The organism is Sphaerisporangium sp. B11E5 (assembly GCF_039871875.1).
Classification (GTDB): domain Bacteria; phylum Actinomycetota; class Actinomycetes; order Streptosporangiales; family Streptosporangiaceae; genus Sphaerisporangium.
Map to the genome: position 1 here is coordinate 56,994 of NZ_JBDPMD010000008.1, position 57,268 is coordinate 114,261.

A 57,268-nucleotide genomic window follows, 5' to 3' on the forward strand; every position below is an offset into this window, starting at 1 on the left:
AAAGCTCACTCGCCCGGTCCGCCGAGATGTACGACATCCGGACGTCCCCGTTCCCCGCGAGCGGCTGCCGCGAGGTCACCATGTCCCCCCCGGCCGGCAACCGTGAAGTCTGGAAATGCCGCGGCGACAGCGGCATGTTGGGCGAAAGCGCCGCCCGCACCCCCTCGGTCACCGCCTCGGCCTTGACGATCGCCGTGGGCAGATGCCGGTGGTACAGCAACGAGGAGTCCGACGAGAACCCCTCCTCGCCCATGAGTTCCTCCGCGTACAGCCCACCGTCGGGCCGCCGGAACTGCACATGCCGCTTCCGGGGCACCTCGCCGACGCTGCGGTAGTACGGCATGGCCCACTCCCTCCGTACGCATATCGGACAGCACTGTCCTCTATACGTACGACGATCCGCCATCTGTCCAGCGATGTCAACCGTGGCCCTCGAGCCCCTGACCACCGCGACTACGCGGCCTCTTCGCCGATCATGCCCTCGGCCGGGATGCCGACAACCTCCACCGTCACCCCGTGGTCGCGCATGAGCGTGTCCGCCATGGTCACCAGGGCGGCCTGCGTGAACGGGTAGAGCGAGTCGGCCGTCAGCTCCTTGCCCTTGAGGAGCATGGCGAGCACGACCTTGCGCGGCCGGAAGTCCTCCGGCACGGTGATCCGGCCGCCGCTGAACTCGGCGACCATGGCGGCGAACTTCAACCGCGCCTCAGCCTGGTAGAACAGCGCCTGGATCGAGATGAGCGCCTGGTTGAGCTGGTGGCTCAACGGCCCCGACCCCTCCGCCGCCTTCACGTGGATCAGGGTGCCCTCCGCCGTGAACCCGTCGCAGGCCTCGAACCCCCTCCCCCTGCGGTGCTGCGACGTCCGGATGAACTTCTGGTCCAGGCACACGTACCTGTCGATCCCGAAGTGATCCTGCAGCCGCAGGTTGTAGTCCTCTTCCTTCTCACCGTGCCGCCACGGAGGCATGGCGGGCTCCGGTACGGCAGGGACGAGATCGCGAAGCCGCCGCGCGATGGAGCTCGCGTAGCCGGCGCCGCACTCGTACCAGTCACCGTCACTGAGCTGGTAGACGTGCGAGCCCATCGGCACCACGGCCTCGATCCACCGGATGGCGGAGGCCCGGCCGACGACCTCGGTGCCGTCGTGGCCGCCGCGCATCTCGACCCAGCCGTCCCGCAACGCCGTGACGGGACTGACGCAGTACTGCACCTTGCACCGCTGCCGCAGGTCGTCCAGGTCGAGCTCGGCCCGCGTGAGCGTCACGCTCCCGACCTTGACGAGGTACGACCGCGTCTCGTGCCGCCGGTCGGCGTAGTCGGCCGGCACCACGAGCTGAAGGCTGAGGTCGCCGCCGCGCAACCCGTCGTTGAACAGAGCGTCGAGCGCGTCGTGGAGGGCACGATCGGTCACGGCTTGGATCGCCTCCAGGGACTCGAACTCAGGCGGCACGTCACGCTCGCTGATCTCGTTCAGCCGGCGCAGCAGCGCGAGGAACCTCACAGGGTCCAGCGGGACGGGCAGACGCAGGCCGTCCGCTCCCTCGACGGAGACCTGATCCCGGTGGGAGAGACCGAGGTCGGCCGCGTCGATCAGCCCGCCGAGCTTCTTGACGAGGTCGGCGTGCTCGCGCAGGCCGATCCCGCCGATGGGAATCCCGCCGGGGACGAGCGTGGCGTCCTGCCGGGTGATACCGCCGAGCGGACGCCGGACGACGTCCCGCACGCGGCGCGGATCGACGAGCCGCAGCGCGCACCGGCGGCCGAACCCGGGCTCCCTCGCGTCCATGAGTGACAAGTACCCCTGGCCGAAGCCGAGGCCGTAGACGTGTCCGTCGACCGCGACGACCAGCACGGCCTCGCTGTCCTGCCTCGGCAGGTGCATAGGAACGCCGGTGAGCTGTGAGAGAGCCGAGCCCCAGCCGACCGTGGTCGCCGGGTGCGTGCGGGAGTACAGGATCGCGGGGGCGCCGGCGATGTCGTGCTGCTCGACGTCCACCCCCGGCGCGGTGAGGCGACCGGTGAAGGTGGCCTCGAACATGGCGTCGGCCGTCGGCTCGATGCCGGTGAGCCGGTACAGGGTGGCGACCAGGGTCTTGGGGGGCATGCGTTTCTCCATGGGAAAGAGGAGGCGGCTGGGACGCCGCCTGGAAGCAGTGCAGACACCAGTATGCATGAAAACACTGTTAAATCACGCACTCTTGGCAACCGGCGCTTCGGATTGATAGTGTGAAGATCGTTGCTTAGAGGAGGAGAGGCGTCGTGTCCCAGCCGTCCGCGCATGTGACCGCCGCCGAGATCTCGCGACTGGCCGGGGTGACCCGCGCCACCGTCAGCAATTGGCGCCGGCGCCACCCGGACTTCCCCGCCCCCGTCGCGGGTTCCGACGCGAGCCCCCTGTACGACCTGGCCGCCGTGCGCGCCTGGCTGGAATCCCGGGGACAGGTCACGACGACCACGGCCGTCGACGAACTGCGGACCCTCTTACGGTGGAGCAGCGACCCGTCGGACGCGAAGCGGCTCTACCCGTTCGCGTACGCGGCCCTCACGTCGAACGATGCCGCCAAGCTGCTGAAGTCCGCCGACGACGACCTCGCCGCCGCCGCGAACCGGGCCGTGGCCGGCCGGGCCTCCGAGTTGCCGATCGCGAGCCGGCGCCGTTTCGAGCCGGACGACGCCGCACTGCTGAGGGCCGTGCTCCGTAGCACCTTGGAGGACGACGGTCCGGCCGTGCTCGACACCCTGGCCGAGCGGGGACTCACCGACACCCACATCTCCGGCGCTTACGGCACCCCCCCGCCGCTCGCCGGTCTCATGGCCGGGCTCCTCGAACGCCAAGGCGACGGCCCGTATCCGCACACGGTCCTCGATCCCGCGTGCGGCAGCGGATCCCTCCTGGAGGCGGCGGGCCGGCAAGGTGCCCGGCGGCTGCTCGGCCAGGACCGGCTGGACATCCAGGCACTGAACAGCGCCGTCCGATTGAAGATCCTTCTTCCGGACGTGCGGACGACGATCAAGACTGGGGACAGCCTCCTCGCCGACGCGTTCGCCGATCGGCACGCCGACGCGGTCCTGTGCAACCCACCCTTCGCGGACCGGGACTGGGGCCACGACGACCTGATCTACGACCAGCGCTGGACGTACGGGGTGCCGCCGCGTGGAGAGAGTGAGCTGGCCTGGGTTCAGCACGCGCTGGCCCATCTGATCCCGGGTGGCCACGCCGTGCTGCTCATGCCGCCAGGAACGGCGTTCCGCCCTTCAGGGAGGGCGATCCGCACCGAACTGCTGAAAGCCGGAGCGCTGCGTGCCGTGATCGCTCTGCCGCCGGGCGTCGTCATTCCCCTCCACATCGGCCTCCAGATGTGGGTGCTGCGCCGCCCCGGTCAGGAACCGCCGGGCGACCGCGTGCTGATGATGGACGTGGGAGAGGAGCAGGACGGTCAGAAGAAGATCGACTGGACGGCTCTCGCGGACACGGTTCTTCCCGCGTGGCGCTCCTACGTGGCCGACCCCATGGAGTTCGAGCCCATCCCCGATGTGGCCCGCGCCGTACCGGTGATCGAACTGCTCGGCGAGAGCGTCGACCTCACGCCGGTCCGCCACCTGCGCCGGACGGCGCTCGACCCCGCCGAGACCTCCCGCCGGGTGAGCTCTCTGCGCGAGAGGTTGTCGCGCCTCCTCGCCGAGCTCACCGACGCGGCGGACGCGCGGTCCTGGGCCGGCTCCGGGCCCGAACCCGCGACATGGCGCACCGCCACCGTCAGCGATCTGGCCAAAGGCAAGATGCTCACCGTCCTGACCTCAGGGCCCGGCACCGCGGACGACCCCCTGCCCGCGCGGTACCGCACCCGCCGCGTCCTGCTGAGCCGGGACGTGGCCACCGGCACCCGTGCCACCGGTGTGGCCGAGGAGGACCGGGCCGCGCCCCTGGTCGAACTGGAGGCCGGCGACGTGCTGCTGCCCCGGGTGGCCCATCGTGAGCGGCTCGACCACCGGGTCGCGGACGAGGAGGACGCGGGCTGCCTGCTCGGGACGGGGGTCACCGCTCTCCGCGTGGACCCGGCCCGTCTCGACCCCTGGTTCCTCGCCGGGTTCCTCCTCTCCGAGGAGAACCTGGCCGCCGCGTCCCGCATGCGGCAGAGCATCATGCTGGAGCCTCGGCGGCTAAAGGTGCCGTTGCTGCCGCTCACGGAGCAACGCCCGTACGGCGAAGCCTTCCGCAACCTTCACCGGCTCCGGCGAGCCGCTAGGGAGACGGAGGAACTGGCCGCCGAGACGGCGCGGACCGTCTCGGCCGCGCTCACGGAAGGCGCGCTCGCACCGCCGGAGAGCCGTTAAGTCTTCACCCATTCCGCTGGACGAGCCACGCCGCTCCTACCAGTCTTGCGAGTACCTGCACGCCAACGACCCCAGAAGGACCATCCCCTTGGATCTCGGCAAGCACTCCCAGCTCTCCAACCACGCGTGGGCCGTCGCCGACCTGCTGCGCGGAGACTTCAAACGGCACGAGTACGGCGAGGTCATCCTGCCGTTCACCGTCCTGCGCCGTCTTGAGTGCGTGCTGGAGCCGACCCGCGACCAGGTCGCCGACCTGTTCGAGAGCGGTGACGACCGGGACTTCTTCCTGCGCAGGGTCGCCGGGCACCGTTTCTACAACACCAGCCGGTACACGCTCAAGAAGATCGCCGCGGATCCGAAGCACACCGCCGCCAACCTGCTCAAGTACGTGGCGGCCTTCTCTGAGAACGCGCGCCAGGTGCTGGAGAAGTACGACTTCGCGCAGCAGGTGCGGCGGCTCGCCGAGGCGGACCTCGTCTACCAGGTGACGTCCAAGTTCGCCGATCTCGACCTGCGCCCCGAGGTGGTGCCCAACCAGGCGATGGGCTACGTCTTCGAGGACCTGATCAGGCGGTTCGCCGAGGCCTCCAACGAGACGGCCGGTGAGCACTTCACCCCGCGCGAGGTCATCGAGCTGATGGTGAACCTCCTCATCGCCCCCGACGAGGATCTGCTGCGGGACAGCGGTGTCGGCCGCAGCGTGTACGACCCGGCCTGCGGCACCGGCGGCATGCTCAGCGCCGCCGCCGAGCACATTCTGTCCTTCAACCCCGGCGCGACCGTCGGACTCTACGGACAGGAGCTCAACCCCGAGTCCTGGGCCATCTGCCGTTCCGACCTGATGATCAAAGACCAGACCCCGGACAACATCGCCTTCGGCAACTCCTTCACCGACGACGGCCACCCGCGCGAGAAGTTCAACTACATGCTGGCCAACCCGCCGTTCGGCGTCGAGTGGAAGAAGATCAAGGACAAGATCGAACGCGAGTACAAGAGCGATCCCGGCGGGAAGTTCCAGGCCGGCCTGCCGCGGATCAACGACGGCTCGTTCCTGTTCCTCCAGCACATGATCTCGAAGATGAAGCCCGTCGCACTGGGCGGCAGCCGCATCGCCATCGTCTTCAACGGCTCCCCCCTGTTCACCGGTGGCGCCGGTTCAGGCGAGTCGGAGATCCGCCGCTGGATCCTGGAGAACGACTGGCTCGAAGCCATCGTCGCCCTCCCCGACCAGCTCTTCTACAACACCGGCATCTCCACGTACTTCTGGATCCTGACCAACCGCAAGTCCCCCGACCACCGCGGCAAGGTGATCCTTCTGGACGCCCGCGACTACTGGGAGAAGATGCGCAAGTCCCTCGGCGACAAGCGCAAGAAGATCGGCGAGAAACACATCAAGGAGATCACCAGCCTCTACGGCGAGGCCCTTGATGTGGCCGCCAACCCCGATCACCCCCTGCACAGCAAGGTCAAGGTCTTCCGCAACGAGGACTTCGGCTACCGCCGCATCACCGTCGAACGTCCGTTGAAGCTCCGCTTCGAGATCACCGAGGAGACCCTCGACGAGATCCGCAAGTCTTCCAAGATCGAGGCCCACATCGACGCGTCAAAGCTGGCGGACGCCCTCCAGCCCCTCCTTGGCACCACCTGGGCAACCAAGCGCGAGGCGTTCGACGCCTTCCACGAGGCAGTGGTGGTGGCTGGCATGCTCTGGCCATCGAAGGCACCATTCCTGGCCACGCTCCGGGACATTGTGGGGGTACGTGATCCACAGGGTGAGGTCCAGTACAAGAAAGACGAGGTCGAACCCGATACAGAGTTGCGTGATTACGAAAACGTTCCGCTAGACGAGGACATCGAGGGCTATCTAAAGCGGGAAGTCCTACCGTATGTCCCCGATGCCTGGATCGATCAGGACAAGACGAAAATAGGTTATGAGATCCCAGTCACTCGCCACTTCTACATCTACACACCCCCACGCTCATTGGCTGAAATCGATGCAGAATTGAAGGATGTCGAGGACGAGATTCGGGCTCTCTTCAGTGAGGTGACCAGTTGACCCTTGTCCTCCCGGCCCTGCCGGATGGCTGGGTTCGCACCCGTATTGACAAGGTCGCCACCGTCAATGCCCGGATCGGCTGGAAGGCGCTCACCTCCGACGAGTATCAGGAAGATGGCTACGTCTTTCTAGCTACGCCAAACATCAAGAGTAGTGAAATCGACTTCCGTAATGTGAACTACATTACGGAAGGGCGATATGAGGAATCGCCTGAGCTGAAACTGCAAGCAGGCGATGTACTCCTGGCAAAAGATGGCAACACTCTGGGAATTGTTAACATTGTCAAATCTCTCCCGCGTCCAGCGACTGTCAACGGGTCGATTGCTGTATTGCGTCCTTTCGGAGTTGACTCGGCCTTTCTCAGGTACGTTCTCGCTAGCGACGTGACGCAGGCGGCAATCGATATGCTAAGGGGCGGGATGGGCGTCCCTCATCTCTTCCAGTGGGATATCAACAGGCTTCCCGTTCCTAGGCCGCCTATGAATGAGCAGCGACGGATTGCAAAGTATCTCGATGTCGTGACCTCCCGTATCGATCGGCTCGTGGAGCTGAGGCGTCGGCAGACCACGCTGATTGAAGAGCGGTCCTTCGGGGAAATTTTTAATACCTTGCGTGGCGCAGGTGTCGACGGGAACAGGAAGCACAGCGGCCTCGACTGGCTTGGCGATATCCCGGCCAGTTGGCCCGTGCTGCGGGTGTCTCAAGAGTTCGAGGTTCGGCTTGGGAAAATGCTAAATCAGGAACGCGTCGTGGGTGAACATATGCGCCCTTACCTTCGCGTCGTCAACGTTCAATGGGATCACATAACTACTGATGATCTCGTGGAGATGAATTTCCCGCCGAGCGAGAGGAAGCGGTACGAAGTTCTTCCTGGAGACCTACTGATCAACGAGGGTGGTTCCTTTCCTGGACGGGCGGCAACATGGGATGGCCGTATGCCTGAGATCTATTACCAGAAGGCTCTGCACCGTGCTCGCTCACGAGGGCGTAGTGTCGTTCGTTGGCTCTACTACTGCCTCCGTCTAGCGCTCGAATTGAAGGTCTTCGAGGTTGAGGGCAACAGCACTACGATGACGCATTTGACAGGGGATCAATTGGCGGCGCACCGCTTCCCCTTTCCGGAGTCGGACGTTCAAAAGCGGCTTGTGAGTGAGTTGGATGTTGCCATCAGTCACAGCAGGGCTATCACTTTGGCCATAGATACCCAAATTCGGCTGCTACAGGAACGGCGACAGGCACTGATCACAGCGGCAGTGACCGGCCAGTTTGATGTGTCCGCGGCGAGCGGACGTGGAGTGGAGATGTGATGGTCGCGAACTACAAGGAAGAAGCCTTTCGGGAGGCGATTCTGGCCGGGATGCGGGAGCGGGGGTGGGAGGTCGGGCAGCCATCGGAGTACCGGGCCGAGGTAGGGCTGGTCACGGAGGAGTTGTTCACCTTTATCGGGGCTACTCAGGTTGAGGCGTGGAATGAGTTGGTTGCGCTTTATGGGAATGATGTGGGTGCGGCGCAGCGGGGGTTTGTGGGGCGGGTGGGGCAGGCGGTCGCGAGTGACGGGGTGCTGGAAGTGTTGCGGAATGGGGTGAAGGATCGGGGGGTGCGGATTCGGCTGGCTTACTTCAAGCCTAATTTGGTGGAGTACGAGGAGGTGTTGGGTAACTACCGGGCTAATCGGCTGACGGTGGTGCGCGAAGTGGCGTATGCGACGAAGAAGGCTGATCAGGGGCATCGGCTGGATCTGGTGTTGTTCGTCAATGGGATTCCGGTGGCTACGGCGGAGCTGAAGAATCCGTTGACGGGGCAGGGGGTGGAGGAGGCGAAGAAGCAGTATCGGGAGGAGCGGGATCCTACTGAGCTGATCTTCGCGCAGCGGGTGGTGGCGAACTTCGCGGTGGATCCGGATCTTGTGTTCGTGGCGCCGAGGTTGCGGGGGAGGAACACGGAGTTCCTGCCGTTCAACACCGGGTCGGAGGGGCCGGGGGAGTCCGGTGGGGCGGGGAACCCGGCGCCGGTGGAGGCGGGGAAGTATCCGACGTCCTACTTATGGGAGCAGGTGTGGGAACGCGACAACTGGCTGGACATGTTGGAGCGCTTCGTTCACCTGCGTAAGGACACCAGAGGCGGACGGAGTTCGGTCATCTTCCCGCGGTTCCACCAGTGGGACGCGGTGAAGAAGCTGACCGCGCACGCGATGCGGCACGGGGCGGGGCGGAACTACCTGGTCATGCACTCGGCGGGGTCGGGGAAGTCGAACACGATCGCCTGGCTGGCGCACCGGCTGAGTGCGCTGCACACTCCCACCGACGTCCGGGAGCTGGATGCGGACGCGGTGCGGCGGGGGCTGCTGCCGGGGGTGCCGGTGTTCGACAAGACGATCATCATCACGGACCGGCGGAATCTGGACGCGCAGCTCCGGGAGACGGTGGGGAGCTTCGAGCAGACCGCCGGGCTCGTCGTGAAGATCGACGAGAAGAGAGGCGCGAAGTCCAAGCAGCTCGCCGCGGCGCTGTCCAGTGAGTCCGGAAAGATTGTCACGGTCACGCTGGCCACCTTCCCGGTGCTGATCGAGTACCTCAAGGAGAACCCGACCGAGATCAAGGGGCGGACGTTCGCCGTCATCGTGGACGAGGCGCATTCCTCCCAGTCGGGTGAGGCCGCCAAGGCCGTCCGGTCCGCGCTGCGGGACCTCGGTCTGGACGCCGAGGACGAGGACGCCGGCGCGACCGAGGCCGACGCGAACAGCGTGGAGGCGAAGCTGGAGCGCAGCGCGGCCGACCGGGCCAGGGCGGCGAACATCTCGTACTTCGCGTTCACCGCTACCCCCAAGGCGAAGACCCTGGAGAACTTCGGCACCGAGGTCACCGTCGGCGGCAAGCAGAAGTACAAGCCGTTCCACACGTACGCGATGCGGCAGGCGATCGAGGAAGGGTTCATCCTCGACCCGCTGCGCAGCTACGTCACCTACCAGACGTACTACAAACTCGTCAGCAACGACCCCACCGACCGCGAGGTCGAGAAGTCCCAGGCCAGCCCACTGCTGGCCAGATACGCCAACACCCACCCCGCGACCGTCGCGCAGCAGGCAACGGTTGTGGTGGAGCACTTCCTCGCACATACCCGCCGCCGCATGGGCGGACGCGCCAAGGCCATGGTGGTCACAGGCTCCCGGTTGAGCGCGGTGCTGATGGCACGTGCCATCAAGGACGAGCTGGAGATCCGGGAGGCGGACATCGGTGTGCTGGTGGCGTTCTCCGGCAGCCTCACCCACGACGGTGAGAAGGACATCACCGAGGTCAAGGAGAACGGCGGCCTCAGCGAGGACGCCTTGCCGAAGGCGTTCGCCCACACCAGGGCCGACGACAAGGTGGTGAAGGCCGGTGGCCGGGGGAGCCCCGAATACCGGATTCTCGTCGTCGCGGAGAAGTACCAGACCGGATACGACGAGCCGCTGCTCACGACCATGTACGTGAACAAGAAGCTGGCGGGCATCGCGGCCGTGCAGACCCTCTCCCGGCTGAACCGGACCGGCCCTCACAAGTCACAGACGGACCTCGCGATCATCGACTTCGAGAACGAGGCCGAGGAGATCAGGGCGTCGTTCCAGCCGTACTTCGAAGAGGCCACGACGTTCCCGTCCGACCCGAACCTGCTCTACACCGCGCAGAGCAAGGTCATGTCGGCCGACCTGCTGTACCGGCAGGAGATGCTCGCGTTCACCTCGGCGTTGTTCGAGGCGGACGAGGCGGGGCTCTCGCGCGAGAAGCTGCACGCCGAGCTTTACCGGTTGCTGGCGCCGGCGGTCGGAAGGTTCAAGGAGCTGCTCGACAGCGACGAGGAGCACGAGCGCGCTCAGGCGGAGACCTTCCGCGGTGACCTGGACTCCTTCCTCAACAAATACGGTTTCCTCTCCCAGGTGATCCCGTACCGGGACACCGACCTGGAACTGCTCTACGTCTACGGCCGCTACCTGCTGGCCCGGCTCCCGCACGGCACCAGGGCCGATGTGGATCTCGGTGAGATCGACCTCACCCACGTCCGCGCCGAGCAGACAGGGATCTATGACCTCGTCCTCAAGCCGGAGGGGGCAGGCGACCTCCGGGGCTTCGGCGACGGCTCCGGCCGGGGCAAGGACAAGGAGAAGTCGCTGCTGTCGGAGCTGATCGAGAAGTTCAACCAGAGGTTCGGCGCGAAGCTCACGGAAAAGGACATGCTTCCCTCGGTCGAAGCGGCGATGGCAGAGCCGAAAGTGCAGCAGTCGGCGCTCGCCAACATTGACCCGGACAATTTCGCACAAGCCTTCGACCCGGTCTTCGAGGAGAAGGTCGCCGACAATGTCGACAGGCTGCGCACCTTGGGCGACAAGTTCTTCGACAACAACGACTCGACGTTCCGCACCGAACTCACCAAGACCGCGCGCCGGGCGGCGTGGCGCCTGATCCGCGAGCAGGCGGGACTCGGCGACGTCGCCTGATCCGAGAGGTTTTCCAGCGCTTTCGGGGATTTCACCGATTCGGCTGGACGGTCACCGTCGTCACAGCCACACTCGTTACGGAACGTGCCCGGCGATGCCAGCGGAGTGAACCGTGCCGACTGAACTGATCGACGGTCGATACGAATTGACCGCGGAAATCGAGAGCGGCGCCATGGGCACGGTGTGGCGCGGTTTCGACTCGGTCCTGGACCGGGAGGTCGCCGTCAAGGTGATCCGCCCCGACCTCATCAGTGAGGGGCGGAACGTCCGGGAACTCGCGGAGCGTTTCCGCCGTGAGGCCCGCATCACCGCGAGGATCCGGCACCACGGAGTCCCGCAGGTCTACGACGCGGTGCTCGACGAGCCCCAGGACCGCCTCTATTTGGTCATGGAGTACATCCACGGCACCAGCTTGCGTGCCTACATCCATAAGGATGTCCTTCTCCCGGTGTCATGGGCGGCATCCGTGGCGGCGCAGATCGCCACCGTGCTGTCCCACGCTCACGCGGTCCCGGTCGTCCACCGTGACCTGAAGCCCGACAACATCCTCGTGACCGGCGACGGCACAGTCAAAGTGCTCGACTTCGGTATCGCGGCGATCCTGCGACCGGACGTTTCCCGGCTGACCAGCTTCGGCACTCCGATGGGCACGTACCGGTACATGTCCCCGGAGCAGACCCGGGCCGTCCAGGTCACGGCGCAGAGCGATCTGTACGCGCTCGGCTGCCTGCTCCATGAGCTGCTGGCCGCCGAGCCGGTGTTCCGGGGCCAGTCCGAGGACCACTACATGGAATTGCACCGGCATGCCCGGCCGAGGTCGGTCCGGGAGCTGCGGCCCGACGTGCCGGAGGATCTGGCCAAACTGGTGCTCGAACTGCTCGCCAAGAGGCCCGAGCAGCGGCCGGCCGACGCGTACGCGGTCTACGAGAGCCTCCTGCCGTTTCTGCCACCCCCGGGCTCGCCCGCACCGGCGTACGGCACGGAGGTGGACAGGTACCCGGACCCGACCCGCATGTACCGCCGCCCCAACGCGCCCCGCTCGCCCGACACTCCCGCCGAGGCCCCGAACCCCACGCCGCCGTCCCGCTCCGGCTCCTTCGTCGAGACGTCTCTGCGCGACGCCATGGCGAGTGTGGAACAGCGAGTCGAGGTGCTGCTGGAAGAGGAGCGCTGCATCCAGGCCGCGGACGCGCTCCAGGAACTGATCGATTATGTGTCGCCGACACTCGGCGCGGGACACCTTCACGTTCTGCGGCTGCGGACGAGGCGGGCACTCGCGCTCTTCATCGGAGGGGACTACCGCCGGTCCTTGCTGGAGTTCGACAGTCTTGCGAGCACCTATGAGAGCGTGGAGGGTCCTTCTGGCACCAACGTGATCCACTGCCGCCGCCACGCGGCCGACTGCCGGGCCGAACTCGGCGACGCCATGCTCGCGCTCCGCCAGTACCACGAAGTGCTGGACATCGTCCGCACCGAGGAGAGCGACACCTCCGAGGTCGCGAGGGGCATCCGCTTCAGCATCGGCGCCCTGCTCGGCGACATGGGAGAAACGTCGCAGGCAAGGCAAGTGTTCGCGACGCTGCTGACAGATCTGGAACTCCTCAACGTGGAACCCACGGAAACCGAGGATGTGCGGGAGATGCTCCGTTACCTGGACGACCAAGTCGAGGATTGACCGCACTTCAGTGGTTCATGTGATGAGAGGCATATTGACGGCCGCACGGTAGTCACCAAGAGCGGGAAGGGTGGGGCGTTCGGCGGGGGGGATGGTGTCGAGGACCAGGCGGGCCGTGTGGTTGATCATGTGGGTGCGGTAGGTGGGGTCTAGGTCGGACAGCACCTCTGTGGCGAGGCGAAGGGCTTCGTTGTGGCCGCCGCTACTGGCGACGCTGATCGCCTCGTGGAGGCGAACGTTGGCGGCGTTCTGGAAGCAGGGTGACTGCGTCAGTGTGTTGTCACGGGCTTCGCGTGCGGCTTCGGTGGCGCCTCCGAACGAGTGCACCCAGGAGGTGACGAACCAGGCCGATCCGCTCGACCAGGGGAGCGTGGTGCTGGATGACAGGCGCCCCGCCAGGTCGTGCATGCGGCCGACGGCTTCCTTGGCCTCCGACTGTCTGCCGAGCAGTGCCAGCGCCTGGGCTTCTGCACCGACAGCCTGGTACAGACCGGGGGAAACGTGGCCCGCCGCTAGGGATTGGGCTTCACGGGCCAAGGTGAGGACCGTCTCGATCGCGCGGGGGGAGTACAGCCCGAACACGGCCTCGGTGCCCCGGACCCAGACGCGCATGGCGACATCCTTGGAGCTGTCGGCGGCCTGGCGAGAGGTAAGCCACCAACGGCGGGCCTCACCGTACTGGCCCAGTCTGGTGAGCAGATTGGCGTGCATCTGGGACATCCAGGCCATGATGCGCTGTAGGTGAGCGGCCTTGTCCGGGGCGGCGGCCGAGAGTTGCTGGTGGAGCAGAGTGAGGTCGACCAGCAGGTCGTCCCGGGCCGTGGCGGGCGGCTGGGTGCGGAGGGCCTGCACGTGGTCAGCACAGATGGCCTCCCACTGGTCCTCCGTACGAGTCCCGGCGGTGCCCAGAGCGCGTTCGAGCATCTGGCGGATGTGCTCACCGGTGCTGAAGATCGGTGATTGGGCGAGCAATCCCCAGCCGGCCAATTGGAACAAATGACGGCGTTCCATTTCATCTCCCTGAGCGAGGGCGCAGGTTACGTTGTCACGGTAGCCCGTGGTAATGCGGTTTGTCGCGATGGCACTGAGTTCGTCGAGGGAACGGTGCCCGAGGCGTTGCACCAATGGCCACAGTGTTTTCAACTGCCCACGCGCGTCCAGCGCGTCGTCCAGCGCCTGCACGCGCGCACCCGACTCGGGAAGGCTCTCACCTCGTTCGATCTGCCCGATCATCGACGCCGAGTAGCCCACCCGGGCGGCCAGATGTGCGATGGTCAACGGCTCGCCGACCCGCACTTCATAGGAATCACGTAGATCTCGAAGAAGCGCCCCGAAATAGTGCGCCATCGACTGATATCGGTCGCTAATCTTCCGAGGCGCGGGCATGCCGTTTCTCCCTCCGGACAGCCGGAACCGACAGGCGATCGCCGCTGTGAATCGGCTCTTGTGCGGTGCCGAGGCCGCGTACGAACGTGCTCCTAACTGTAAATGATGATCTGATTACAGAACGTCAGTTCCCGAGATCTCACTGAAGTCGATCAGGAGTACGAACAGGAAGGGACCGTCCGGAGCGTTCGTGTGCGCTTGGCGAGGGTGTTCGTGAGTGATGCGATGGCCCGCCCTCCGGCGGCCGGTCGCCTCGGAACCACACCGGAATAGACCGAACTCGCGTGTTCCATGGTGCTGGTGAGTCAGGCGGGTCTAGGCTGCCGGGATCGGTGGCCGGCGGCTGCCGATCGGAGTGTCCGCCCCTGTCGGGAGTTCTTCGATGAGCCAGGACAAGCTGGTCCGTGACAAGATTCCGCAGATCATCCGCGCCACGGGCATGGAGCCGATCATCCGCGTCGCCGACAGTGGCGAGTACGCGGCCCGGCTGCGCGACAAGCTGCGAGAGGAGGTCGGTGAGTTCTTCACGTCCGACCAGGACCCCGAAGAGCTCGCCGATGTCCTGGAGGTCGTCTACGCGCTCGCTCAACTTGCGGGTCTCGACCGAGAAGAGTTGGAGAAGCTGCGCGCGGCCAAGGCCGAAGAGCGAGGCGGGTTCGTCGATCGGTACATCTGGTCGGGTAACAGACCCCCGCGCACCGCCTGACCCCGCGCCGGACCACCCGGTTCACAAGGCGTAAGACGCGCCGGAGGCGATCTCATCGGCGAAGGCCTGCCACAGCAGGTTGAGGGGATGGGTGGCGTCGAAGACGTCGCGTTCGCCGCGGCGGGCGAAGGTGCCCGTCACCAGTTCCAGCATCGGGTCGAAGTCGGGGCCGAGGTCCACGAGACGGACGTCAGGGCCGCCTGGTAGCCGTCCGTCGACGGCCGCCTGTCCGATGCCGGCCGAGACCACCATGCATCCGTATGCGATCTTGGAGCGCAGCAGCGCCAGGCCGTAGTAGATGTCGTCGATGGTGGCGGTGATGGTGAGCCGGGTGCGGAAGTCGTTGCCGTACCAGCGGCGCAGGAAGTCCACGATGACGCCCCCGGACGGCACCACAAGCGGGACGTCCGGCAGCCGGGTCACGCCGACGGCCGGCATCGGCAGCTCGCGCTGAGGCAGGTTGGTGAGCAGCACCAGGCCCTCGCGGCGCCATTGCAGGAACTCATAGTCGGCGGGCACGTCGGAACCGGCGTCGTCGGCTCCGGCCAAGGAGGCGAAGCCACCGCACAGCAGGTCGACTTCCTTGGCGTCCAGGCGGGCGAAGGAGTCCTTGGTGCGCACGTGCAACACGTTGAGCTCGATCTCGCGGGCGGCGAACTGGTCGGCGACCCGCTGCCACACCTTGCCGACGAAAGGCAGCGTGAACTCGGTGGTGCCGATGGCCACCGTCTTGCCGATCCGGCGGCGCGCGTCGTTCACTCCTGCCTGCCAGTCCGACAGGAGTGCGCACGCCTGTTCGGCCACCGCGATTCCCGACGGCGTGAACAGGAACGGCTGACCGCGCCCCTGCTTGACGACCAGCAGTTCGCCACACATCCGCTGGAAAGCCCGGTTCAGTGTGTCGATCTGCTTTTGCACGCTCGACTGCTCACGACCCAGGACTCGCGCGGCCCCGTGGGCCGAACCGGCCTCCTGCACCACGACCAAAGTGCGCAGTTGATCGAAAGTGACCTCCAGCAGCATCTGCGGGCATGTCAGCAGCCCGTTCAACGTGCCTGAGCTTGGGATCCGCACCGCTGTGGTCGCGCTGACGTCGCTCATCGCCATCCCGCCTGTCCATTTACGCGAGCTCGCCGAAATGTCCGGCAGTGCATTTGAGATGCACTGAACCGCAGATCCCGCAGAACTAATCCAAAAATGTTCGCACTTACATCTCGACGCTACTTACTGTCCAGCGGAACATCAAGGCATCGGAGTTATCGCGTGGAGGTGGGGATGCTGACAGCCGACGAGATCACGGTTCACATCGGACGAGGGGCGATCTCCTGGCAGGGTGACTTGAGGGGGGACGCCTTGCTGCTGCGGCTCGGCTCACCACTGCAACCGCTCGCCGATGTCGGCCAGGTCGTCGATCTGGCCGATCAGGCCGATATCGACACCCTCTACGAACAGCCGCGACACGACTGGAACGACTTCGAGCTGGCACCGGGCCGTATGGCGCTCTGCGCGGTCGCGCAGCCGCTGCGGCTCGGGGCCGGCTTCGCCGCCGCGATCGGCACGCTGTCCCACCTGGCTCGCGTCGGCCTGGCCACGCACGTCTGCAGCCCGTGGGTGATGCCAGGCTGGGACGGCCACCTCACCCTCGAACTGCTCAACCTCGGGCCTGCCACCCTCCGCCTGCACCACGCCATGCCGGTGGCCCGGGCGATCATTCTGGTTATGGATGGGACCCCGAGTGGGGCGAGCGCGCACGCCGACTACGGCCGCACGGGACATCTGGGAAGCCGCTACGCCGCCGAATTCGGCGGCGAGTTCAAGCGCGAGCTTCCGGTGACCGCGACGAGCACGGCAGGAACGTGATCGCGATGGAGTGCGCGTTCTGCGAGGAGTTCGCCGCCCTCACCCCGGACGGTACGGGAAGCCGGATCATCGCTGAGACGTCCGGCTGGGTGCTGGCCTGGCGTCCGCGACCTCCGACATCGGAGGCCGATGGGTCTTCTGGGACATCGTCGACGGCCGGCACAAGTACGCCACCGGGAGCCTGCCGTGACCAACGCCCTCGCTGAGCAGGTCATCTACCTCGACTATCAGTCCACCACACCGACCGACCCGCGCGTGGTGGAAGCGATGCTGCCCTACCTCACGGACGCGTTCGGCAACCCCTCGTCCCGGCACGCATACGGCCGCCAGGCCGCCGACGCGGTCCGCATCGCCCGCCGCCGGTTCCGTGCTCTGATCGGTGCCCGCTTCGACTCCGAGGTCGTGTTCACCTCCGGGGCCACCGAATCCGACCACCTCGCCCTGACCGGCATCGCTCACGCTTTCACTGGTCGGCGCCGCCACATCATCACCACCGCGATCGAGCACAAGGCGGTGCTGACCACCTGCCGTCGCCTCGCCCATCACGGCGTGGAGGTGACCGAAATCCCCGTCGACCGAGACGGACTGGTCAACCCTGCCGACATCGCCGCCGCGATCACCCCGGTGACCATCCTGGTGTCGGTCATGCACGCCAACAACGAGATCGGTACCATCCAGGCCCTGGCTGAGATCGGGCAGATCACCCGAGACCACGGGGTACTCCTGCACACCGACGCTGCCCAGTCCCTGGGGTCGGTCCGGTTCGACGTCGACCATCTCGGTGTCGACCTGGCGTCCTTCTCCAGCCACAAGATCTACGGGCCGAAAGGCGTCGGAGTGCTCTACGTCCGGCACGGCTCCGTGCGCCCCATCGCGCAACTCCACGGCGGAAGTCAAGAACACGGCCTGCGTGCCGGGACGCTCAACGTCCCGGGCATCATCGGGCTCGGCACGGCAGCCGGCATTCTCGCCGAAGAGCGTGACCACGACGCTCACCGCATTCTCGCACTTCGCAACCACCTGCTTGAGCGGCTCCGGGCCGCGATCCCGCAGATGGCGGTCAACGGGTCGCTGACCCGGCGACTGCCCGGCAACCTCAGCGTCACCATCCCCGGTGCCGATGCCGGTCAGATCATCGAACGACTTCCCGGGCTGGCCATCTCCACCGGTTCCGCCTGCGACACCGGACAGCCGGACCCATCCCATGTCCTCACTGCCCTCGGCCTCGACAAGGCCGACGCCCGATCAACCCTGCGCATCAGTCTCGGACGTCCGACCACCACAGCAGAGATCGAAACCGCCGCGAGGCAACTGGCCCTGGCGGTTCACGCCATCCTCGGCGGCTGACGTCAAAGAGCGCATCGCCGGTCATTGGTCACTTCTCTTCGAGATGCGGGCACCCCGTTTCTCTCTTCGGCCGGCCGAATAGACAGATGATCGCTGCTGCGAATCACCTCTTGTCTCGCCGCGGGGCCGCGTACGAACGTGTTTGTAACAGTAGATGATGGCGCGATCACTGAGTGTCAGCGCATGAGATTGCCTTCGCAGATCAGGAGTACGACAGATGTCCCACCACAGATCCCCTCGGGTGGATGCCGCGGAATATGACAGGCCGTCCTCCCGCCGCCGGCGCCCACGATGCGAACGGCGGTGCCGGTGATGGCCGTTCTGGACGTACGTCGCCGCCCCGGCCGTCTCACGTTCACGCGCCGCCCGCCCGCCGGACGGCACCGCCGCGGGCGGCCCACGATCCCGCCTGAGCGTCCGGGGCCGGACGGCCGGCGGCGGGTCTGGGATGCGGCACAGAAAGCCAGGGCCGAGCAACTCGGGCTCCTGGAGCCCGGCTGGCTGGTCACCTACGGGCCGTACTCGCGGCGCTTCCACGCCATCGCGCGCACCGCCGAGGTGTCAGAGCCGATCGTCGAGGCGGCCACCCCGGAGGAACTCCGTGGCCTCATGCGGCAGTCCGAGCTCACAGGCCTCGTGCCAGCCCCTCGCCGGCCGGACACGGCACGGCGGCCGGGGGCGGCGGGTTGCGTCAGCCGTCCGGGGTGGTGGCCGTGACAGGGCTGCCGATGGACGGGATGGCGCAGGCGCGGGCCGAGGCGCACCGCCGGGCGCTCGGTGAGCTGTGTAAGCATCTGGAGTCCCATGGGCTGCGCTGCCGTGCCGTCGAGCGGATCCATCTTTCCATGCGCGGCGGGCCCTGCCACGCGAACCTCGGGCCACCGGAGATGGACGTGTACGGTGACGGCCGGCTGATCGTCGTCGTCACTGTGGTCGGGTCGCCTCAGCGTGGGCTCTGGTACCTCGTCAAGCGGCCCGACGGGTTGCCCGTGCGGACCAGCCCAGCCGGCGATCCGGTTTCGGCGGCACGTGACATCGCGGCACGGTGGGACGGGACGTCCTGCTGAGCCGCCCGTGAGGGGCTATGGGGGCGTTCGGGCGGCGGATAATCGAAGATGTGGATCACAAGGGAGGGCCGGAGTCGGCGCAGACCCTGGAGCGGGGGTTGCGGCTGCTCCGGCTGCTCGCCGACGGGCATCGGGCGCGCACGCCCACCGAGCTCGCGCAGGAGCTAGGGCTGAGCAGGCCGATCGTCTATCGATTGCTGACCACGCTCCAGAACGAGGGCTTCGCACGCCGGGACGCAGAGGGGCGTGTCCATCTCGGATTCGGGGTGCTCGCGCTGGCGCGGGCGGTCCAGCCGTTGCTGCGGGTGGCCGCGTTGCCGGCGTTGCGGCGGCTGGCCGAGGACGCGGGGGCGACGGCGCACCTGACCGTGGCCGAGGGGGACGAAGGGCTCGCCATCGCGGTGGTCGAACCCACGTGGACCGACATGCATGTGGCCTACCGCGAGGGTGCCCGGCATCCGCTGTCGCGTGGGGCCGCGGGGCTGGCGATCCTGGCGTCACGCAAGGGCGGCACGGGTTACATCGTCACCGAGGGGCAGCTCCAGGAAGGGGCCCGGGGAGTCGCCGCCCCGCTGCCCGGGGTGCCTTGGCTGGAGGCGTCGGTGGGGATCGTGACGTTCGGCGCGCTCGACGCCGCCGCCATCGGGCCGCGCGTCGAGGCCGTGGCGGCCGAACTCGGTGCGGCGCTCACTTGAGAGCGACGCCGTGGGTGAACGGACCGCGGCCGGGAAGTAAGGAATCCCTGTGAGTCACTGGCCGAGTAAAGAGACGGCCGATACAGTCGTTACGCTCGATTGTGGACGATCACCGCTAAAACGCGACACTGCCGCGCAAGGAGACGCTTGATGCGAATCAGGAGAGCCTTCGCCCTGGGTGCCGCCCTTACCGTGCTCGCGGTGGGGGTGCCGGCCGCTACGGCGTTCTCCGACGACGGTGAGGGCGACTGCAAGAACGTCACCAACGGGGCCAAGGAGACCGATCCCCAGTGCTTCTGGATGGCGCCGACGCCGAAGGACGCGCTGGACATCGTGCGCTTCTGGGCCAGGGACGACGGGGCTAAGTTCAAGGAGGCCACCGAGTACCCGGTGGGGTGGATCGACTGCACGGTCGAGGCCTGTAACGCGGACGGCGAAGGCGACGGCGAGGCGCACGACGAGGGGGATCCGGCGCCTGAGGGGTACGAGGACGACGGCACGCCGCCCACGTGCCAGACCGCCGGTGAGACGTGCTCGGTGTCGCCCGAGGAGATCGCGGCGGCGGCACGGACGGCCGCGGGGCAGGCGATCGCGGCCGCGGCGGCCAAGGGGATGCGGGTGTGGGTCGACACCGAGCTGGTGGACGACTACGCCGCGGGGGCCGCGGCGCTCGCCGCGGCCGCCAAGCAGGTCGGGGCGCTGGCCGCGCAGCCCGGTGTGGTGGGTGTCCGCTTCACCTCGCAGCTCGGCTACAACGGCGCGGTGAAGACGCCCGAGGAGATGCGGGCGTTCGTCGGCGCGGCGGCCGCGGCGCTGCACCAGACGGCGCCGGGCAAGAAGCTCGGCGTGCACACCGTGGTGCCGGAGTTCGGGTGCGGCGACAACGAGCTGTGCTCGGCGGAGATGAAGAAGCGGTACCCGCTGCTCACCGCCGAGAACATCGAGCCCCTGCTGACCTCCGGGTCGGTGGACCAGCTCGTGCTGGACAGCGGCCTGCTCGGCGGGGCGTACTCCGACTGGAAGATCGGCCTGGCCGAGGCGCAGCGCAACCAGTGGACCAAGGTCAAGGCCCTGGCCTGGGACACCCTGGCGCAGATCGGCGCCGAGGACGCGAGCCTCGCCGGCAAGGCCGACGCGCCGCTGAGCGCCGACCAGGCCGCCGCGGTGGCGCAGGACCGGGTGGCCTCGCCGCTGAAGGACGGCGCCGCCACGGTCAACCTGTGGACCCGCTGGCAGGACGGCAAGGGAAGCAAGTACAGCGTGCTCGGCGCGCAACTGGCCGCGACCCCGGCGTGGGACCAGCTCGACAAGCTGGAGCCGCTGCAGCGCCGGCTCTCCACCATCTTCGACCCGGCCTCGCCCGAGGTGGGCGTCACCCAGGACGTGGCGAAGCTGGCCGAGGTCTTCAGCCAGATCTACGTCACCGGCTGAGCGAGACGCACGAAACCCGCCCGGCGGCGTCGCCGGGCGGGTTTCTCGTGTTCAGCGGTATTCGGGAGGCCCCGGCGGCTCAGTTGCCGGTGGCGCTCAGGTAGCTGGAGAACTCGTCGAGCGAGATCAGGCCGTCGCCGTCCATGTCGAGCTGCTGGACCGCGGCCTCGGCGGTCTCGACGGTGACGGGCTGGCCGAGCACCTCCATGAGGCGCACCAGTTCCTCGGCGGAGATGAGCCCGTCCTTGTCGGCGTCGACCAGATCGAAGGTCACCGCGTACTCGCTCATTGCCACTCCTCGCGTGATCGTTCGCCCAGCACGATAGCGGTCTTTGTCTCTACATATCGGCTTTTGCTGGACGCTGTTCTTGGTCAGCACTGACCGGGAGGCGCGGGGTTAGTCCCCGGCGTGAGGGTATGGGCGCGGTAAGGGGATCGATCGCAGAGGGGGAGACCGATGGCCGGGCAGACCGGGGAGACGGAGACGAACGCCGGCGGCACCTGGAGCGAGGGTGAGCTGCGCGAGAAGCTGCAGGAGGTCGAGGAGGACCTGGTGCGGCTCCGCCAGTCGGCGAAGGAGGTGCGCGAACGCATCGGCGACCGCTCGGACGCGCCCACCGACACCGCCGAGCAGGCTCAGATGATCACCATGGCCGAGGAGCAGGAAGCGCTCGTGGAGAACTTGGAGGCCCGCCGCGAGAACCTGCTGCGGCGCCTCGCGGCCGACGGCTGAACTCAGTGGGCGGTGAGGGTCTCGCCCACCGGGATCGACGGCTCCCGCGCCGGCTCCGGGACCTTGGGCAGGGCGCCGGCGCGCAGGCGGCTCAGGGCCGCGGCCAGCGCGGCGCCGTAGATCACATGGGCGGCGGCCATGACGGCCTGCCGTTCCGGGTGGTCGCGGTGGATCGGCGGCACGACGCCGAGCCTCGGCACCCAGCCCTGGTAGCTGACCGCCCAGATCGCCAGGCCGTACAGGACACCCACCGGCACCCGGGCCCGCCGGGGATCGGCGACAGCGGCGAACAGTCCCCCCGCCGCCGCCCCGAAGCCGATGTGCGCGACGGCGCCGAGCACGCCCTCACCCGGCTTGGGCCGCCGTTTGTGGCCCGGCAGGAAGGCACGGGCGAGGCGCTTCGGCGGGTGCCCGCCCTTCATCAGCCCCGCCCGTTCGCCCGCCACCATCGCGGCGCTCATGGCGACGGTGGCGACGGCACCGCTGGCGACTCCTCGTATGACATCGCGAATCATTGCCGCATACTGCCCCGGCGTCCCCCACGAGAAACCGGCCGGAGCACCACGGTCACGCCAGGTGGTCCTTCTCGGCCACCACGTTGAGCACCCCGTCGATCTCCGACAACGCGGTCACCAGAGTGGTCACCTCCCCGCCCCCCTGCACGGTCATCCGCACCGAGACGACGAGCGCGCGGCGCGCGGCGGCCGGGTGCTCGACCGACAACTCGGTCACCGTGAAGCCCCGCGCCGTGCACTCCTCCAGCACCCGCCGCAGCGCGTCCCGCCGGTCCAGATAGTTCAGCCGCAGCCGCGTCGGCGCGTACTTGGAGTGCGGCAGATGGTCCGCGAGCTGTGTGAGCAGCGACATCGCCGCGAGGTACCCCACGGTCACCGCGACGGCGGGCAGCCACAACCCCGCGCCCGCCGCCATGCCGACCGCGGCCGTCAGCCACACCGCCGCCGCCGTGGTGAGCCCCTTCACCGCGTCCCGCCGCACGAAGATCAGCCCGGCGCCGAGGAAGCCGATGCCCGACACGATCTGCGCGGCCACCCGCGAGGGATCCAGCGTGACGTGCGGGCCGAGCACGTCGTAGAACCCGTACTTCGACACGATCATGATCAGCGCCGACGCGAACCCCACCAGCGTGTGCGTGCGCAACCCGGCGGCCTTCTGCCGGATCTCCCGCTCGAGCCCGATGGCCGCCGACAGCAGGAACGCGAGGCCGAGATAGCCCAACTGGGCCCAGTCACGCCCGTTCACCAGCAGAAACGCGGCTTCCATCACCTCAGCGTAGACCTCGGGTGACGTGAGGTGACGGACCGCCGCCGATCAGCGTGCGCGGGTCAGCGCCCCGGACAGCACGGCGGGCGCCTCGGCCAGCGAGGGGCCGTACCACGTGAGGTGACGGCCGCTGACCAGGGCGGCGGGGACGCCGGGGAAGAAACCGGGGCCGTCCTCGGGGGTGAAGCGGTACGGCTCGTCGGGGAGGACGACCAGGTCGGGGCCGGACGCCAGCAACTCAGGCAGGGGGATCTTGGGATAGCGCTCGGGGTGGCCGGCGTAGATGTTGCGGACGCCGAGGCGCAGGAGCAGGTCGCCGGCGAAGGTGTCGCGACCGGCCACCATCCACGGCTTGCGCCACACCGGGACGACCGCGCGGCGTTCCACGGGGACGGCCGGGGCGGCCCAGGCGCGGGCGGCGGACGTCAGCCAGGCGGGCTCGGGGCGGGACAGGGCGACGCCGATCATGCGGCGCAGGGAGGTGAGGGCGCCGTCGAGGGTGCGGACGACCGTGACCCAGACGGGGACACCCGCGGCGCGCAGCGCGTCGAGGTCGGGGACGCGGTTCTCCTCCTCGTTGGCCAGCACGAGGTCGGGGCGCAGGGCCGTGATGGCGGCCAGGTCGGGGTTCTTGGTGCCGCGTACCCGGGGCACGTCCAGATCGGCGGGGTGGGAGCACCAGTCGGTGGCGCCGGCCAGCAGCTCGGGGGCGGTGGCGGCCACGGACTCGGTCAGCGACGGCACCAGGGACACCACCCGCCGCACCTCGCGGGGCAGCGCCACGGGCAGCCCGAGGTCGTCCCGCACGGCCGTCATCGTGCCGTCCCGGTGGCGCGGGCCCAGATGAGCTCGCGTTGTTCGCGGGGCAGCAGCGCGCAGTCCTCGCACAAGCCGCCGCCGGGGACGCGGTAGTAGAGGCAGCAGCTCCGCCGGACGAAGAAGTACGCGCCTGGCGCCGGCTCGGCCAGCCCCCCGGTGCCGTCCAGCTCCCCGAGGGGGAGCACGTCGCCCACCAGCGCGCCGGCGCGGCCGGCGAGCGGGGCGGGCACGGTCTTGAGCACGGCCGCGAGCGCGGCGGACGCGTTCCCCCGCAGCAGGGCGGGCGCGACGCCGGTGAGCCGCCCGACGGCCTCCGCCAGCGGCGTGAGCACCTCGGTCATCACCGCCCGGTACACCGCCGCCGCCCGCTCCCGTGCGTCCGGGACCGCCGGCCACCGCGCCGACGGCGGCGACCAGAGGGGGAGCGGCCCCGTGGCCGCCGGGCGCCAGCGCAGCTCGCTGCCCGCCGCGGCCGGGACCAGGCCGTACGCGGCGGCCACGCCAACGACGGGGGACCACAGGCGGGCGGCGAGCCCCTGGTACAGGATCGACGCCGCCACCCGGCTCTCGCCCGTGCCGAGCCGCCGCCCGTGCCCGGCGATCCACTCCCGCAGCCCCGCCTCGTCGGCGGCCAGGCCGGCGAGGGGCCGCCAGCCGGGCTCTTCCCGCGGGCCGGTGGCGACGGCGAAGTACGGCCCGAACGCCGACACCTCGGTCAGGGCCGTGACGACCTCTTCTGGCCCGGTGGGACGGGTGCCGCCGGGGCCGGTCGCCACGGGAGACGCGTCGCCTGGGCCGGTCGCCACGGGAGACGCGTCGCCGGGGCCGGTCGCCGGGGGAGCCGCGTCGCCGCGGCCGGGCTCAGCGGGCGGGGGGTCGGCGGGCGCGGTCACGTCTCCATGATGCCCGGGGTGCCTTGTGCGCTGACGCCCCGGGGCCGCATGTTACTCACAGGTAAGTAACCCGTAATGTTAGCTTGTCAAATCAGTCAAGCGGGCTGACATTATGCGCAGTACCGGCGATCGGGGGAACATCCCTGGAGGCTCGCTTGCAGATCCGCCGCACCCTCGTCCTCCTCGCAGCAGTCATCTCCTCCCTGTCCGTCGCGTTCGCCCCCGCCACGGCGTTCGCCCAGGCTCCACCCGTCCCCGACTCGATGGCGTCCATGGGCGACTCCATCACCCGCGGCTTCAACGCCTGCGGCTTCTACCTGGACTGCACGTCCAGGTCCTGGTCCACCGGCTCCTCCTCCAGCGTGATCAGTCACGCGGCCCGGATCAGGAACGTCAACCCGTCACTCAGCACGCACAACGACGCCGAGTCCGGCGCCACCGTGTCCGACATGGTGGGGCAGGCGCAGGAGGCCGTCTCCGAGGGCGTCGACTACGTCACCATCCTGATCGGCGCGAACGACGCCTGCGCCTCCTCCGAAAGCGGCATGACCTCGGTCGCCGACTTCGAGTCCCGGTTCCGCGCCGCGATGAGCACCCTCACCGGCGGCCTGCCGAACGCGGCGATCTTCGTGGCCAGCATCCCCGACGTCAAACGCTTGTGGGAGGTGGGCAAGGACAGCTCCTCCGCCCGCACCGCGTGGTCCCTGCTCAGCATCTGCCAGTCCATGCTGGCCCGCCCCCGCTCCACCGACACCGCCGACGTCCAGCGGCGCGACCGGGTGCGGCAGCGCGTCGCCGACTACAACGCGGTGATGTCGCGGGTGTGCGCCGAGCAGGCCAACTGCCGGTACGACGGCGGCGCCGTCTTCAACTACCCGTTCGCGTTGTCCCACCTGAGCACCTGGGACTACTTCCACCCGAACACCACCGGTCAGCGCCTGCTGGCCGAGGTGACCTACCCCACCGGCTTCGGCTGGTGAGAGAGACGGCCGGGCCGGACGGCCCGGACAGGAGACGCCGTCACGGCACGAGGTACGCGCTGTCCCGGGCGTCGGTCACCGCCATGTGGCCGGGCGCGTGGCCGATCGCGAACGGCGGCCGCGACCTCATGACCGCGGCCTGAGGCGTGACGCCGCAGGCCCAGAACACCGGTGTCTCCCCCGCGCGGATCTCGACCGGCTCACCGAAGTCGGGCCGGCCGAGATCCGTGATGCCGAGCGCCGCGGGATCCCCCACATGCACCGGCGCCCCGTGGACCGCCGGGTACCGCGCCGTCACCCGCACCGCCTCCGCCACCAGCGAGGCCGGCACCGGCCGCATCGACACCACCATCGGCCCCGACAACCGTCCCGCGGGCCTGCACTCCCGATCGGTCCGGTACATCGGCACGTTCGTCCCCGCCTCGATGTGCCGCACCGGCACCCCCGCCTCCAGCAACGCCCCCTCGAACGTGAAGCTGCACCCGATGAGAAAGCTCACCAGGTCGTCCCGCCAGTACTCCCGCACGTCGCTCACCTCGGCCACCGGCTCCCCGTCCCGGTAGACCCGGTAAGCCGGCAGATCCGTCCGCAGATCCCCGTCGAAGATCGACGCCGACACCTCCCCCGCCTCGGTGACGTCCAGCACCGGACACGCCCGGGGATTCCGCTGCGCGAACAGCAAGAACTCGTAAGCCCTCTCCTCCGGCAACACCAGCAGATTCGCCTGCGCCCACCCCGCTGCCCACCCCGCCGTAGGCGTCACCAGCCCTTTCCGGAACAACTCCCGCGCCTCCCGCGGCGTGAGCCCGGCCGGATCCATCGGCATGACCATGTGATCGTCCTTTCGTCGTGTCCTGTCCATGCGTCGCACTCCCGCCCATCCGGCGGATCACACCGGCCCGGCGTCGCGCCGACGGCGGTTGCGTCGTCGGCGTACGGGTTGCCGAGGTCTCCGTCCGGCGGTTTCGATCGGCGCCGTGTCGGCGGGGGTGGTGCGGTGGTCCTGGTGGTGTCGTCTGAGGTGCGGCTTCCGGTCCGTGTGCTCGATGGTGGGTGGCCGGCGCCGCGACGGCGGGACGTGGTGTGGTGAATCCGGCGCCTTCGTACGGTGGTTGACCTGGTATTCGCTCAGTGCTTCAGGTGGAAGCGGATGCGGTCGCCGGGACGGGTCTGGGCGGCGCGGCCGATGTCGCTGGTGCGGACGACGGCGATGACCGGGTAGCCGCCGGTGACCGGGTGGTCGGCGAGGAACAAGGTGGGCTGGCCGGAGGGGGGGACCTGGAGCGCTCCCGGGACCATGCCCTCGGTGGGGAGCTCCCCGTCGCGGGCGCGGGTCAGCCGGGGGCCGCGCAGGCGCATGCCGACGCGGTCGCTGTCGGTGGTCACCTCGTAGGGCTCGGAGCACAGGGTGTCGAGCGCGTCCGGGGTGAACCAGTCGTCTCGCGGCCCGGGAGCGATCTCCAGGACCGCCTCACCCGCGGGCGGCGCCGGGATGGGGGCGAGGTCGATCAGGGGGAAACCCTCGGGAGGCGGCCCCACAGGGAGCAGGGTGCCCGCGGTGGGCCGGGGGGGCCCGAGGCCCGCCATGGTGTCGGTGGACCGGGAGCCCAGGACCTTGTCCACAGCCAGTCCGCCGCGCACGGCGAGGTAGGTGCGCAGACCGTACCGTGGGAGCCCGAGGCGGAGCACCGACCCCGGTGGCAGGCACTCCACCGCTGCGTGCCCGATACCTCGGGCACGGCCGTCAGGGCCCGTGGCCGTCGCCGGGCACGGGGCACCGGTGAGGGCGACCAGCAGATGACCATGGGCCCGCACCACCAGCCCCCCCATGGTCACCTCCAGCCCCGCCGCCCCCTCCGGGTTGGCGAGCAGCCGGTTGGCCAGCCGCAACGCGTCCCGATCCGCGGCACCGGAACGCCCCACCCCGAGGTGCCCGAGCCCCGGACGCCCAAGATCCTGCACGGTGGTCATCGGGCCGGGCACCAGCACTTCCAGAAGTACGCGGTCACCCATGGCCCACCTCCGGGCACGCGCGGGGAAGGTGGCCCCCCACGGGGCGGCTTGGGGGGAGGTGATCACTTGTGGGTCGGTTCCGCGAGCGAGGTGGGTGGCCGTCCGCGGGGCGGCTCGGGGAGAGGGGAGGATGGCCGTCCGCGGGGTGGCTCCGTGAGGGGGGCGGGTGGTCATCCACGGGTGGCCTCCGTGAAGCGGACCTGGACGCCGGGGCGGAGGTGGGCGGGGGGGTCGGCTGTGATGTCCCATATCTGCAGGGTGGTGTGGCCGATGAGGCGCCAGCCGCCGGGGGACTCGCGGGGGTAGACGGCGCTGAAGCCGGCCGCCAGGGCCACCGAGCCGGGGGGAACGCGGACGCGGGACTCGGTGCGGCGGGGGACGGTCAGGCGGGGGTCGCCGCCGGTCAGGTAGCCGAAGCCCGGGGCGAAGCCGCAGAAGGCCACCACCCAGGGGGTCCCGGTGTGGGCGGAGATCACCTCGAGTTCGGTCAGGCCGGTCAGGGCGGCGACCTCCGCGAGGTCCGCGCCGTCGTACACCACCGGGATCGTGACCTCGCCGGCCGCGTCGCGCCGGCCGGTGCGGGGACGGGCGGCGCGGACGGCGGCCTCCACCGTCTCGGGGCGGGCGGGGGGTTCGAACCGGACCAGCAAGGTCCGGGCGGCGGGGACGAGGTCGGTGACGCCCGCGAGCGGGGCGGCGGCCATCGTGTCGTACAGGGCGACGACCTCCTCCACGTCGTCCACCTCCACCAGCAGCGCGCCGTCCCCGCACGGCCGCACGCGGGCCGTCATTTCTGTTCCTCCATGTCGTCCGGTTCCCCCAGCAGGGCGCCGTCCCCGCACGGCCGTGCGCGGGCCGTCATTTCTGTTCCTCCATGTCGTCCGGTTCCCCCAGCAGGGCGCCGTCGCCGCACGGCCGTGCGCGGGTCGTCATTTCCGCTCCACGAACGGTGCCGGGGTCACTCCGTGCGCGACGAGGGACTCCCGGACGGCGCGGGCCAGGGCCACGGTGCCGGGGGTGTCCCCGTGTACGCAGATGGATTTGGCGCGGATCACCAGCAGCGACCCGTCCACCGCCTCGATCGGCTCTCCGAGGGCCATCCGGACGGTACGCCGGGCCACCTCCACGGGGTCGTGCAGGACGGCACCGGGGCGCCCGCGTGGCACGAGCGTCCCCTCCGGTGTGTAGGCGCGGTCGGCGAAGCACTCCGCCACCGTCGTGAGGCCGGCCTCGGAGGCCAGGCGCAGCCAGGCGGAGCCGGGCAGGCCCAGCACCGGCAGCGTGGGGTCGTATGCCTGGACCGCCGCCACTACGGCGGCGGCTTGCTCCTCGTGGTGCACGATCGCGTTGTACAGGGCGCCGTGCGGCTTGACGTAGGTCACCCGTGCCCCTGCGAGGCGGGCGAACGTGTCCAGCGCGCCGATCTGGTAAACGATCTCGTCGGCCAGGGTCTCGGGGGGCATCTCGATGAAGCGCCGCCCGAAGCCGGCGAGGTCCCGGTACCCGACCTGGGCGCCGATGGCGACGCCCCGGGAGGCGGCGGCCCGGCAGACCCGGCGCATGATCGTCGGGTCGCCGGCGTGGAAGCCGCAGGCCACGTTGGCGCTGGTGACGACGGACAGCAGCGCCTCGTCGTCGCCGAGCTCCCAGCGGCCGAAGCCTTCTCCGAGGTCGGAGTTGAGGTCGATGCGTATGGTCGGTTCAGGCATCGTCTGCTCCCTCGGGTCTCGTGGCCAGGTGGATGGAATGGTCAGGAAAGGTCCCGGGCGCGGGTCTCGGGCAGCCCGAGGAGCGCGATCACCGCGAGTCCGTACGCCAGGGCGCCGAACGCCATGGCACCGCCCACGCTATAGGTCGTGGCCAGGTACCCGATGATCGCCGGGAAGAACGCCCCGATGCCCCGTCCCACGTTGTACGTGAAACCCTGCCCGCTGCCCCGGATGTGACCCGGGTACAGCTCCGCGAGGTACGCCCCGAACCCGGAGAAGATCGCCGAGGAGCAGAACCCGAGGGGGAACCCGAGGAACATCACGTACGTGTTGGCGTCGGCGGGAAGCTGCGTGTACAGCACGATCAGGCTCCCGCTCAGCACCGCGAAGACGGCGAACGTCGCCTTGCGCCCGATGCGGTCGGTGAAGTAGCCGCCGGTCAGGTAGCCGGCGAAGGCCCCCGTGATGAGGAACGCCAGGTAGCCGCCCGTCCCGATCACGGTCAGCCCGCGCTCGTCCTTCAGGTAGGTGGGCACCCACGTGGCCAGCGTGTAGTACCCGCCCTGCACCCCCGTGGCGAGCAGCGTGGCGAAGAACGTGGTGCGCCCGAGGCCGTCCCCGAAGATGCCGAGCAGAGGCGCGTGCCCGGCCCGGCGGCGCCGCTCGGTGTGCACGGGCGCGTCGGTGACGTTGCGCCGCACCCAGATGGCGAGCAGCGCGGGCAGCGCCCCGGTCCAGAACAGCACCCGCCAGGCGAGGTCCTGGTCGACCAGCTCGAACACCAGCGTGTACACGATGACGGCGAGGCCCCAGCCGACCGCCCACGAGCTCTGGATGACCGCGAGCGCCCGTCCCCGGTGCCGCGCCGCGGCGTACTCGGCGACGAGGACGGCCCCGGCGGCCCACTCGCCGCCGAACCCGATGCCCTGGAGCGCGCGAAAGATCAGCAGGGTCTCGTAGTTGGGCGCGAGACCGCACAGCGCGGTGAAGACCGCGTACGTGACCACCGTGATCATCAGGGTGGTGGCGCGCCCGATGCGGTCCGCGAGCACCCCCGCGATGACGCCGCCGATGGCGGAGCAGACCAGTGTCGCGGTGGCGAGCAGGCCGGTCTCGCCGGTGCTGAGGCCGAAGGTCGCCGCGATGGCGACCAGGCTGAGGGGGAGGACCCAGAAGTCGTAGGAGTCCAGGCTGAAGCCGAGGAACGCGCCCTTGAAGGCCTGGCGGCCGTCCGTGCCGAGCGTGGTGTACCAGGCGAAGGCCCGGGGTCCCCGGTCCTCGACGGTGGCCTGGTGCGGCGTGCTTGATGTCGTCATGTCACACCTCTTCTTGCCGTGTCTGCCCGATCGGAGACGGCGACCTCGGCGTCTCCCCGGCCCCGGTCGGGACCGTACGTTGAACATACGGATCGTTCAACGATTTGACAATAGTTTCGTGTGATACTATTTTTCGCAGCCGTGTATCCCGGTGAGCCGCCACCGTGCCGACCTGGCGGTTCGCGGCTGAACCGGGCAGTTCGAGCGGAGGGCCGCGCGGTCGTGGTGGATATGGCGGAGGCGGCCGAGCGCCTCGAACGGGACCGCGCGCTGCTCGGGCGCACCAGCACCGCCGAGCGTGTGGCCGCCATCCTGCGCGGCTACATCACCGAGGGCGTGTACCAGCCGGGTGAGCGCCTCGCCGAGGACGCCATCGGTGGCGCGCTCGACATCTCACGCAACACCCTGCGTGAGGCGTTCCGCCTGCTCTCCCACGAGCGGCTGCTCGTGCACCGGCTCAACCGCGGCGTCTTCGTCCGCACGCTGACCGCCGAGGACGTCGCCGACCTGTACCGCGTGCGCCGCATCGTGGAGTGCGCCGCGCTGCGGGAGGCCGTCCCGCCCTCGCAGGAGGGACTGGCCCGCCTGCGCGAGGCCGTGCGCGCCGCCGAGCGGGCCGCCGACGACGAGCGCTGGGTGGACGTCGGGACCGCGAACATGCAGTTCCACCAGGCCCTCGTGGAGCTCGCCGGCAGCACGCGGCTGGAGGAGCTGATGCGCCAGGTGCTCGCCGAGCTGCGCCTCGCCTTCCTCGTCATGACGGACCCGCGCGCCTTCCACGGCCACTACCTGCCGCTCAACCGCGACATCCTGCGGCGTATCGAGGCCGGCGACCTCGACGGCGCCCAGCGCGCCCTGGAGAAGTACCTCGCCCACGCCGAGGGAGAGCTGGTCAAGGCCCACGCCTGAGGAGGCGCGTCCCCGGAGCGGGGTGTCGTCCCGGCCGTCGGAGGGAATCCCGAGGGTGTGGACAAATGGGGCAAAAGGGATGACATGCGGGTGCACGGTACGCACCCGTACAACGCGGAGCCGCCGCCGTCCGCGCTGGCCGGCCAGGTGATCACCCCCCTCGACGCCTTCTACGCGCGCGACCACGGCCGCGTCCCCGTCGTGGACCCCGCCGCCTGGCGGCTCACCGTGGACGGCCTCGTGGAGCGCCCCCTGGAGCTCACCCTGGACGACCTGCGCGCGGGCTTCCCCGAGCGGACCGTGGTGGCCACCCTTCAGTGCGCGGGCAACCGCCGCGCCGGGCTGCTGGCCGTGCGGGACATCCCCGGCGAGGACCCGTGGGGACCCGGCGCCACCTCCACGGCGTCCTGGACCGGGGCCGGGCTCAGGGACGTCCTGGCCCGCGCCGGGCTGACGCCGGACGCCGCGCACATCGCCTTCCAGGGATGCGACGTGTCCACGGAGATGTCGCCGCCCCAGCCGTTCGGCGGCTCCGTCCCGGTCATCAAGGCCACCGCTCCCGAGGTGCTGCTCGCCTGGGCGATGAACGGCGAGCCACTGCCCCCGGTGCACGGGGCGCCGCTGCGCGTCGTGGTGCCCGGCTGGATCGGCGCCCGCAGCGTCAAGTGGCTCACCCGCGTCACCGCGCGGGCCACGCCGTCCGACAACTACTACCAGGCCGTCGCCTACCGGCTGCTGCCCGCCGACCCCGGCATGAACGGCCGCGCGGAAGCCATTACTCTCGGCCCCGTCGCGCTGAACTCCGCGATCCTGAGCCCCGGCGACGGCGCCCGCCTCGCCCCCGGCCGCACCGAGATCACCGGGTACGCCTACACCGGCGGCGGGCGCGCGGTCGCCCGGGTCGAGGTCTCCCTGGACGGCGGGAGCACCTGGCACCCGGCCGACCTCGGCACCTCACCCGGCCCATGGGCCTGGCGGCACTGGCGCGCCACCGCCGACCTGCCCGAGGGCCGGACCACCATCGCCGTCCGCGCATGGGACGACGCTGCCGCCACCCAGCCCGAGGACCCCCGCACCGTGTGGAACCCCAAGGGCTACGCCAACACCTCCTGGCACCGCGTCACGGTCACCTGCGGCCCCTGACGGCCGCCTCACGGAAGCAGCGCTCGGGACGACCGCGCGGGTCAGCTCTCCGGGATGGCGCACTCGACGTACGACAACCCGCTGAGGTCCAGCCACGCCCGCCCGGGCCCGCGCACCAGCCGCAGCACGACCGCCGTGCACTCCGGGCAGCGCCCGACCAGACCCGGTGCCCGGTCGTACACCTGCAGCTCGGCGACCGCGCCCGACCGGCCGCACCCGGCGCAGCGGCAGCGCGCCGCCGTGATGTCCACCGCGAACACCTCGCGCAGCGGGCCCGCCAGTTCGTTGCCGTCGACTCGTGGGTCGGTCATGATGCGCCTCCGGTGGGTCCGAAACGTTCGGTCCTGATGCGATCGGCCGGATGCCCCTGGTCGATCAGAAGATCCGCCACGGTCTCGACGAACCCGGTGGGCCCGCAGACGTAGCACAGCGGCATGCGCCCCGGCCCCCAGCCGGAATCGGCCAGCAGCCCGGCGTCCAGCCGCCCGGGCGGCCGGGACGACCCCGGCGGCGCCTCCCGGGTGTAGGCCAGCACGATCTCCACGCCGGGCCCGGAGGCCAGCTCGCCCGCGTACAGCAGAGAGGCCGGCGTGCGCGTCGAGTAGACCAGCCGGAACGGCGCGAGGCCGTCGGAGGCCCCCGCGGCGGCACGCGCCCGGATCATCGACATGAACGGCACCACCCCGGACCCGCCGCCGACCAGCAGCACAGGCGAGGGGTCGGCCGCCGACCACGTGAAGTAGCCGCCCACCGGCCCGCGCAGCTCGAACACGTCCCCGGGCTCGGCGACGTCCACGAGGTACGAGGACACCTCGCCGTCGTCCACCCGCTGCACCGTCAGCTCCAGCCGCCCCGGCCCGGGTGCCGACGCGATCGAGTAGCTGCGCTGCGCCGAGTAACCGTCCGGCGCGGTGAGCCGGACGTCCACGTGCTGGCCGGGCACGTGGCCGGGCCAGTCAGGCACGTCGAGCACGAGCGTGCGCGCGGTCGCGTTCTCCGCCCTGACGGCCGCCACCGTGGCGGCCCGCCAGGTCAGTCGCCCCAGTACCGCTGCTCGCGCCATGGGTCACCGTAGTTGTGGTAGCCGACGCTCTCCCAGAACCCCGGCTCGTCCTCGTCGCCCAGCCGGATGCCCTTCACCCACTTGGCGCTCTTCCAGAGGTACAGGTGGGGCACCAGCAGCCGGGCCGGGCCGCCGTGCTCGGGTTCCAGCTCCTCGCCGTCGTAGCGGTACGCCACCCACGCCTTGCCGTCCACCAGGTCCTCGACCGGGATGTTGGTGGTGTACCCGCCGTAGGAGTGGGCGAGCGCGAAGTCGGCGGCGGTGTCCACCTCGTCGAGCAGCGCCTCCACCGGTACGCCCTCCCAGGTGGTGCCGAACTTGGACCACTTGGTCACGCAGTGGAGGTCGACGGTGACCTTCTCCGACGGCAGCGCGCGGAACTCCTCCCAGCTCCACCGGCGTTGCTCGCCGGACTCGGTGGTGAGGGTGAACGCCCACCGGTCCAGGTCGATCCGGGGCGTCGGCCCGGCGGACAGCACCGGGAAGTCCTTGGTCAGATACTGCCCCGGCGGGAGGTTCGCGTCAGGCCGTCCTCGGCCGCGAAAGCCGCGGGAGATCACGCTCACGGCCATCACCGTCCTGTTCACTGGTCGTACACGCCGAAGATCGGCGCCAGGCCCCAAGGCTAGGACACCATTGTTACGGGCCGGGGTAGGGGAGGACGGAGGAGGGGGGTGAGTGACGTGCGGATCGTGGCGCTGGCGGACACCCACGCCCCGCGCCGCTGGAAATCCTGCCCGCCCGCGGTGGCGGAGCACCTGCGCGGCGCCGACCTGATCCTGCACGCCGGGGACATCTGCACCGCTGCCGTCCTGGACGAGCTGGCGGCCTACGCCCCGGTGCGCGCCGTCAAGGGCAACAACGACGGCCCGGACGTGACGGCACCCGAGACCCTGGAGCTCGACCTCGACGGCCTTCGCGTCGCGATGATCCACGACAGCGGCCCCGCCGTCGGCCGCTGGGCCCGTCTGCGCCGCCGCTTCCCCGCCGCGGACCTGGTGGTGTTCGGCCACTCCCACATCCCGTGGGACCAGGAGGAGCAGGGCCTGCGCGTCTTCAACCCCGGCTCCCCCACCGACCGCCGCCGCCAGCCGCACGGCACCGTCGGCCTGCTGGAGGTGTCGGACGGGCGTCTGGTGGCCGCGAGCATCGTCCCGGTCACCTGAGCCTGAGCCGCCGGGAGACGGGCCCCGGCCGGAGGGGCGGGCGCCGGCTCAGGCCGCCGCGGGCGGCCCGGCGACCGGCCGGCGGCCGGTGACGCCGACCGTCGCCATGCCGGGCTCGCGGAAGTCCGGGTCACGCAGCCGTACCAGCGTGTCGGCCACCATGCCGGGAGTGATGCCGTCAATCGCGCACAACACCGGGGCGAGCTGCTCGACGGTCAGCTCCCAGAACCGCCCCATCGGGCGCCCGCCACCCACCATGGAGTAGGCGACGTCGGTGTCCAGCTCGATCAGCCCGGCGCGGCCCATGTGCCCGGCCAGATCGCGCGGCCAATCGCAGTCGGTGCCGATGCGCTCGGCGAGCGCCGTGAACACCCCCATGCCGGTCGTGCGGTACGCGTCGTGCGAGGACGCCTCGATGGGGAACCGCGCCGGCTCCTCCAGCACCAGCCAGCCGCCCGGCACCAGCCAGCGGACGACCCGCGCGAGGTCCTGGTCGCGCCCGCGCAGGTGACAGAACAGGTACCGGGCGTGGATGAGGTCGAACGACCCGGGCGGGAAGTCGTCGCGCGTCAGGTCGTGGTGCGTCCACGTGACACCGGCGTCGCCGTCGTTGCGGCGCACCAGCTCCAGGTCCAGATCGGTGGCCACGACCCCGCCGTCCGGGCAACGCTCCGACATCCACCGGGCGACGGTCCCGGTGCCCGCGCCGAGTTCCAGGCAGCGCCAGTCGGGCTGGATCGGCAGGGAACCGAGGCGGCGGAACGTCGCGGGGTCGAGCTCGGCGGTGAGCGCGCCGAGGCGCTCGTCCTCGGAGGTGGCGGCGTGGTTGAAGATCTGGTCGCCGTACCGCTCCACGATCTGCTGTGTCATCACTGAGACCTTCGGCTAGGGGGCTGATCTCCGTGGGGAGGGTCACCTGCCAGCCTCGCGAAGTCACCCTCGCCCTTTCTTCTTCGAGAAAGCCGTTTGGCCGGCCGTGGACACGGATATTCGCGCACGCGGATTCGGCGGATTCTCACCGTACTGTTACGGCCTCATGAGACCGGTGATAACCGTTTATCCGAATATGCAGGACACGTGAGTGCGCCCGCATTCTGGAAGGTGATCCCGCGCTGTTTCGCCCTGATGCTTGAGTTCTGCCTCTTCTCCGGCGGATGGAGCCATCATGATCACAGCGACTTCTGTGGCGGACCTCGAATGCGGATTCGAGACGGCGGCCGGCGGGCCCGGGCATGACGGCGGGGTACTCGGAGCCGTCGAGTACTGCGACCGCGTCGGCGGGCCGATCGTGCGGGACGGCCGCCCCTTCATGGCGATGCCGATGGGCGACGAGGACATGACGCGGTTCACCGAGGTGTGGCGGGCGGGTACGAGCGTGGTGACCGGCCAGCACCGGGGCCTCGCGTACGCGTGCGACGGCGAGTACCTGTTCCTGTGCGGCCGCACGGGGGAGGACGCCGACCTGGCGACCGCCACCGAGGAGGCCTACCTCGCGGCGTTCGAGGTGGTCAGGCTGCTCGGCTACCCGCATCTGGCGCGCATGTGGAACATGGTGCACGGCATCAACGACCCCGACGGGCGGGGCGGCGACGTGTACGGCCGGTTCTGCCAGGGGCGGGCCATGGCGTTCGAGCGCGGGGGCGTGCCGCCCGGGATGCTGCCCGCCGCGACGTGCGTCGGCAGCCACGGCGGCGGGGTGGCGTTCTACCTGCTGGCCACCCGCACACCCCGCGCCGTCCACATCGAGAACCCCCGCCAGACCCCGGCCTACCGTTACCCCCCGAAATACGGCGTCAAGGCGCCGAGCTTCGCCAGGGCGACGTATCTCGCCGCGCCGGACGGCACCGGCCGCCTCTTCGTGTCCGGCACCGCGAGTATCGTCGGGAGCGAGACCGTTCACGTGGGCGACATGGCGCGGCAAACGACGACGACGCTGGAGAACATCGCCGTTCTGGTGGGCCGGGAAAACCTTTCTCGATATGGAATAGACGCCGACCTGTCGCTGCGCGACCTGGACGGCGTGAAGGTCTACGTCAAGCGCAAGGCCGATATTCCGGTCGCTCGGAGAATATGCGCGGAGGTTTTCGGTCCGAGCGCCGCCGTGGCGTACGTGAACGTCGACATCTGCCGGGACGACCTGCTGGTGGAGATCGAGGCGGTGGCTCCCCGGGTCCGCCCGGCCTGACCGGTGTCCCCGGCCCGTACGGGCCTGCCCGGCCTGCACGGTGGGGACGACACGGACGGCGGGAACGGCGGGAGGCGGCACCCCCGGCACGGGCGCCGCCTCCCTCACGAGACACCGTTCAGGGACGCCTGGTCTCCCACTCCACCGTCTCCTCGACGGTGACCTGGCGGGACCGCAGCGCCGGGTCCATCGGCCGCAGGTACGTCTGCTGCACGCCGGGCACCCGGTCCTCGACGACGAACGTCGCGCGCGTGTAGACCTCGGCGCCGGGCTCGGTCACCCGCGGCACCACCTTGAAGTCCGCGGTCATCCGGTCGCGCTCGATCGTGGTGAGCACGTAGCCGCGCTGGTTGTTGTAGAACTTCAGGTGCGGGTTGATCGCGAGGAACGGGTGGGTGGACGGGTCGGAGTCCGCGCCGTCGCCGCCGGTGCTGATCGAGGTGGCGACCAGCTCGGCGCCGACCGAGGGGCCGGTCGGGTCGTCGTAGTCGAGCTTCAGGTCCGACGCCCAGTGCGCGTGCACGTCGCCGGTGAGCACCACGGCGTTGCGCACCTTGGCGTCCACCCAGCCCTGCGTGATGCGCCGCCGGGAGGCGACGTAGCCGTCCCAGGCGTCCTGGCTGGTCACCTTGGCCGGGCCGGCGTTGTTGTCGCGCTGCGCGAAGAACACCTGCTGCCCGAGCACGTCCCACCGGGCCCGGGACTTGCGGAAGCCGTCCAGCAGCCACGCCTCCTGCGCGGCGCCGGTGATGGACCGCGCCGGGTCCACCGCGGCCGGGCAGTCGTCGTAGCCGTCCCCGCAGCCCTGGTCGTCGCGGTACTGCCGGGTGTCGAGCATGTGGAACGTCGCGAGCGCGCCCCAGCGGACCCGCCGGTAGAGCTGCATGTCGATGCCGCGCGGGATCGAGGTGCGGCGCAGCGGCATGTTCTCGTAGTACGCGCGGAACGCGGCCTCGCGGCGGGCGAGGAAGTTCGGCTGCGGCACCTCGGGCCGCTCGGGCACCTCGTCGGCCCAGTTGTTGTCCAGCTCGTGGTCGTCCCACACGACGAGCCACGGCGCGGCGGCGTGCGCGGCCTGCAGGTCGGGGTCGGTCTTGTACTGCGCGTGCCGCTGGCGGTACCCGGCCAGCGTCTCGGTCTCCGGACCCTCGTGGTCACGGATGTTGCCACCGGGGATGGTGTAGGTGTCCTTGGTGTACTCGTACTGGTAGTCGCCGAGGTGCAGCACCAGGTCCGGGTGGTCCTCGGCGAGGCGCCGGTAGGAGGTGAAGTAGCCGTGCTCGTACTGCGCGCAGGACACGAACGCCATGGCGAGCGCACCGCCGAACGACAGCGGGTGCGGCGCGGTGCGCGCCCGGCCGGCCGGGGAGACGTACGGGCCGACGCGGAAGCGGTACCAGTACTCGTGGTCGGACCGCAGGCCGTCCACCTCGACGTGCACGCTGTGCCCCCACTCGGGGACGGCTTTCGCGACGCCCGAGCGCACCACGCGGTGGCACCGCTCGTCGGAGTAGATCTGCCACTGCACGGCGAACGGGCGGAGCGGCATGCCGCCCATGCCGTCCTCGGCGAGCGGCTGCGTCGCGAGTCGCGTCCAGATGACGAAACCGCTGTGGTCGGGGTCGCCGCTGGCCACGCCGAGGGTGAAGGGGTCGGTGCGCAGGCCGCGGGAGGCGAGGCTCTGCGCGGTCTCGGCGGTGGGGTCGGGTTCCGCGAGGGCACTCGTCGCGGGGACGGCGGCCACCGCGCCCGCGGCGAGCCCGGTGACGAGGAAGGATCGGCGGTCGAGGTGCGGCATGGGGACTCCCTGACGATCAAGGAAGGGAACCCCCGTAGCCTTGCCCAGCTTCGTGACTACTTGGTTAACCACAAAAGTCATAAAAAAGGCGACATACTCCATCGAGACCGTCCGTCTCCGCCGTCCCGGGACCCGGACGGGTCGCGGGGAGACCGGGGGCGGCGAACGACATCGGACCGGGTGGGGGCGAGAGAAGAGAGGCACGCGTGACTGGCAGCGCGGGCACGAGATCAGACGACGGCGGCTTCGTCGGACGGGAACATGAGCTGGGCGTGCTCGGCGCGGCCTGGGACGCGGCCCTGGCCGGCGTGCCCCGGGTCGTCGGCGTCGAGGGCGACCCCGGCATCGGCAAGACCACCCTGGTCCGCCGCTTCCTCGGCCAGGTCGCGCCGCCCACGGTGATCTGGGCCGACGCCGACGAGGACGAGGCCGACTTCCCGTGGTCCCTCCTCACCCAGATCTCCCAGAGCGCCGACCACACCGTCCATCGCGACCGCGCGGCCGAGCCTGACGTGTGGCCCGGCGTCAGGCACCCGGAGCCGATGCCACCACCCGCCGGCGACGCCGGCCCGCTGGGCGTCCGCGGCGCGCCGCCGATCGGCCGGCCGCTGCCCGACCCGGCCGGCGGGGACGCCGACCCGTGGCTCGTCGCGCGGTCGCTCGCCCTGGAACTGCGCGCCCGCGGCCCGCTCGTGCTTGTGGTGGACGACGCGCACTGGGGCGACCAGCTGTCCATGACGGCGCTCCGGCTCGCCGCCCGGCGGCTCGCGGACGCCATGGTGCTGCTCATCCTCATCCACCAGACCCCGGGCGAGTTGTCCCGCCCGTTCACCGGCGGCCCCTTCCGAGAGCTCCGCGAGCTCGGCGACGGGTGGCGGCGGCTGCTCGACACCGGGCGCGGCGCCCGGCTGACGCTCGCCGGGCTGTCCGCGCCCGACCTGGTGCGGCTGGCCGCCGCGTGCGGCCACCCCCGCCTGTCCCCGCAGGGCGCCGCGCGGCTGCACGAGCACACCGGCGGCAACCCTCTGTACGTGCGGCACCTGCTGGACGAGGTGCCGATGCACTCCATCGCCTTCGGGCACGGCCCGCTGCCCGCGCCGCGCGGGGTGGCCGCCGTCCTGCGGGCCCGGCTGGCGTCCTGCGGCCCGGCCACCCGCGATCTGATCGCCGCGGGGGCGGTGCTCGGGCCGCGGTTCGGCCTCTCCAAGATCCGCGAGATGACCGGCGAGGCCGACCTCACCGAGGCCGCCGCCGAGGCGATCCGCGCGGGGCTGCTGGAGGAGGTGCCCGGCTCGGCCGGCCACGAGCTGGCGTTCACCGGCGCCCTGGTGCGGGGGCTCGCCTACCACGACCTGGACATGGCGGTCCGGCGCGGCCTGCACCGGCGTGCCACATGCCTCGGCGGCGGCCCCGCCGACATCTGGCACCGCATCGCCGCCGCGGAAGGCCCCGACGGTGAGCTCGCCGCGGACGTCGAACGTGAGGCACGCGCCCAGCGGGCCCGGGGCCGTCCCGCCCTCGCCGCGGTCTACCTGCGCCAGGCGCTCGACCTCACCCCGGCGGGCCCCGAGCGTGTGCCGCGTCTGCTCACCACCGTCGAGGCGCTGCTGGTGGCCGGGGACGCCGCCACCACGCGGGAGTACCAGGCCGAGCTGGCCGACATGGCCCCCGGCGCGTGGCCGGACTACGTGTCCGGCTACCAGCACCTGCTCAACGGCCGCATGGCCGACGCCCGGCGCCTGCTGCGGCGTTCGCTCGCGGCCATCAGGGACGGTGCCACGCCCGAGCCGGGACGGCCGCGCGACCTGGAGGCCCGGGTGGCCACCCAGCTCGCGATCATGGCGGTGCTCGGCGCCACGCCGTCCGAGATGATCGAGTACGGCGCGGTCGCGGTCGCCGCCGCGCGCGAACCGTGGGTGGCGGCGTTCGGCTGGTTCGCCGAATGTGTCGGCCTCGCCCTGTCCGGCCAGGCCCCGCGCGCCCTCGCCGCGCTGGCCCGCGCGGACGCCCCCGGCGCGCCGTCCGGGCTTGAAGGGCTGGTGGCGCGCGGCATGATCCGATTATGGACGGACGACCTGCCCGGTGCCCGCGACGACCTGGCCACCGCCGTGGACCGGGCCGCGCGCGGCGAGCCACTGCGCATCGAGCAGGCCCTCTGCTTCCTCGCCGAGACCGAATACCGCATGGGCGCGCTCGGCGAGGCCGTCCTGCACGCCGAGCCCGCCGTCGGCGACGCCAAGGAGAACGACCGCGTCTGGGACTACGCCATGGTGCACGCCCTGGCGGCCTACCCGCTCGCCGCGCAGGCGTCCTGGGAACGTGCCGAGGCGCACGCCGCGCAGTCCGCCCGCTGGGCCCGCCACGTCGGCACCGCCGCCGGCCTGACGTACGCCGCCGCGGCCGAGGCGGCCCTCGCCCAGGCCCGCGACGACGCGACCCGTCTGCTCGCGGTGGCGGAGGACCTGCCGCCGGAGTACCCCTCGCCCGAGCCGGGTACCCACCTGCTCGGGCCCCTGCGCGCCGACGCCCTGTCCCAGCTCGGCCGGCCCGCCGAGGCGTGCGAGGCGCTGGAGGAGTTCCTGCGCCGCCCCATGCCGCCCGGACGGTTGTCGGTGCAGGTGTGCGTGGCGCGGGTGCGCGCCCAGATCGCCGCCGCGTCCGGCGACCTGGAGGAGGCGCTGCGCCACTGCCGCCGCGCCGTCCCGCTGGCCCGTACCGCCGGGTTGCGGCTGGAAGCGGCCCGGCTCGACCTGCTCATGGGCGGCTACCTGGACGCCTCAGGCCGGCGGGCCGCGGCCGAACGCGCGCTGCGCGCGGCGTACCACCGCTTCTCCGCGATGGGTGCCGCCGCGTACGCCGCCCGCACCCGGCACGCCGCCGAGCGGGCCGGGCTCAGCCTGGAGGGGCCGCCCGCCGCGCTCGGCACGCTCACCCCCGCCGAGCGCGCCGTCGTGGCCCTGGTCTGCGAAGGGCTGTCCAACCGTGAGATCGCCGAACGCATGGTGCTGAGCCGCAAGACGATCGAGTTCCACCTCACCAACGTGTTCCGCAGGCTCGACATCACCACGCGGGCCGACCTGCGGCGCGTGGTGTCCGACGACGCGTGAGCCCGCCCGCCCCACCAGGGGGGCGGGTGCGGACTCCCAGGGTGAGGGGCCGAAATGTCCCGGGGCCGTCCCGGAAGCATGCAGGGGAGCCATCGATCTACGCTGGCCCGCGCCCCCCTCGAATCACCACTGGAAGGCACGGTCTGTCATGCGAAAAAGCGTGAGGTACGTGATCTCCGCGCTGGCGGCCGGCGCGCTGGCCCTGGCGAACGGCGCCCTGGCGCCCACCCCGTCGCTGGCGAACGGCGGCCACGGCCACGGCAAGCCGTCCAACGGTTTCTCCAGACACGGCCCGTGGAACACCAAGCTGCCGCGCGACGTCCGCCTGGCGCCGAACTCGCAGGCCATCGTCGACAACATCAAGTACGACAAGGACAACAACTGGCAGACCTGGGCGATCAACACCGACACCTACTCGACGCCCATCTACTACGTCGACCGGCGCACCCCGCGTAAGCGCTGGACGTTCTCCGACTGCCTGAACCTGCCGCACCTCGCCCCGGTCATCGCCGACAGCCTCGCCGCGGTGCCCACCCCGCCCGACATGATCACCTCCATCGGCACGGACTCGGCCGTCACCATCTACCAGCCGTCCACCGACACCTACTGGGACTTCTGGCGGGCCGAGAAGGACGCGAACGGAAACTGGTCGGCCTGCTGGGGCGGCAAGATCGAGCGCTACTCCCGCAACCCCGGCATCTTCGACAACCCCCTCGGCGCCACCGCCACGGGCCTGCCGATGGGCGCGTTCACCATCAGGATCGACGAGCTGCGCCGCGGGTACATCGACCACGCACTCAACATCGTGACCGTGCGCACCCGGGCGAACTGCAACTCCTGGCCGGCCACCCGCAACGACGGCTTCGTCGAGGGCGAGGACATCCCGTGCGAGGGCCAGCGGTTCCGGCTCGACCCCACGTTCGACATCCGCACGCTGACCAGCCCGGCCGCCCGCACCATCGCGCGGGCCATGCAGGAGTACGGGCTGATCATGACGGACAAGGGGGGCGCCGTGGTCACCTACGCCGAGGACCCGCGGCTGGAGATGGCGCGCAACGGCGGCGTGGACCCGTACATCGAGCTGTTCGACCCCGACGACCTGATCCCGGACGGCAGCGAGAAGTACTTCGTGCTGAGCGAGATCCCGGTGGAGCGGCTCCAGGCGCTGCCGATCGACTACGGCAAGCCCCGGTAGCACCGCGACGGCCCCGGTGAGTTCCTGGCGGTCGGGCCGGGCTCACCGGGGTTTCCGAAGGGCGTGGCTGCACACGTCTGTTTCGGATGATGCGCGGACGGAGGGCCTACGGGCCGCGGCCCTCCGTCCGCGCCGGAGCGAGCGCCCTGGTGAAGTCCAGGGTGAGGCGGGTGCCGAGCGCGGGGTTGTCGATGGTCACGTACCCGGTGCGGCCCCGGCTGTTGACGACGGTCCCCGCCGCCAGCGGGCCCACACCTCCCGTACGCGCCGACCACGGCACCTTGTCGACGGACGGCACGCCCGTGCTGACCACCGAGTAGTTCCACCAGGTGGGCAGCGCGGCGCCGGTGTCCCTGGCGAACACCACCTCGGTGCCGTCCCACTTGGTGTACCGGGAACGGCTGATGCCGAAGGCGCGCTTCTCGTTGCGCTCCAGGGTGCGCGCGGCGAAGTCCGCGAGCGGCACCCCGGCGATCGCGGCCTTGGGGACCGCCTCGAAGAACGCGATCTCCTTGTCGTCGGCGCTCTTGCGTGCCGCGACGTAGAACCCGCGGTCCGTGCCCGTGCAGGCGGCGGTGGCGGCGTCCACGAAAACCCACTGCCCCTTCGTGATCCAGCACTGCGGCCGGTCGGCCCGCAGGTAGTGACCGGGGATCACGACGCCGGCGCCGCAGGCGAAGCCCGGGGCGACGCAGCCGGTGCCGAGGAAGGTGGCGATGCGGATCATCTGCTCGGTGCTCACCAGGTGGCCGGTCGGCATCAGCGTGGTGGGCACCACCGTGCCGGAGTCCACGCCGCGGCCCCTGCCGAGCACCTTGTACGCCGGAGGGCTCGGCACCCCGCCCGCGGTGATCAGGAAGTCCGGTGTGGCGGAGTAGGCCTCGATGCCCGCGTGGGAGAACCGCTGGAAGAAGTTCCGGTGGTCGTGGTTCAGCACGAGGTCGGCGATCAGGTCCGGCGGGCGGTACTGGCTGATCCCGGCCAGCAGGAGCTCGCCGGCCGACGACGCGGGCACGAAACCCGGGGGGTCCAGCTCGCTCATCACCGCGGTCGGGCCGAAGTACGCCAGCATGCGGTCACGCAGCGCGTCGCTCTGCGAGTGGAACAGGTCGGGATGCCAGTCGGTTTTGAGCCTGCGGAACGGGCTGTCGCGCCGCCCGTCGTTGGCGGACACCGCGTACTTGGCGCTCACGTAGTCGAGCACCATCTGGGCCGCCAGCTTCACCCGCTTGTCCTCCGCCAGGTCGTACAGGTTCTGGATCGCGGCCAGGCTGTAGCGCTGGTAGGGGCGGGCGTTGTACTCGATGAAGTCGTTCTTCAGGAAACTCTGCAGCCACTTCAGCATGAAGGTGTTCATGCCGTTGCGCTCGTTGTCGTACCGCGCGCTCTTGTCGGTGCGGGCCAGCAGTTGGTTGGTGAGGTACCGCGACGTCTCGATGAGCAGCCGGTGGTTCTCGCTCTCGTCGACCTTCAGCGCGCCGCAGATGGTGTCGTCGCCCGTGTTGTGCCCGCCGCGCTTGTTGAGCAGGCGCAGCAGGCGGTACCGCACGTCCGGGTCCAGCAGGCCCTCGAAGGCGTAGTACATGAGGACGTAGCCCTTCAACGCGACGTCGTACTCGCCTTCCCGCTTGCAGGGGAAACCGGCCTCGGTGCCCGCGTTGCTCTTGATGGTCTGGAGCCGCAGGGCGTTGTTGACCTCGCTGTCCAGGCGGAACCTGATGCCGGTGCAGCGTCGTGGCGAGTCGCTCAGGGCGTCGTCGTAGTGGTAGTACAGCTTGGCCAGGGCCGTGGTGACGAAGTTGTCCTCGTTGTCGAACACCTCGATGGGCATCGGCGCCGGGCAGGCGATGTGGGCCGCCGCGGCCCTGACGCGTTCCTGGAGGTAGGTGCGCTCGCGGCCCGCCCTGCGCTCCGGGGCCACCGCCCACGCCTGCTCGGCGGTGCGCGGCACGGGGATCTCGCTGAAGTCCAGGTCGCCCTTGGCGACGTACGGCACCTGCGCGGGGACCGTCCAGCCCTGCAGGCAGTCGTCACTGCCGAGCCCTCCGCCGTCGCAGCCCTCGACGATCACCGAGTACGTCCCGACGCTGTCCACGACCGGGTCGTTCTCGTCCTTGTCGTCGTAGTGCCGGGGCCGGAACACCCGGGTGCCCCAGCGCTCCTGCGCGTCGTCGTCGGGGTCGACCTCCACCTGCCCGAGGTCGCGGCCACCGCGGCTCACCCGCACCAGGAAGTGGTCGTACTCGTACGGGTAGGTGTCGCCCCACTCCACCACCAGGTCGACGCCCCGCTGGTAGGCGGCCACCGTCATCTTGTCGCCCTGCTTGGGGCTGGTGACGACGGTGCCGTGCTCGAACGGCATGGACAGCCCGTTCTGCACCTCCCGCTCCGCGCCGGTGGGGCAGCCGAGCGGGCCGTGTTTCGCGCCGGTCATCACCCACCGGTCGAGCAGCAGCTTGGCGGCGGGCCTGACGGGGCAGTCCTGCGACGGCGGCTGGGGGTCGGGGAACACCGCCTGGACCGACGCCGGGATCGTCCACTTCTGCTGGCACGTGGACGACTGGAGGAACCGCCCGTCACACCCCTCGACGATCACGGTGTAGCGGCCCGGCTTGCTGATGGGGGTGCTCCAGTGGCCCGACCAGCTCTTGGCGTAAGTGTCCGCGTCGATGTCGGTCTGCCCCAGGTTGCGGCCGTCCAGGTCCCACCGCACCAGGAACCGGTCGTAGTGGAACGGCCGCGTGTCCCCCCAGTCGGCGTGCAGCGTGCCGCCCTGCTGGTACACCGCGACCGCCATGTCCGGCCCCTGCCCCGGGCTGTGCACGATCTCGCCGTGCTCGAACGACATCGCCCTGCCGCCCGTGACGTCCCGCTCCGGCCCCGTGGGGCAGCCGATCGCGCCTTCCTTGCCGCCGACGTACGCCCAGCGCTGGCCGATGGCGCCGGACGGCAGGCCGTTCTCGCAGGAGAACCGGGGCAGCGGCACCTCGTGGTCCACGAACGCCGGCGCCGTCCAGCTCTGCCGGCACCTGCTGCCCCCCTTGTCGTCACACCCCTCGACGACGATCCGGTACCGGCCCTTGGCCGACACCGGGATGGCGTAGAACCCCCGGTCCCGATCGATGTAGGAGTCGACGGTGACCTGCCCGATGTTGACGTCCCCCCGGTCCCACCGCACCAGGAACTTGTCGTAGTGGTACGGCGTCGTGGGCCCCCAGTTCACGATGATGTTGTCGTCCTGCGAATAGGCCGCCACCACCATCTCCCCGCCCTGCCCCGGCGAGTGCACGATCTGCCCGTTCTCGAACGTCATGGCGGTACCCCCCGGCACCCCCTCCGCCTGCCCCTTCGGGCACCGCATCGGCCCGCGCCACCCGTCCAGCTCGTTCCACCGCTTCTCGATCAGCCCGCTCGGCGTGATGTCGCAGAAGGGCTCCGCCGCCTTCGCACCCGCCGGGCCCGCTGGAACTCCAGCCGGGGCCGTACTCTCCCGTGTAATGGCCCCGGCTGAAACCCCCCTCTCCTCGGCCGGAATCCCCCCGGCGAGGGGTATGTGAGCCGGGACCGCACCGCCCCCCGTAGCGGTCGCGATCCCGGCGGCTCCCGGCGTCCCCGCCCCGGCGGCGCCCGGCGCCACGCCGGCGGCCAGGCAGACGAAGACACATAACGCGGCGACCAGCCGCAGCCTCATGTTCAATGCGACATCCCCGTGCTGATCCCCGCCCGGAACGCTTTCGGATCCCACGATGGACCGATACAAGCGTTCAGGGCATGAGTAACCCCCTACTCAATCGCTCCACAGCCCATGGTGTAGAGCTGGAACCAGGCCCCTTGGCCTTTCTTTTCCGCCGCCTCCGCACCGAAGGAGCGCCCGCATGAACACCACAGCCCCCGTGGCGACCCCCGTCGACTTCGCCACCTACGGCGACTACACCGTCAAGTCCTCCACCACCAAGACCGGCGCCTTCGCCCGCCCCCCGTACAGCTTCCGGGGCCGCATCACCGCCGACGGCTCAAGCGGCTTCAAAGCCGAACCCGGTCGCTACCACCTCTACGTCTGCTACGCCTGCCCCTGGGCCCACCGCTCCATCATCGTCCGCGCGTTGAAGAAACTCGAAGACGTCGTCACCATGTCCGCCGTCGATCCCATCCGCGACGGCCGAGGCTGGGCCTTCCGAGAGGGCGAAGGCCACACCCCCGACCCCGTGAACGGCTTCCGCCTCCTCCGCGAGGCCTACGAAGCAAGCGAGCCCGGCTACGACGGCCACGTCTCCGTGCCCGTCCTCTGGGACCGCGAGACCGGCCAGATAGTCAGCAACAACTTCCCCGACATCACCCTGGACCTCAACACCGAGTTCACCGAATGGTCCGACCAGACCATAGACCTCTACCCCAAAGCCCTCCGCCAAGAAATAGACACCCTGAACGACCACATCTACAAAACCATCAACAACGGCGTCTACCGCGCCGGCTTCGCCACCACCCAAGAAGCCCACGCCGAAGCAGTGACCACCCTCTTCGAATCCCTCGACACCCTGGAGAAACGCCTCACCGACACCCCCTACCTCTTCGGCGACACCCTGACCGAATCCGACATCCGCCTCTGGGTCACCCTGGTCCGCTTCGACACCGTCTACGCGACCCACTTCAAAACCAACCTCCACCACCTGACCGACTACGAAGCCCTCTGGTCCTACACCCGCCGCCTCTACGCGATCCCCGCCTTCCACACCACCACCAACTTCACCCACATCAAAAACCACTACTACACGACCCACCCCCAACTGAACCCGAGCCGAATAGTCCCCCTGGGCCCCATCCTCGACTGGTGAACACCAGGCGGCTTCGCCGTCACGCGCCTTGCGAGGGGCGCTCCTACGCGACGTCGGGCCGTGTCATCAGCGGCGACAGTAGATGCAACTCCAGACTGGGGCTGGTCAGGGGCACGATGTTCCACGTCGCGACCGCTGTGCCCGCGTCGGTGTCGACCACCAGCCGGACACGGTGCGGGGTGGTGATGACGTAAAGGTCGGCGACGAACGTGTTGCCCTGCCAGGCACCGGCCGCGACGATCGGGCGGCCCAGCGGTGAGCTTTCTCGCCATTCGCCGTGGCCGGCCTCGACGGTGAGGGACGGCCCGAGGCGCAGGAGCCACCCGCGGTCCACGGGGTCGATGATCACAGTGGTCCCGTCGGGCAGAGCCGAATCGGCGGCGGAGGCGTCGAGCCTGGCCTTGGCGGAACGCTCAGGGGCGGCAGAACCGGACACCGGCGCGAGGGACAGCCGCCGCAGCCGCTCGGCGAGGACCTGGTCGTCCTGGGTGCTTCCCCCGTGGTCGATGCCGGGCAGCAGGCAGTCCCATATCGCGTCGAGCACTGCCTGTGCCTGCGTGTGGGCGCCCGTCACGGCGACCACGAGATCGTGCGACGGGACGACCACGCATTGCTGGCCGAAGGCGCCGTCACCGTGGTAACCGTGACGCGACATCCAGAACTGGTAGCCGTAACCGCGAAGGTAGTCGGCGTTGCGCGATCCGTCCTCGAACGGCAGGGTGTCGATGTGCCGTCTGGTCGCGAGTTCCACCCATTCGCGCGGGACGAGTTGCCGCTCCCCCCACCGGCCTCCGCGCAGCAGTAGTTCTCCGAAGGCGGCGACGGCCTCGGTAGTGAGGTGCAGTCCGTGGAACCCGAATGCGGCACCGCTCGCCACCCGGTCCCATTCGGCGTGGTCGACGCCCATCGGCGTGAACAGGCGCTCGTCGAGCAGTTCCGGGAGGCTGCGGCCGGTGACCCGTTCCACCAGCCGGGCCAGGACGAAGGTGGTCGGGTTGTCATAGGTGTGCCGTGTTCCCTCGGCCTCGGGGAACGGTACGCGCAGGAAGCCCTTCACCAGGTCGCCCGGTTCCAGTTGCCAGGCCTCGCCGAGGCTGTCGGTGCGGTGCCCGGTCGTCATGGACAGCAGGTGGTGAACGGTGAGGCGGCGTCCCTGCTCGCTGATGTCGGCCGGAACGTGGCCGGGCAACACGTCCACCACTCGATCGTCCAGCGAGAGCAGCCCGTCGGCGATGGCGAGCCCCACGGCGATCGAGGTGAACGACTTGGTCACCGAGTACAGAAGGTGCGGACGTCCGGCCGAGTACGGCGCCCACCAGCCTTCTGCGACGACGTGACCGTGACGCACGACCATGACGGAGTGACACTCGATGGCCTGCGCTTCGAGCCGGTCCAGCAGCGCGGCGATCCCGCGGGACGACATCCCCACGGCGGACGGTGCCGACCGTGGCAGCAGGGCGCGGTCAGAAGACATCCAGGCACCCTAACAAACCCCCCATCAAGCAGCAGATCCATTGCCGACGAGTCCTGGCATCACCGTGGAGGACGGGAGTCACAGCCGCGTCGGAGCGCATGCTGTACCGGCGGGCTTCCTGCGGTGGATCACCGACGCCGGAAGGCTTACGGCAGCGTGATCTCGAACCAGACCGTGCGGCTCGTCGTGTCCTGCGTGCAGCTCGCGAAGGAAGTTCGCCGCCGTGGATGGTGGACGGCATACGCCGACGTGTTCACCGGCTCCTATGTCGCGCTGGAAGACGAGGCGGCTTTCATCCGCCAGTGGGAAGTGCAACTCGTGCCGGGACTTCTCCAAACCGAGGAGTACGCACGGACCGTGATCGCCGCGGGAAGGCCTGAGTCGCACGATCTTGAGGACCTCCACAGGCGGGTCATGGCCCGCATGGCCCGACGCATGCTGCTGAGCCGGCCCAACCCGCCAGAGCTGCACGCGGTCCTGGATGAGGGGGTGATACGCCGAACTATCGGCAGCCCTGAGATCATGCGGGAACAGTTGGAAGGTCTGTTGGCTTTGGCGCGCCGCCCCAACGTGACGATCCGGACCCCTTCCCTACACCGTCGGGGCGCATGCTGGGCTGGAACGAGCATTCACCGTCCTCTCCTTCGGAGAAGAGGGCGACCCGGACGTGGCCTACGTCGAGGGCACGGCCGGAGATGTATACGTCGAAAGTTCGGAGCAGGTAGGCCGCTGTAAAGTGGCTTTTGCGCGCATAAGTGATGCCGCTTTGTCCCCGGAGGACTCCATGGGCCTCATCACTGACACTAAGGAACAACTGTCATGACCGACTTGTCCAACGCTCGGTGGCGCAAGAGCAGCTTCAGCGGCAGTGGTAACGACTGCGTCGAAGTGGCCTCGAATCTGCCGGAGGTCGTCGGCGTCAGGGACAGCAAGAATCCGGCCGGTCCGGTGCTCGTCGTCACGCCGGGCGAATGGTCGGCGTTCGTCAACGGCGTCAAGGGCGCGGAATTCGACGTCTGACGGGTGCGGGTGGAACCTGGTGGGCAGGTACGCCCGATCTGTGGACGGTACGGACACGGTGGCCGATCTCGACTGGTAAGCGAGCGAGGAGCCCCGATCCAGTGCGGCGCCATCACCGACGGCACCGAAGGCGATCAACCCATCCTCGTGCGCCTCGATGACTCGGGCCTCATTTCGTGACCATGAACTCGGCGCCGGCGGCCAGCGCCACCTCGGGGCCGAAGAGTCTGGCCGGGGTGAACGCGCCGGGGCGGCCCTCGCCCTTGGCCAGGCGCTGGGCCACCTCGGTGACGGCGGCGACGGTGAACGTCATGGCCTCGCCGGTGCGTAGCCAGCCCTCACGCACGCGTCCCGACGGCCATTGGACTCGGGCGCGGCCCCAGGACGATCGGCGCGGACGTTCCTTGGCCGTGGTCATCGTGATGCGGGCGAGCCGCCGGGTGGCGAAGCCGGCCAGGCCGGGCAGTCGGAGCAGGCCACCGATCGCCGGCAGAGCCGCTCGGACGGCCGGGTTGGCCGGGGCGAGAACCGAGGCACCGATGACCGACGGGGCACCGCTGGCCTGCCAGGCCGCGAAGAGCTCGCCGTTCCCCAGGGAAGCTGTGGTGACCACGTCGCCTTCGGGGGTGGTCAATCGCTCGGCGGCGCCGCCGGCCCGGGTCCGTACCATCCGGCCCTGCCGCACCTCGCGGCCGCCGTCGAGCAGCGCGTGCACGATGGTGGCGGCCAGGGCTTCGCCGAGGGCGCCGGGTTCGATCGTGACCGAGGCGACGGCGTCGATGCGTACTCGCGAAGGCTTTTCCTCGGCCGCCAGCAGATGCAGCAGGATGCTCTCGGTCGCGAGCACGCCGAAGCCCGCCCCGGAGACCAGGGTGCGACCGGTCGCCGCCGCCTCCCGGTCCATGCCGTGGAGCAGCTCGAACGCGCTCAGCTCGGCGGCGACGTCGACGTAGTGGGTGCCTGGCGGGCAGGCCCGCGCGACCTGCGGCGCCGTGACCGCGAACGGGCCCACCGTGTTGATCACGACGGACGGCGCCTCGGTGGCCAGCCGCGCGCAGACCTCGCCGAGCGAGCCGGTCACCGCCCTGCAGTCCGGACTCACCTGAGTCAGCCGCTCCCGATCGCGGCCGGCCACCACCACCGCGGTCCCCGCCCGCCGCAGACGTTCCACCGCCTCCCGGCCGACCCGTCCGGTCGCGCCGAGCACCCAGATCTCACCCGTCATGTTCGCCTCCAACAGTCATGGCACGTCGTGTCATCACTATGGCATGGCATGACATGGCGTGTCATCACTAGAATCAGCCGCATGGGTCGATGGCAGCCGGGTGCGCGAGAACGGCTCGAACAGGCCGCGCTCGATCTCTTCCTCGAACAGGGCTTCACCGAGACCACCGTGCCCCAGATCACGGCGAGGGCCGGGCTCACGACCCGGACGTTCTTCCGGCACTTCGCCGACAAGCGTGAGGTGCTGTTCGCCGGCGAGGAGTCGGTGCCCGAGCGGGTGGCCCGTTTCATGGCCGAGGCCCCGCCGTCCCTCGGCCCGATGGAACTGATCACCAAGGGCCTGGCCCCCGCCGCGGCCGAGATCTTCGAGGGCCGCAGCCTCGACTACCTGCTACGCCGACGAGCCGTGATCGACGCCGAACCCGCCCTGCGTGAGCGCGAACTGCGCAAGTTCTCGCTGATGTCGGAAGCCCTGGAGCAGGGCTTCCGCGACCGCGGCGTCGACCACCTGACCGCCCGGCTGGCGGCCGAGATCGCCGTGACCACGTTGCGGATAGCGGTGACCCGCTGGCTCGACCAGCACGGCGACCCCGACCTCCCGGCCACCATCAACCAGACCCTGGCGGCGATGAGGCACCTGACGAACACGCCGTCGCCGTGAATGGCGTTGCCGTCCGCTACCAGCCGATGAGCCGAGAGATGTCCGCGTTCCCGCTGGACATCGCGAAGGCCGGGCACCCGATATCCCTCGGTGGTCCCGGCCTCACTTCCCCACCCCAGAGGATGCGGCAAGACCAAGTATGCCTCACCGGCCGTGTCCAGTTAAGCGCACTCCGCCACCGGCCGGTCGTAGCCCACGCCACAGGCCCGGGGGACGCGGCCGTTAGCGGAGGCGGAAGCGTAGATGTGTGACGTACGGGGATTCGGTGACTGACGTCCGCTCCAGCTCGATGTGCTCGCTGCCGAGGTGTTCGAAGAGGCGGCGGCCGGTGCCGAGGAGGACCGGGGCGAGTTGTAGGTGGATCTCGTCGAGCAGGCCTGCGCGGATCGCCTGCTGGGCCACGTCGGCTCCCATCAGGGTGACGTGCTTGGTGCCTGCTGCTGCCTTGGCCTGGTGGATGGCGGTTTCGACACCTTCTGTGACGAACGTGAACGTGCTGCTGTTCATCGGCAGGTCGTCGCGGCCCCGGTGCGTGACGACGAAGGACGGGGCCGGGTAGGGGGTGTCCTTCCAGATGTCGATCCCGACGTCGAAGGTCCGGCGGCCCAGTACCACCGCTCCTACGGCGGCGAAGTGGTGCTTGACGATCGTGGAGTCGGTCTCGTTCGTGTCGGCGTTGAACAGCCATTCGTGCAGACGCAGGCCACCCACCCCCATCGGGTGGTCGACGCCGACGTCGGGGCCCGCGATGAAACCGTCCAACGACATCGTGACGTGCAAGATGACCGCACCCATACGTCCTCCTGTGTTCGGGCTCGTCCGTGAGGCCGCGTGCGGTCCTCGGCAAGAAACGGCCGGCTGCCGGCGGAGCCTGCTTCCTTGGAAGACGATAGAGAGCCCCACCGACAGAACCGGCAGGTCTCCGAGGTGATGGGCACGGCGCCGGAAAGGGGAGAGCCCTCGCCGAGGGGCGAGGGCTCTCCTGGTTGTCAGGAATACTTGGTCTTGGCGGAGCAGCGGACGTTTCTGGCGTAGCCGTAGATGAAGCCGCCTATCCATCCGAGGACTCTGGCGGCGCCTGGGTAGCCCTTGGCGCTCGACCAGTGGCCGAGGGCGTTGGAGAACATCGTGCCGAAGGCTTCGCCGCAGTTGAGGCCGTTCTTGACCCGCTGGTACTGGGAGAGGCGGGACAGGACGCCGATGATCCAGGCGATGGCTCGGCCGATGTACTTGACGACTTTCTGGCCGACCCATTTCAGGGCGCGAAGACACCAGTTCTTGCTGACGCGGCAGGCCGTCCACGCGAGCCGGGCGGCGCCGATGATCGCGAGGATGATGGCGGGGATCGCCCGGCCGTCCAGGTCCATCTTGTTGACCGGGTCGGCGCAGGTGTACTCGTAGGCGTTGCAGCTGCCGTCCATCATCGGGTCGGACTGCAGGAACCGGCCGAGGTCCGGTGAGTACACGCGGACGCCCATCAGGAGGTGGCCGCCCATGGCCTCACCGGATCGTTGCTTGCCGCCGAGCCAGCCGTACCGCTGGCCGGTCTGCTCGCCCGCCGGTTCGCCGAACTCCTCGTAGTCGTAGAGTTCCGGCTCGCTCAGGTCGCCGTCGATGGTGGCGGCGATGTCGCCGTGCAGGTTCGTCAGTTGCAGCCGTACGCCGCCGTCGGTGGACGCGGTCGCCACCAGGTCGTCGTCGGGGCCGTTGACGAGCCGGGTGCGGGCGCCGGAGCCGTCCTCGCTGATCCAGTTCGGTTCGTCGGTGTCGTCACCGTAGTGGTGGACCTTCCTCGACGAGTCGGTCCAGGTGCCGTCCACCTGTGTCTGCACCTGGGACGACCGGAACCGGTGCAGCGGGTCCAGCGTCCAGGTCTGCCGGGCGTCGCCGGACTCCTGGCTCTGGATGACGTCGTTGACGTGGTAGCCGTTGGACAGCCCGTCCGGGGTCCGGGTCGTGCGGCCGAACGCGTCGTAGACGTATCCCTCGCCGGTCAGCCGGTCGGCGGAGTCGTACTCGTAGGTCTGCGACGCGTCGGCGTCCGCCGTGTCGCAGGAACCGTCCTCGGCCGGGTCGAAGACGGACCTGGCGGTCCGGTTGGACCGCGTGTCGTAGGTGTAGGTCCGGGTGACGCAGCCGGCGGTGGCGGCGCTGCTGTGCGCCACGCCGGTCAGCCGGCCGAGCCCGTCGTAGGTGTATCCCTTGCCGCCACCGGTGTACTCGTGCGAGATCCACTGGCCGGCGCTGTTCCTGACCACCGACTCGGCGAAGATCACCGCTCCGTCGCTGTCCCGGGTGTAGGTGCGCGACACCGGCTGGAGGTTGGCGTCGAGCTGGTCGGTGCGGGTCAGGCCACCCGGGTAGGTGAGCTTGACCAGTTGCCCGTCCGGCGAGTACCCGGCGGTGAACGTCCCGGCGACGCTGTCGGTGTAGCCGGTCACCATGCCGCGCGGCTCGGCCGCCCGGTCGTAGGTGAAGGTGCCGGAGCCGGTCGGGTCGGTCACCTTGACCTTCTTGCCGAACCGGTCGTACTCGGTCACCGTGCCCGCGCCGTCGGCGTCGGCGTAGCTCACCAGCCGGCCCAGCGCGTCGTACTCCCGGATGACGGACACGCCGTCCGCGGTGCTGCGCGCGACCCGGCCGCTGGCGGCGTCGTAGGTCGTGCTGGTCGCGGGGACGGCCGCCCCGACATCGGACGTGACGGCCCTGCCGGTGACCCGCGCGGCGGCGTCGAACGTCGTGGTCGTCGTCCTGGTCTTGCCGTCGGCGGTCTCGGTGACCTCCGCCTCGTCCAGGTAGCGGTTGTAGGAGGTGACCCGGCGGACCGGCAGGTCACCGGTCATCCGGGCGGGATCGTGACCGGTGACGGCCCCCGCGGCCCTGGTCAGGCAGACCTGACCGGCCCATTCCGGCGCGTTCCCGCAGGCGGCGTCCGCGGAGTTGGCGCCGGCCGTGTAGTAGACCACCGCGAGGGTGCGGGCGTCCGCGCCGTCGGCGCCGACGCCGAGCGCCTTCACCAGCCGGCCGGCGTTGTCGTACACCCGGTAGGACGTGAGGTTCTTCCCGCCGGCGTCGTTGACGGTCTTGGTGGGCCTGCGCAGTGTCCAGCCCGATGCCCCGCCGTGCTCGGCGGCGTATCCCGTCGTGGAGACCCGCAGGTCCACCGCCGGGTAGCCGTCGATCCTGGCGCCCTGGGTCTGTTTCGTGACCAGGTGGTACCGGGCTCCGTCGGGTTTGTCCTCGTCGTAGGCCATGGCCATGCTCGGCCGCCCGATCGCGGTGGACCCGGTCGCGATCGCGCTCAGCGGCCCGGTGCCGTCCGGGTCGGGGACCTCGCGTTCCATCACCATCGTCACCGTCGGCCCGACCGCCTCCAGCAGGTCCACCCCGTCGCTGCTGTAGGTGTTCGCCGTGGACAACGCGTACGCGCGGCTGGCGGTGTCGGAGTCCAGCAGGCCGAGTGCGGCGAGGTAGGTGTTCGCCTCGGGCAGCTGGCCGAGCGCCAGCGACCGGTCGGTGGCCTCCAGGGTGCGGACCACGTTGCCGAACCTGTCGTACTCCTGGGTGTCGATGTGGCCGCCCGGGCTGGCCACGTTGACCGCCTGGCCGTGCGGGTTCAGGTAGTAGACGGTCGCGAACCGGTACCCGGCGGTGCCGGGCACGGCGCCGGTGGCGCTGTTGCGGGCCGGTGTGTCCTCCGGCCCGAAGACCGCGACGGCCTCGGTCGGCACGTCGGACTGGGCCCAGGTGGCCGCGGCGGCGGCGTTCAGGTCGTACGGACCACCCGCGGCCTTGGTCAGTGGCGTGTTGTAGACCAGGTTGGTGGCGACCTCCCCGTCGGTGGCGGTCCTGGAGCCGGGCTGCAGCGCGGCCCGGCGGATCCGCAGCAGCCTGCCGGGGTGCTCGTCGCCGGCCAGGTCGGCGATCTGGTCCGGGGTGAGCGCACGACCGTAGACCCGGGCGTCGTCGATGCCGCCGTGCCAGAGGTTCGCGGCGGCGCCGGCCCACTTGGCCCGGCCGACGACGTAACCGCCGGAGGCGTTCCAGCCACCGGTCGCCGCGGTGGTGGACTGGGCCACCCCGTTGACGTAGAGGGTCATCCTGCCGGTGGCCGTGTCGTACACGCCGGCGAGATGGGTCCACTGCCCCAGCGTGGGCGCGACGTTCGAGACGGCCCGCACCGGGGTCGAGCTCTCGCTGTCGGAGGTGACCCGGGAGAACGACCACCGGTCGTTCGCGGCCACGTAGTTCAGGAAGAACCCGCTGGTGGACGACCCGTCCTTGGAGACGATCGTCCGGTTGACCGACTTGTCGGTCAGCCTGGCCCAGGCCGAGACGGTGTAGGACGAGGTGTTGGACAGCGGCGTGCCGGCCACCCGCACCTCGGCGCCGGACGCGCCGGTGAAGGTGAGGGCCCGGTCGTCGGGCCGGTCCGGGTCGTTGCCCTGGCCCCATCCGACGCCCGCGGCGAGCGTGCCGGTGCGGCCGCTGCCGGACGAGTCCGCCGCCGAGGTGCCCGAGCCGGCGTCGAGGTCGAAGCGCAGTGCGGCCGCGTCGACGTCCGGGTTGCCGTAGTCGAACATCCACGGCAGCTCACCCGCCGGCGTCACCTTGCGGACCCGGCCAGCCGCGTCGTACTCGTAGCCCGTCTTCAGTGCCGGGCTGACGCGCGGGTCCCAGACCTCGCGCAGGCGGCCCAGGTGGTCGTACGCGTAC

General features: G+C 70.0%; 47 protein-coding genes (2 of these 47 only partly in view). 23 read left to right on the top strand and 24 right to left on the bottom strand.

Features of this window, described 5'->3' with window-relative positions:
* Nucleotides 1-343, bottom strand: the 5' end (the start) of a protein-coding gene (locus ABGB17_RS10630; RefSeq protein ID WP_347627978.1) for a homogentisate 1,2-dioxygenase domain-containing protein. It extends 833 nt beyond the left edge of the window; only the first 343 of its 1,176 coding nucleotides appear in the window; it begins with the start codon at nt 341-343; its stop codon lies beyond the left edge, outside the window.
* 110 nt (nt 344-453) lie between these two features.
* Complete coding sequence (locus tag ABGB17_RS10635) at nt 454-2,106, bottom strand: DUF6119 family protein (protein WP_347627980.1); 1,653 nt, start codon at nt 2,104-2,106, stop codon at nt 454-456.
* Between the two features lie 155 nt (nt 2,107-2,261).
* On the opposite strand from ABGB17_RS10635, the gene ABGB17_RS10640 reads away from it, so the two are divergent.
* The 5 genes from ABGB17_RS10640 to ABGB17_RS10660 all read left to right on the top strand — a co-directional run bounded on the left by ABGB17_RS10640 (nt 2,262) and on the right by ABGB17_RS10660 (nt 12,539).
* The gene (locus tag ABGB17_RS10640; protein WP_347627982.1) at nt 2,262-4,337 is read left to right on the top strand and encodes an N-6 DNA methylase; all 2,076 of its coding nucleotides are present in this window, start codon (nt 2,262-2,264) and stop codon (nt 4,335-4,337) included.
* 88 nt (nt 4,338-4,425) lie between these two features.
* A complete protein-coding gene (locus ABGB17_RS10645) occupies nt 4,426-6,393 on the top strand; it encodes a class I SAM-dependent DNA methyltransferase (RefSeq protein WP_347627984.1) in 1,968 nt (655 codons plus the stop codon).
* Complete coding sequence (locus ABGB17_RS10650; RefSeq protein WP_347627986.1) at nt 6,390-7,700, top strand: restriction endonuclease subunit S; 1,311 nt, start codon at nt 6,390-6,392, stop codon at nt 7,698-7,700. Before ABGB17_RS10645 ends, ABGB17_RS10650 begins: the two co-directional genes overlap by 4 nt.
* A complete protein-coding gene (locus tag ABGB17_RS10655; RefSeq protein WP_347627988.1) occupies nt 7,700-10,864 on the top strand; it encodes a type I restriction endonuclease in 3,165 nt (1,054 codons plus the stop codon). Before ABGB17_RS10650 ends, ABGB17_RS10655 begins: the two co-directional genes overlap by 1 nt.
* A 112-nt stretch (nt 10,865-10,976) precedes the next feature.
* On the top strand, nt 10,977-12,539 hold the full coding sequence (locus tag ABGB17_RS10660; RefSeq protein ID WP_347627990.1) for a serine/threonine-protein kinase: 1,563 nt from the start codon (nt 10,977-10,979) through the stop codon (nt 12,537-12,539).
* 15 nt (nt 12,540-12,554) lie between these two features.
* Here ABGB17_RS10660 and ABGB17_RS10665 read toward each other — a convergent pair whose 3' ends face one another.
* Nucleotides 12,555-13,886, bottom strand: coding sequence for a helix-turn-helix transcriptional regulator (locus tag ABGB17_RS10665; RefSeq protein WP_347627992.1), 1,332 nt, complete (start codon nt 13,884-13,886; stop codon nt 12,555-12,557).
* 421 nt (nt 13,887-14,307) lie between these two features.
* On the opposite strand from ABGB17_RS10665, the gene ABGB17_RS10670 reads away from it, so the two are divergent.
* Complete coding sequence (locus ABGB17_RS10670) at nt 14,308-14,631, top strand: nucleoside triphosphate pyrophosphohydrolase (protein ID WP_347627994.1); 324 nt, start codon at nt 14,308-14,310, stop codon at nt 14,629-14,631.
* Between the two features lie 21 nt (nt 14,632-14,652).
* Here ABGB17_RS10670 and ABGB17_RS10675 read toward each other — a convergent pair whose 3' ends face one another.
* Nucleotides 14,653-15,732: a LysR family transcriptional regulator gene (locus ABGB17_RS10675; protein ID WP_347627996.1), complete on the bottom strand. Its 1,080-nt coding sequence runs from the start codon at nt 15,730-15,732 to the stop codon at nt 14,653-14,655.
* Between the two features lie 174 nt (nt 15,733-15,906).
* Between ABGB17_RS10675 and ABGB17_RS10680 the strand changes: the two genes are divergently transcribed.
* From ABGB17_RS10680 to ABGB17_RS10705, 6 genes are all read left to right on the top strand, one after another.
* Nucleotides 15,907-16,491 (top strand): hypothetical protein, encoded by a 585-nt coding sequence (locus ABGB17_RS10680; protein WP_347627998.1) that lies wholly within the window; start codon nt 15,907-15,909, stop codon nt 16,489-16,491.
* Between the two features lie 186 nt (nt 16,492-16,677).
* Nucleotides 16,678-17,838 carry a cysteine desulfurase family protein gene (locus ABGB17_RS10685; RefSeq protein WP_347628000.1) on the top strand — a complete coding sequence of 387 codons (1,161 nt, stop codon included), beginning with the start codon at nt 16,678-16,680 and terminating at the stop codon, nt 17,836-17,838.
* Nucleotides 17,839-18,150: 312 nt separating this feature from the next.
* Nucleotides 18,151-18,555, top strand: coding sequence for a hypothetical protein (locus tag ABGB17_RS10690; protein ID WP_347628002.1), 405 nt, complete (start codon nt 18,151-18,153; stop codon nt 18,553-18,555).
* Nucleotides 18,552-18,905 carry a hypothetical protein gene (locus ABGB17_RS10695; protein WP_347628004.1) on the top strand — a complete coding sequence of 118 codons (354 nt, stop codon included), beginning with the start codon at nt 18,552-18,554 and terminating at the stop codon, nt 18,903-18,905. Before ABGB17_RS10690 ends, ABGB17_RS10695 begins: the two co-directional genes overlap by 4 nt.
* A gap of 50 nt (nt 18,906-18,955) precedes the next feature.
* Nucleotides 18,956-19,600 carry a helix-turn-helix domain-containing protein gene (locus ABGB17_RS10700; RefSeq protein ID WP_347628006.1) on the top strand — a complete coding sequence of 215 codons (645 nt, stop codon included), beginning with the start codon at nt 18,956-18,958 and terminating at the stop codon, nt 19,598-19,600.
* A gap of 150 nt (nt 19,601-19,750) precedes the next feature.
* On the top strand, nt 19,751-21,031 hold the full coding sequence (locus ABGB17_RS10705; RefSeq protein WP_347628008.1) for a hypothetical protein: 1,281 nt from the start codon (nt 19,751-19,753) through the stop codon (nt 21,029-21,031).
* Between the two features lie 79 nt (nt 21,032-21,110).
* On the opposite strand, the gene ABGB17_RS10710 is transcribed toward ABGB17_RS10705, so the two are convergent.
* A complete protein-coding gene (locus ABGB17_RS10710) occupies nt 21,111-21,320 on the bottom strand; it encodes an EF-hand domain-containing protein (protein ID WP_347628010.1) in 210 nt (69 codons plus the stop codon).
* Nucleotides 21,321-21,488: 168 nt separating this feature from the next.
* Between ABGB17_RS10710 and ABGB17_RS10715 the strand changes: the two genes are divergently transcribed.
* Nucleotides 21,489-21,764 (top strand): hypothetical protein, encoded by a 276-nt coding sequence (locus ABGB17_RS10715; RefSeq protein WP_347628012.1) that lies wholly within the window; start codon nt 21,489-21,491, stop codon nt 21,762-21,764.
* A 2-nt stretch (nt 21,765-21,766) separates the two neighbouring features.
* Here ABGB17_RS10715 and ABGB17_RS10720 read toward each other — a convergent pair whose 3' ends face one another.
* The 4 genes from ABGB17_RS10720 to ABGB17_RS10735 are packed head-to-tail and all read right to left on the bottom strand — an operon-like array spanning nt 21,767 to nt 24,757.
* Nucleotides 21,767-22,279 (bottom strand): DUF6789 family protein, encoded by a 513-nt coding sequence (locus ABGB17_RS10720; RefSeq protein WP_347628014.1) that lies wholly within the window; start codon nt 22,277-22,279, stop codon nt 21,767-21,769.
* Nucleotides 22,280-22,331: 52 nt separating this feature from the next.
* Nucleotides 22,332-23,045, bottom strand: coding sequence for an MgtC/SapB family protein (locus ABGB17_RS10725; RefSeq protein WP_347628016.1), 714 nt, complete (start codon nt 23,043-23,045; stop codon nt 22,332-22,334).
* A gap of 48 nt (nt 23,046-23,093) precedes the next feature.
* Complete coding sequence (locus ABGB17_RS10730) at nt 23,094-23,861, bottom strand: helical backbone metal receptor (RefSeq protein WP_347628019.1); 768 nt, start codon at nt 23,859-23,861, stop codon at nt 23,094-23,096.
* The gene (locus tag ABGB17_RS10735) at nt 23,858-24,757 is read right to left on the bottom strand and encodes a (2Fe-2S)-binding protein (RefSeq protein WP_347628021.1); all 900 of its coding nucleotides are present in this window, start codon (nt 24,755-24,757) and stop codon (nt 23,858-23,860) included. The genes ABGB17_RS10730 and ABGB17_RS10735 overlap by 4 nt, the downstream gene beginning before the upstream one ends.
* A 155-nt stretch (nt 24,758-24,912) precedes the next feature.
* Between ABGB17_RS10735 and ABGB17_RS10740 the strand changes: the two genes are divergently transcribed.
* Nucleotides 24,913-25,737, top strand: coding sequence for an SGNH/GDSL hydrolase family protein (locus ABGB17_RS10740; protein ID WP_347628023.1), 825 nt, complete (start codon nt 24,913-24,915; stop codon nt 25,735-25,737).
* A 40-nt stretch (nt 25,738-25,777) separates the two neighbouring features.
* Here the strand turns inward: ABGB17_RS10740 and ABGB17_RS10745 are convergent, their stop codons facing one another.
* The 5 genes from ABGB17_RS10745 to ABGB17_RS10765 form a co-directional block, all read right to left on the bottom strand.
* Nucleotides 25,778-26,569 (bottom strand): putative hydro-lyase, encoded by a 792-nt coding sequence (locus ABGB17_RS10745; protein WP_347628025.1) that lies wholly within the window; start codon nt 26,567-26,569, stop codon nt 25,778-25,780.
* Nucleotides 26,570-26,865: 296 nt separating this feature from the next.
* Complete coding sequence (locus ABGB17_RS10750) at nt 26,866-27,750, bottom strand: biotin-dependent carboxyltransferase family protein (protein ID WP_347628027.1); 885 nt, start codon at nt 27,748-27,750, stop codon at nt 26,866-26,868.
* A 170-nt stretch (nt 27,751-27,920) separates the two neighbouring features.
* Entirely contained in the window at nt 27,921-28,541 is a 621-nt protein-coding gene (locus tag ABGB17_RS10755; RefSeq protein ID WP_347628029.1) for an allophanate hydrolase subunit 1, read from the bottom strand.
* 138 nt (nt 28,542-28,679) lie between these two features.
* Nucleotides 28,680-29,444 carry a 5-oxoprolinase subunit PxpA gene (locus ABGB17_RS10760; protein WP_347628316.1) on the bottom strand — a complete coding sequence of 255 codons (765 nt, stop codon included), beginning with the start codon at nt 29,442-29,444 and terminating at the stop codon, nt 28,680-28,682.
* A gap of 56 nt (nt 29,445-29,500) precedes the next feature.
* Nucleotides 29,501-30,775: an MFS transporter gene (locus ABGB17_RS10765; RefSeq protein ID WP_347628031.1), complete on the bottom strand. Its 1,275-nt coding sequence runs from the start codon at nt 30,773-30,775 to the stop codon at nt 29,501-29,503.
* Nucleotides 30,776-31,006: 231 nt separating this feature from the next.
* On the opposite strand from ABGB17_RS10765, the gene ABGB17_RS10770 reads away from it, so the two are divergent.
* Both ABGB17_RS10770 and ABGB17_RS10775 read left to right on the top strand, forming a co-directional pair.
* The gene (locus ABGB17_RS10770; protein WP_347628317.1) at nt 31,007-31,684 is read left to right on the top strand and encodes a GntR family transcriptional regulator; all 678 of its coding nucleotides are present in this window, start codon (nt 31,007-31,009) and stop codon (nt 31,682-31,684) included.
* An 84-nt stretch (nt 31,685-31,768) separates the two neighbouring features.
* Entirely contained in the window at nt 31,769-32,827 is a 1,059-nt protein-coding gene (locus ABGB17_RS10775; RefSeq protein ID WP_347628033.1) for a sulfite oxidase, read from the top strand.
* Nucleotides 32,828-32,868: 41 nt separating this feature from the next.
* Here the strand turns inward: ABGB17_RS10775 and ABGB17_RS10780 are convergent, their stop codons facing one another.
* From ABGB17_RS10780 to ABGB17_RS10790, 3 genes are read right to left on the bottom strand one after another with little or no spacing between them, the layout of a single operon-like run.
* Nucleotides 32,869-33,138, bottom strand: a complete 270-nt coding sequence (locus tag ABGB17_RS10780) for a DUF6510 family protein (RefSeq protein WP_347628035.1) — start codon at nt 33,136-33,138, stop codon at nt 32,869-32,871.
* A complete protein-coding gene (locus ABGB17_RS10785; protein WP_347628036.1) occupies nt 33,135-33,890 on the bottom strand; it encodes a ferredoxin reductase in 756 nt (251 codons plus the stop codon). The genes ABGB17_RS10780 and ABGB17_RS10785 overlap by 4 nt, the downstream gene beginning before the upstream one ends.
* Complete coding sequence (locus ABGB17_RS10790; RefSeq protein ID WP_347628038.1) at nt 33,860-34,456, bottom strand: sulfite oxidase-like oxidoreductase; 597 nt, start codon at nt 34,454-34,456, stop codon at nt 33,860-33,862. The genes ABGB17_RS10785 and ABGB17_RS10790 overlap by 31 nt, the downstream gene beginning before the upstream one ends.
* 108 nt (nt 34,457-34,564) lie before the next feature.
* Here ABGB17_RS10790 and ABGB17_RS10795 point away from each other — a divergent pair, with 108 nt between their 5' ends.
* Nucleotides 34,565-35,056: a metallophosphoesterase family protein gene (locus tag ABGB17_RS10795; RefSeq protein WP_347628040.1), complete on the top strand. Its 492-nt coding sequence runs from the start codon at nt 34,565-34,567 to the stop codon at nt 35,054-35,056.
* 48 nt (nt 35,057-35,104) lie between these two features.
* On the opposite strand, the gene ABGB17_RS10800 is transcribed toward ABGB17_RS10795, so the two are convergent.
* Nucleotides 35,105-35,926, bottom strand: a complete 822-nt coding sequence (locus ABGB17_RS10800; protein WP_347628042.1) for a class I SAM-dependent methyltransferase — start codon at nt 35,924-35,926, stop codon at nt 35,105-35,107.
* A gap of 295 nt (nt 35,927-36,221) precedes the next feature.
* Here ABGB17_RS10800 and ABGB17_RS10805 point away from each other — a divergent pair, with 295 nt between their 5' ends.
* Nucleotides 36,222-37,241, top strand: a complete 1,020-nt coding sequence (locus ABGB17_RS10805; RefSeq protein WP_347628044.1) for an FkbO/Hyg5 family chorismatase — start codon at nt 36,222-36,224, stop codon at nt 37,239-37,241.
* Nucleotides 37,242-37,359: 118 nt separating this feature from the next.
* On the opposite strand, the gene ABGB17_RS10810 is transcribed toward ABGB17_RS10805, so the two are convergent.
* The gene (locus ABGB17_RS10810; protein WP_347628046.1) at nt 37,360-39,039 is read right to left on the bottom strand and encodes an alkaline phosphatase D family protein; all 1,680 of its coding nucleotides are present in this window, start codon (nt 39,037-39,039) and stop codon (nt 37,360-37,362) included.
* A gap of 206 nt (nt 39,040-39,245) precedes the next feature.
* Between ABGB17_RS10810 and ABGB17_RS10815 the strand changes: the two genes are divergently transcribed.
* Both ABGB17_RS10815 and ABGB17_RS10820 read left to right on the top strand, forming a co-directional pair.
* A complete protein-coding gene (locus tag ABGB17_RS10815) occupies nt 39,246-42,146 on the top strand; it encodes an AAA family ATPase (RefSeq protein WP_347628048.1) in 2,901 nt (966 codons plus the stop codon).
* Between the two features lie 160 nt (nt 42,147-42,306).
* Nucleotides 42,307-43,341, top strand: a complete 1,035-nt coding sequence (locus ABGB17_RS10820) for a hypothetical protein (protein ID WP_347628050.1) — start codon at nt 42,307-42,309, stop codon at nt 43,339-43,341.
* Nucleotides 43,342-43,447: 106 nt separating this feature from the next.
* Here the strand turns inward: ABGB17_RS10820 and ABGB17_RS10825 are convergent, their stop codons facing one another.
* Nucleotides 43,448-46,654 (bottom strand): hypothetical protein, encoded by a 3,207-nt coding sequence (locus ABGB17_RS10825; RefSeq protein WP_347628052.1) that lies wholly within the window; start codon nt 46,652-46,654, stop codon nt 43,448-43,450.
* A 562-nt stretch (nt 46,655-47,216) separates the two neighbouring features.
* Between ABGB17_RS10825 and ABGB17_RS10830 the strand changes: the two genes are divergently transcribed.
* Nucleotides 47,217-48,173, top strand: a complete 957-nt coding sequence (locus ABGB17_RS10830) for a glutathione S-transferase C-terminal domain-containing protein (RefSeq protein WP_347628054.1) — start codon at nt 47,217-47,219, stop codon at nt 48,171-48,173.
* A 43-nt stretch (nt 48,174-48,216) separates the two neighbouring features.
* Here the strand turns inward: ABGB17_RS10830 and ABGB17_RS10835 are convergent, their stop codons facing one another.
* Nucleotides 48,217-49,647: a serine hydrolase domain-containing protein gene (locus tag ABGB17_RS10835; RefSeq protein ID WP_347628056.1), complete on the bottom strand. Its 1,431-nt coding sequence runs from the start codon at nt 49,645-49,647 to the stop codon at nt 48,217-48,219.
* Between the two features lie 819 nt (nt 49,648-50,466).
* On the opposite strand from ABGB17_RS10835, the gene ABGB17_RS10840 reads away from it, so the two are divergent.
* Nucleotides 50,467-50,667 carry a DUF397 domain-containing protein gene (locus ABGB17_RS10840; protein ID WP_347628058.1) on the top strand — a complete coding sequence of 67 codons (201 nt, stop codon included), beginning with the start codon at nt 50,467-50,469 and terminating at the stop codon, nt 50,665-50,667.
* Nucleotides 50,668-50,836: 169 nt separating this feature from the next.
* Here the strand turns inward: ABGB17_RS10840 and ABGB17_RS10845 are convergent, their stop codons facing one another.
* Nucleotides 50,837-51,892: a saccharopine dehydrogenase NADP-binding domain-containing protein gene (locus ABGB17_RS10845; RefSeq protein ID WP_347628060.1), complete on the bottom strand. Its 1,056-nt coding sequence runs from the start codon at nt 51,890-51,892 to the stop codon at nt 50,837-50,839.
* A gap of 81 nt (nt 51,893-51,973) precedes the next feature.
* On the opposite strand from ABGB17_RS10845, the gene ABGB17_RS10850 reads away from it, so the two are divergent.
* Complete coding sequence (locus ABGB17_RS10850) at nt 51,974-52,552, top strand: TetR/AcrR family transcriptional regulator (protein WP_347628062.1); 579 nt, start codon at nt 51,974-51,976, stop codon at nt 52,550-52,552.
* A 222-nt stretch (nt 52,553-52,774) separates the two neighbouring features.
* On the opposite strand, the gene ABGB17_RS10855 is transcribed toward ABGB17_RS10850, so the two are convergent.
* Complete coding sequence (locus ABGB17_RS10855; protein WP_347628064.1) at nt 52,775-53,347, bottom strand: dihydrofolate reductase family protein; 573 nt, start codon at nt 53,345-53,347, stop codon at nt 52,775-52,777.
* A 194-nt stretch (nt 53,348-53,541) separates the two neighbouring features.
* A protein-coding gene (locus tag ABGB17_RS10860; protein WP_347628066.1) for a LamG-like jellyroll fold domain-containing protein crosses the window boundary here: on the bottom strand, nt 53,542-57,268 show its 3' portion. Its footprint extends 3,605 nt past the window's final position; 3,727 of the gene's 7,332 nt are visible here — the last part of the coding sequence; the start codon falls outside the window, past its right edge; the stop codon is at nt 53,542-53,544.

What these genes read in the sequence shown, in the direction of transcription:
- ABGB17_RS10635 (WP_347627980.1), bottom strand. Translation starts at nt 2,106, where the DNA reads ATGCCCCCCAAGACCCTGGTCGCCACCCTGTACCGGCTCACCGGCATC.
- ABGB17_RS10655 (WP_347627988.1), top strand. Translation starts at nt 7,700, where the DNA reads ATGGTCGCGAACTACAAGGAAGAAGCCTTTCGGGAGGCGATTCTGGCC.
- ABGB17_RS10665 (WP_347627992.1), bottom strand. Translation starts at nt 13,886, where the DNA reads ATGGCGCACTATTTCGGGGCGCTTCTTCGAGATCTACGTGATTCCTAT.
- ABGB17_RS10670 (WP_347627994.1), top strand. Translation starts at nt 14,308, where the DNA reads ATGAGCCAGGACAAGCTGGTCCGTGACAAGATTCCGCAGATCATCCGC.
- ABGB17_RS10675 (WP_347627996.1), bottom strand. Translation starts at nt 15,732, where the DNA reads ATGAGCGACGTCAGCGCGACCACAGCGGTGCGGATCCCAAGCTCAGGC.
- ABGB17_RS10680 (WP_347627998.1), top strand. Translation starts at nt 15,907, where the DNA reads ATGCTGACAGCCGACGAGATCACGGTTCACATCGGACGAGGGGCGATC.
- ABGB17_RS10690 (WP_347628002.1), top strand. Translation starts at nt 18,151, where the DNA reads ATGGCCGTTCTGGACGTACGTCGCCGCCCCGGCCGTCTCACGTTCACG.
- ABGB17_RS10705 (WP_347628008.1), top strand. Translation starts at nt 19,751, where the DNA reads ATGCGAATCAGGAGAGCCTTCGCCCTGGGTGCCGCCCTTACCGTGCTC.
- ABGB17_RS10710 (WP_347628010.1), bottom strand. Translation starts at nt 21,320, where the DNA reads ATGAGCGAGTACGCGGTGACCTTCGATCTGGTCGACGCCGACAAGGAC.
- ABGB17_RS10715 (WP_347628012.1), top strand. Translation starts at nt 21,489, where the DNA reads ATGGCCGGGCAGACCGGGGAGACGGAGACGAACGCCGGCGGCACCTGG.
- ABGB17_RS10720 (WP_347628014.1), bottom strand. Translation starts at nt 22,279, where the DNA reads ATGATTCGCGATGTCATACGAGGAGTCGCCAGCGGTGCCGTCGCCACC.
- ABGB17_RS10725 (WP_347628016.1), bottom strand. Translation starts at nt 23,045, where the DNA reads ATGGAAGCCGCGTTTCTGCTGGTGAACGGGCGTGACTGGGCCCAGTTG.
- ABGB17_RS10730 (WP_347628019.1), bottom strand. Translation starts at nt 23,861, where the DNA reads ATGACGGCCGTGCGGGACGACCTCGGGCTGCCCGTGGCGCTGCCCCGC.
- ABGB17_RS10745 (WP_347628025.1), bottom strand. Translation starts at nt 26,569, where the DNA reads ATGGTCATGCCGATGGATCCGGCCGGGCTCACGCCGCGGGAGGCGCGG.
- ABGB17_RS10750 (WP_347628027.1), bottom strand. Translation starts at nt 27,750, where the DNA reads ATGGGTGACCGCGTACTTCTGGAAGTGCTGGTGCCCGGCCCGATGACC.
- ABGB17_RS10755 (WP_347628029.1), bottom strand. Translation starts at nt 28,541, where the DNA reads ATGACGGCCCGCGTGCGGCCGTGCGGGGACGGCGCGCTGCTGGTGGAG.
- ABGB17_RS10765 (WP_347628031.1), bottom strand. Translation starts at nt 30,775, where the DNA reads ATGACGACATCAAGCACGCCGCACCAGGCCACCGTCGAGGACCGGGGA.
- ABGB17_RS10770 (WP_347628317.1), top strand. Translation starts at nt 31,007, where the DNA reads ATGGCGGAGGCGGCCGAGCGCCTCGAACGGGACCGCGCGCTGCTCGGG.
- ABGB17_RS10775 (WP_347628033.1), top strand. Translation starts at nt 31,769, where the DNA reads ATGCGGGTGCACGGTACGCACCCGTACAACGCGGAGCCGCCGCCGTCC.
- ABGB17_RS10780 (WP_347628035.1), bottom strand. Translation starts at nt 33,138, where the DNA reads ATGACCGACCCACGAGTCGACGGCAACGAACTGGCGGGCCCGCTGCGC.
- ABGB17_RS10785 (WP_347628036.1), bottom strand. Translation starts at nt 33,890, where the DNA reads ATGGCGCGAGCAGCGGTACTGGGGCGACTGACCTGGCGGGCCGCCACG.
- ABGB17_RS10800 (WP_347628042.1), bottom strand. Translation starts at nt 35,926, where the DNA reads ATGACACAGCAGATCGTGGAGCGGTACGGCGACCAGATCTTCAACCAC.
- ABGB17_RS10805 (WP_347628044.1), top strand. Translation starts at nt 36,222, where the DNA reads ATGATCACAGCGACTTCTGTGGCGGACCTCGAATGCGGATTCGAGACG.
- ABGB17_RS10810 (WP_347628046.1), bottom strand. Translation starts at nt 39,039, where the DNA reads ATGCCGCACCTCGACCGCCGATCCTTCCTCGTCACCGGGCTCGCCGCG.
- ABGB17_RS10825 (WP_347628052.1), bottom strand. Translation starts at nt 46,654, where the DNA reads ATGACGTTCGAGAACGGGCAGATCGTGCACTCGCCGGGGCAGGGCGGG.
- ABGB17_RS10830 (WP_347628054.1), top strand. Translation starts at nt 47,217, where the DNA reads ATGAACACCACAGCCCCCGTGGCGACCCCCGTCGACTTCGCCACCTAC.
- ABGB17_RS10835 (WP_347628056.1), bottom strand. Translation starts at nt 49,647, where the DNA reads ATGTCTTCTGACCGCGCCCTGCTGCCACGGTCGGCACCGTCCGCCGTG.
- ABGB17_RS10840 (WP_347628058.1), top strand. Translation starts at nt 50,467, where the DNA reads ATGACCGACTTGTCCAACGCTCGGTGGCGCAAGAGCAGCTTCAGCGGC.
- ABGB17_RS10845 (WP_347628060.1), bottom strand. Translation starts at nt 51,892, where the DNA reads ATGACGGGTGAGATCTGGGTGCTCGGCGCGACCGGACGGGTCGGCCGG.
- ABGB17_RS10850 (WP_347628062.1), top strand. Translation starts at nt 51,974, where the DNA reads ATGGGTCGATGGCAGCCGGGTGCGCGAGAACGGCTCGAACAGGCCGCG.
- ABGB17_RS10855 (WP_347628064.1), bottom strand. Translation starts at nt 53,347, where the DNA reads ATGGGTGCGGTCATCTTGCACGTCACGATGTCGTTGGACGGTTTCATC.